Below are 57,001 nucleotides of genomic sequence, written 5' to 3' on the forward strand. Positions count from 1 at the left end.
ATAGCGGACAGCTTGAATTGCGATGTGTACTTACTCATGAAAACACCCCGGAGGTTGGATAGGGTGTCCAACTTCTGGGGCGCACTTCACAAAAGCATCCGGCTCACAGCCTCTCCCACTACCCAGCCTCAAGCCAACCCGGCAAAATGCCCGGCATGAACCGACTCCCCGCCCTGCCCGCCTGCTGTTCGCCTCTGGATGAACACTGGCTGCTGCCCGACGCCTTGCCCGATACGGTGCTGGTCAGCACTCGTTTCAATCCACTGTTGCTCGTCGCTGACGATTTCCCCAACAGCGCCATCGAGCCGCCGGCGAGCATCCAGCGCTCGGTGGCCAAGCGGCAGGCGGAGTTCCTCGCCGGGCGAATCTGCGCCCGAGCGGCCTTGCTGCGCCTTGACGGCCAAGCCTGCGTACCGCCCATCGGTGAAGACCGCGCGCCCGTGTGGCCGGCCCATGTCAGCGGCTCGATCACCCACAGCACAGGCCGGGCGGCGGCGATTGTCGCGCAAAAACAACATTGGCAAGGGCTGGGCATGGATCTGGAAAATCTGCTCGACCCTGAGCGCGCCGAGCGCCTGGCCGGTGAAATCCTCACGCCACCCGAGCTGCTGCGCCTGGCCACTGTCTCGCGAGATGACCGGGCGCTGCTGGTGACCCTGACCTTTTCCATGAAGGAAAGCCTGTTCAAAGCGCTGTACCCGATCGTCGGGCAGCGTTTTTACTTCGAACACGCTGAGGTCCTGGAGTGGGCCCACGATGGGCACGTTCGATTGCGCTTGTTGATCGACCTGTCGCCCGAGTGGCGTCATGGCAGTGAGCTGCACGGACAATTTGCTGTGAAGAATGGGCAATTGCTGAGTCTGGTGGGGATCAAGGCCTGAGATTGGGCCCCATCCCTCAAGACCGGTCCTGGTGCCTCGGCCAACTCAAGCTGAAACAGGCTCCTCCGAGGCTTTTGCTCCTGCTGATCAACGCTCGGCCGTCATGCCAGTGGATGATCCGCCGCACGATCGACAGCCCCAACCCGTGGCCGCCCGACGCCCGCGCACGGCTGTCGTCCAGGCGCAGGAACGGCTTGAACACCCGCTCCCATGCTGCCTCCGGCACGCCCGGCCCGTCATCCTCGACGTCGACGCGGCAGCGCAGCTGCCCCACCTGGTAACTCACCGTGACCCGGGATTTGGCATGGCGCATGGCATTGCCCACCAGGTTCTGCATGGCACGATGCAGGAACCGCGGCTCGGCCTCGACCCAGGCACCATCGCAATCAGCGGCGGACAGGCACAGGCCACGCTCTACGGTAATCCCGGCGCGCAAGGGGCCTAATTCTTCGATGACCTGATTGACCAACGCATCCAGGTCCACCCGCTGAAAATTCAACGCCGGCGACCCTTGTTCCAGTCGGGCGTAGGTCAACATTTCATCCACCAGCCGGTCCAGGTCTTCAATGTCGTGGTCCATGCCCGCCAGGTATTTGTCCCGGGCCTCGGGCGTGCTGGCGCTGCCGAGCATTTCCAGGCCGAAACGCAGGCGTGCCACCGGCGTGCGCAACTCGTGGGAGACCGCGCGCACCAGTTCTCGCTGGATCGCCAGCAACTGCTGCAAATGCTCGGCCATGCCGTTGAACGCAGCGGCCAGGCGCCCCACCGAGTCGGCGCCCCGGGCGGGGACTCGGGTCTCCAGGCTGCCCTGGGCGATTTGAGTGGCGGCCGACTCGAGGCCGCGCAGGCGTCGCTCCAACTGGCGCACCAATAGATAGACGATCAAACCGATCAGGCTCAGTCCCAACGCGGCGATCAGCACCAGCCATTCGGGCGGGTACGGATTCATTTGGTACAACGGGCCGATCTCCAGGACCCACGGGGTGCCGACCATCCCGGCAAAGACCCGGATCGAGTCACCGCCCTTGCCCAGCGCCATCACCGTATCGCCCTCAGACACTCGCCGACGTTGATCGTCGTCCATGTCCGCCTGCTCGACCTTCATCAGCCGCAAGTCGAAACCGAAACCTTTCTCCTGCTTCAGTTGCGAGAGCCGTCCGGGCTGCTCGGCCACCGGGTAACGCACCAGCTCATCGGCCAGCAGATAGATAGTCGCCCGGGCCAGTTGCTCGCTGATCTGGCGAACCTCGCCCACCAGCGTCAGCTGTTCACCATCGCTGACCAGCCGATAGACCTTCGCCGCGTGGGGGCCGGTCTGCTCCACCAGGACTTGACCGCGCAGCACGCGGGTACGCTGCCCCAGGTCGAGGTCGGTCTGATTGAAGGTCCTCAGCTCTAGTGGAATCCCCAGCAGGCGTTCCCACACCGCCAGCGCCCGTCGACGCTCGGTGTCGTTCATCGGCCGCAGGTTATCGGCCATCAGGGAAAACGTGCCATGGGCCAGGCGCTCGCGGTATTGCTCGCCACGCGTCTGGTTGAGCAGATGCAGGGCCAGCACGCCAAGCACCGCTACCAGCACCAGTGCCGCGCACATGCCACCGTAGATGCGCAGGAAAATCGAGTTCACGAAGCCGCGTCTACGCAGGCTTCGGGGACGAACAGGTAGCCTTTGCTGCGAATGGTCTTGATCAGTCGTGGATGCTCGGGGTCGTCGCCGATCTTGGGGCGGATGCGCGAGATACGCACATCGATCGAGCGGTCCTGGCCGTCGTAGCCGATGCCGCGCAGGGCAGTGAAGATTTCCTCACGGGACAGGATGCGCCCGGCATTGGACACCAGCAGCCAGAGCAGGTCGAATTCGGCGCTGGTCAGTTCGATACCGTTGCCCTGCAACCAGGCTTCGCGCAAGGCGTTGTCCACCACCAGCGGACCGAACTCCAGGCGCCGCTGTTTCTGCGCAACGGACGGCTCCGGTTCGCTGCGACGCAACAGCGCCTGGATGCGCGCCAATAGCAGGCGCGGGCGCACCGGCTTGCAGACGTAGTCGTCGGCGCCCAGGTCCAGGCCCTGGATCTGATCGGTGTCATCGGAACGGGCGGTGAGTATCAGAATGGGTCCGTCATACTGCTCGCGCACTTTGCGGCAGATACTCAGGCCATCTTCGCCGGGCAACATGAGGTCGAGGATCACCAAGTCCGGCTGCTCGCTGATAATCCGCTGCGCCGCCACTGCGCCGTTGCCCTCGATGGCGACGCGCAGGCCATTGCTTTCCAGGTATTCGCGGGTCAGTTCGGCCAGACGCTGGTCATCCTCGACGATCAATATCTGCCAGGCTTCTTGTTCCACGGAGGAACCTCGTCTTGTAGGTATAAAAAGAAGAATCTGCACTCAACCGTGGCGAGGGAGCTTGCTCCCGCTGGGGCGCGAAGCGGCCCTAAGATTTTGCGGTCGCTGCGCAACCGAGCGGGAGCAAGCTCCCTCGCCACAAATGAACTGCCCGCTCAAGGTATTCGAACACAGCGCCTCCCGTCTTTTTGTCATATCAAAGGAGGATAAACACGCCCATGCACCGGTCGATTGTATAAACGCCGGCTGTACAGAAAACAAGCGGACAAATGCGTTCGGTCGAGCTGGATTTGTGTGATAACGTCCGCGCCCGAAAAAACCCCGGGCTGTTTTCAAGTCGTCAAAATTGACGAAAAAAGCCGCGCTCCAGCAAGGTCGCGGCCTACAGAGCAGTTCCACGTTTCGCACACAAATTACGCACAGGCTTATCCACAGGTAGCACGTTGATTCATCCCCCAAAACGCATTATCTTGTAGCCCGCCGCGCAAAAAACCCTACATGTAGGGTTTCAGGCCAAAAACCAAACACAAGTTGGATAGAGAATTCAAGCGCTTTTCTTGCCTCTGTCCTCCTGCAACACGAGAGTTTTTCCAAGTCCAGACCGCCCCTGCGGATGGCGACTGTTTCAGGGTCTGGAACGACCGAAACGGTACGGGTGTTGCAGTCCTTTGCTACCACCCCCTGCAAACCCGGTTTCGAGCCCAGGCTCGCAACCCAAGAACTTCGGATGGAAGCGGCGCCACAGGCCCGCTTCCTACTGTCCCGAAGTTGTTATACCCGGCGCCAGTCGGTTGTAGTGCTTCAGGACGGAACGGTGGGCACCGTGATGGTGCCCAAATAAACATAGAGAACGTGGAGACACCCATGCACACCGACACAACTCGCGAGAACCCGCAGGGCACCGCGCCGCTGGCCGCCGATTCGAACCCGGATCTGTCCGCCACCGCGCCTGGCCAGTTGCGCGTGATCAAGCGTAACGGGACTGTCGTTCCTTACACCGATGACAAGATCACCGTCGCCATCACCAAAGCGTTTCTCGCAGTTGAGGGCGGCACCGCGGCCGCTTCGTCGCGAATCCATGACACCGTGGCCCGCCTGACCGAGCAAGTCACTGCGACCTTCAAGCGTCGCATGCCTTCGGGCGGCACCATCCACATCGAAGAAATCCAGGACCAGGTCGAACTGGCCCTGATGCGTGCGGGCGAGCAGAAAGTCGCTCGCGACTACGTAATCTACCGTGACTCGCGCGCCAAGGAGCGTGCCATTCGCACCCCGGCCGACGCACCGGTCCAGGCTCACCCTTCGATCCGCATCGCCCGCGCCGACGGCAGCCTGGCGCCGCTGGACATGGGTCGCCTGAACACTATCGTCACCGAAGCCTGCGAAGGCCTGGAAGAAGTCGACGGCGACCTGATCCAGCGCGAAACCCTGAAGAACCTCTATGACGGCGTCGCGCTCAAGGACGTCAACACCGCCCTGGTGATGACCGCGCGGACCCTGGTGGAACGCGAGCCGAACTACTCGTTCGTCACTGCCCGCCTGCTGATGGACACCTTGCGCGCCGAAGGCCTGAGCTTCCTGGAAGTCGCCGAGAGCGCGACCCACCACGAAATGGTCGACCTGTACGCCAAGGCCCTGCCGGCCTACGTCGCCAAGGGTATCGAGTTCGAATTGCTGAACCCGGTCCTGGCCGAGTTCGACCTGGAAAAACTCGGCAAGGCGATCAACCACGAGCGTGACCAGCAGTTCACCTACCTGGGCCTGCAAACCCTGTACGACCGTTACTTCATCCACAAGGATGGCGTGCGTTTCGAACTGCCGCAGATCTTCTTCATGCGTGTGGCCATGGGCCTGGCGATCGAAGAGAAGCAGCGCGAAGACCGTGCGATCGAGTTCTACAACCTGTTGTCGTCCTTCGACTACATGGCGTCGACCCCGACTCTGTTCAACGCCGGCACCCTGCGTCCGCAACTGTCCAGCTGCTACCTGACCACCGTGCCAGACGACTTGTCGGGCATCTACGGCGCCATCCACGACAACGCCATGCTGTCGAAATTCGCTGGCGGCCTGGGCAACGACTGGACCCCGGTGCGCGCATTGGGCTCGTACATCAAGGGCACCAACGGCAAATCCCAGGGTGTCGTGCCGTTCCTCAAAGTGGTCAACGACACCGCCGTTGCGGTCAACCAGGGCGGCAAGCGCAAGGGCGCGGTCTGTGCCTACCTGGAAACCTGGCACATGGACATCGAAGAGTTCATCGAGCTGCGCAAGAACACCGGTGATGACCGTCGTCGTACCCACGACATGAACACCGCCAACTGGATCCCGGACCTGTTCATGAAGCGCGTCTTCGATGACGGCAAATGGACCCTGTTCTCGCCATCCGAAGTGCCGGACCTGCACGACCTGACCGGCAAGGCTTTCGAAGAGCGCTACGAGTACTACGAAGCCCTGACCGAGTACAACAAGATCAAGCTGTTCAAAGTCGTCCAGGCCAAAGACCTGTGGCGCAAGATGCTCTCGATGCTGTTCGAAACCGGCCACCCATGGCTGACTTTCAAGGACCCGTGCAACCTGCGCAGCCCGCAGCAGCACGTGGGCGTGGTCCACAGCTCGAACCTGTGCACCGAGATCACCCTGAACACCAACAAGGACGAGATCGCGGTCTGCAACCTGGGCTCGATCAATCTGCCGAACCACATCGTCGACGGCAAGCTGGACACCGCCAAGCTGCAACGCACCGTGAACACCGCCGTGCGCATGCTCGACAACGTGATCGACATCAACTACTACTCGGTGCCGCAAGCGAAGAACTCCAACTTCAAGCACCGTCCGGTCGGCCTGGGCATCATGGGCTTCCAGGACGCGCTGTACCTGCAGCACATCCCGTACGGTTCGGACGCTGCCGTCGAGTTCGCCGACAAGTCCATGGAAGCGGTCAGCTATTACGCGATCCAGGCTTCCTGCGACCTGGCCGACGAGCGTGGCGCCTACGAGACGTTCCAGGGTTCGCTGTGGTCCCAGGGCATCCTGCCGCTGGACTCGCAACAGATCCTGATCGCCCAGCGCGGCCAGAAGTACATCGATGTCGACCTGAAGGAAACCCTGGACTGGGCACCGGTTCGCGCCCGTGTGCAGAAAGGTATCCGTAACTCCAACATCATGGCCATCGCACCGACCGCGACCATCGCCAACATCACCGGCGTGTCGCAGTCGATCGAACCGACCTATCAGAACCTGTATGTGAAATCGAACCTGTCGGGCGAGTTCACCGTGATCAACCCATACCTGGTTCGCGACCTCAAGGCTCGCGGCCTGTGGGACTCGGTCATGATCAACGACCTGAAGTACTACGACGGTTCGGTGCAGCAAATCGAACGCATCCCGCAAGAGCTCAAGGAGCTCTACGCTACTGCGTTCGAAGTGGACACCAAGTGGATCGTCGACGCCGCCAGCCGTCGCCAGAAGTGGATCGACCAGGCTCAGTCGCTGAACCTGTACATCGCCGGCGCCTCGGGCAAGAAACTCGACGTGACCTACCGCATGGCTTGGTACCGTGGCCTGAAAACCACTTACTACCTCCGTGCCCTGGCCGCCACCAGCACCGAGAAGTCGACTATCAACACCGGCAAGCTGAACGCGGTTTCCAGCGGCGGCAACCACGGTGACGACTCGGTCCTGGCTGCTCCGGCAGGACCTGCGCCAGTGCCAAAGGCCTGCGCCATCGACGAGCCGGATTGCGAAGCTTGCCAATAAGCTGAGCCGGTAGGCGCTGCAAGGCGCCTGCTGAAGAAACCCCCGATAGACAGCTGGTTTATCGGGGGTTTTTTTGTGCGTTATGGCCATCAGGAGAAAGCAGATGCCATTTGATTCGAAGGCTTACACCCTCGCGTATTACAGCAGAATAGAGAACCACGAATACCCCCGCCTCCAGGCTTGGGAGTTCCTCTGGGAATATATTTGGACCTTCGAAGGAAACTGGGGAGCCCTGACGTCTAAAAAGCAGATAGAGATGACAGCACTGCATCTGGGTTTCTATCTGGCGAACTGGGGAATGTACCGAGGTTCTTCAAGACTGCTGAAAAATAGCAATCTGGACCTAATGAAAGATCTGGCCAGAATTTTATTCAAGGGTGACGGCCCCAAGCTTTTTGAGTTGACGCTGAAAGACTTCTCTCCTTCAGTTGACCAAAAACAGTTAAGGCGCAACCAGGCATTACTCGACTCTGTCGTGGCCTCGATAAAGGCCTTCGAAGGAGCAAAGGTATCCTGGACTGACACCTTGATTACTAAAATCTTATTAGGCGTATGGGGCGAGTACCCTGCGCTAGATAGATTTTTCAAAGCTGGTCGCGTCAATCTATATCCATATCGCGCTGACGTAGGAAAAGTCAGTGGCAAAGGACTTACAGCGCTAGCCAAAATCATAGAAGAAATGAAGCTGGAATTTCCGACCCTGAAAACCAAAAAGGCACAGCTGCCGTACCCAACCGGCAGGCTGTTTGACATGGCTCTTTTTGAGCACGGTTTCGATATTGAAGAGAAAAAAGCGCGCGAAAGAGGAAAGTCCCTTTCTACTGCGGATGATTGACCTGTCGCACAAATCCACTGAATCCAGCGCGTGCCATTAAAGCCGATAGTCATCCTTTTCAAGCGGAAGCTGAGAATCATGGCCGCACAAAAAAGCCCCTCTCGCGAGGGGCTCTTCGTGCAGCCTTCAAGCAACCAGCGTTATCAAGCCATCTGAATGATGGTCTGCATGATGGTGCTCTGGGTGGAGATGGTCTTGGCGTTCGCCTGGTAGTTGCTTTGCGCCTTGATCAGCTCGACCAGTTCGTTGGTCAGGTTGACGTTGGACTCTTCCAGGGAGTTGGAGACGATCGAGCCCAGGGTGCCGGTTTCCGGGGCATCGTAGCCCGGGATGCCCGACGAGAAGGTCTCTTTCCAGCTGGTGCCGCCTACCGGCTGCAGGCCTTGCTCGTTGGTGAAACTGGCGAGCGCGAGCTGGCCGATCGGCTTGGTCTGGTTGTTGCTGAAGTTGGCCAGCAATACACCGCTGCCGTCGATGGTCAGGTTGGTGATCTGGCCAGTGGCGTAGCCGTTCTGGGCCGGAATCGAACGGGCGGTGTCGGCGTTGAACTGGGTGGTGTTGCCCATGGAGATCGTGATGGTCGGCGCACTCGCGGCACCGTTGGCGGTCCATGTTCCGTTGGTCACGGTGCCAGGAACCCAACCGGTCAGTACCAGGTCGCTATTGACCGTCGCTGGCGGAGTGGTGACCGTGGTCAACCTGCCGCTCGAATCGAAGTTCATGGTCGAAGGGACCGGCGCGGTCGCACCGGTCGTGGTCGGCAAGCTACCGTTGAGGTTACGACCATCGATCAAGGTGTAGACATTCCAGGTGTTGCCGGCAGTCTTGACCATGTACTGGTCCATGGAGTGCTGGTTGCCCTGGGTGTCATAGACCGGGGTAGTGAACTGCTTGGTGAACGTGGCCGTGTCGGCCGGATTGAACGCCGCGGTGATCGGCGTTGCCGTCGAGTTCAGGTTGATCGTCGAGGAAACCAGGCTGGTGGCGCTCGGCGGCAGGTTCGAGGTGTCGATGCGCAGGTCGGTCAGGATACCGTTCTGGATCTTGCCGTTGGCGTCCACGCCATAACCCTGCAAGCGTGCAGTGCCATCGCTGTTGGTGATGAAGCCTTCCTTGTCGGTCTTGAAGGTACCGGCACGGGTATAGCTCAGCGAGCCGTCGTTGCTCAGGACAAAGAAGCCCTGGCCCTGGATACCCATGTCCAGCACGTTGCCGGTGTTGTTTACGTCACCTTGGCCGAACTGCTGGGAAACGTTGGCCAGGCGCACGCCGTTACCGACGGTCTTGGAGCCCGAACCCAGCTTGGTGGCCGAGTAGACGTCTTCGAATTCCGCACGGGACGATTTGAAACCGGTGGTCGCCACGTTGGCGATGTTGTTGCCGGTCACGTCCAGCTGTTTGTTGGCAGCATAGAGACCGCTAAGGCCGATGTTAAAAGACATGTTGACTCCTTTTGCCGGTTAGTCGGCTCTACATACCAATAGTTTGTACTTTGGACAGGGCAATGCTGCCCAGCCCGGCCAGGTTGAGCATCAGCTCACCGCCCGTCTGGCTGATCGTCACGCTGCTGACCGTGGCCGGCAGGTTGGTGATCAGCGACGTGGCCTTGCCATCGATGGTGGTCGATGCCGCGAAGGTGTACGTGCCCGACTCGACGATCGCGCCCGCATCGTTCTTGCCATCCCAGATGAACGCCGAGTTGCCGGCCTTCTGGCTGCCCAGGTCGATGGTGCGGACGGTCTTGCCATCCTTGTCCACGATCTTGACCGTGAGGGAAGACACTGCCGCCGGTACCACCACCGTGCCGTTGAGGCTTTTGGAAGTGTCGACCACGGCCTTGTCACCGGGCGCGATGACCGAGCGACCGACCAGCGACGAAGCCTGCAAGGCCTGGGACGAGTTGTAGTTGCCGGCGATGCCGCTCACGGTTTCGTTGAGCGTGGTGATGCCTTCCAGGCTGCTGAATTGAGCCAATTGGGCAACGAACTCGCCGTTATCCTGAGGCTCCAGCGGGTTCTGGTTTTTCAGCTGGGTCACGAGCAGTTGCAGGAACGCATCCTTGCCCAGCTCTTTATTGCCGGAGGCAGCGTTGGTTGCCGCGCCCAGGCCATCGGTCGTGGTGTTGGTCTTGACCGAGGAGTTGGCCAGAATCTCGTTGAGGCTCAAACCGCTGGTGGTGTTGGTGACGCTCATGTGAATCGCCCCTTATCACTGACCGAGGGTCAGGACCTTCTGCATCATGGTTTTGGCGGTGTTCATCATTTCGACGTTGGTCTGGAACGAACGACTGGCGGAAATCATGTCGGCCATTTCTTCGACGACGTTGACGTTCGGGTAATAGACATAACCCTTGGCGTCAGCGGCCGGATGGTTTGGTTCATAACGGGCGTCGAGGTTGCTCTGGTCTTCGACCACGCCAAGCACCTGTACGCCCTGCCCGGCTGCGTCCTGATCCTGGAACAGCGAGTCGCTGCCGCCGGACTGGCCGCCCTGGAACATGGTGGCGAAGACCGGGTGACGGGCGCGGTAGGTCTGGTCGATGCTCGACGAAACAGTCTCGGCGTTGGCGATGTTACTGGCGACGGTGTTCAGGCGAGTGGTCTGGGCACTCATGGCACTGCCGGCGATGTTGAATACGCTCGCGATCGACATGGCTTACTCTCCACGCAGGGCTGATACCAGCCCTTTGAATTTACTGTTGAGCAGGGTGAAGCTGGCTTGGAAGTTCACGGAGTTTTCCGCGTAGTTGGACTGTTCCAGTTGAGCGTCCACGGTGTTCTGGTCGATCGACGGCTGCATCGGCGTGCGGTACATCAGCGATTCGTCGCCACTGCCCAGGCCTTCGGCTTCGATATGACGGTTGTTGGTCATGTTCAAGGCGAAGTGGCCGTTCTTGGTCTTTTCGTTCTGCTCGGCGAGCACCTTGGAGAAGTCCAGGTCACGCGCCTTGTAGTTCGGGGTGTCGGCGTTGGCGATGTTGTTGGCCAGGACTTCGGCGCGCTGGGCGCGGAAGCTCAGGGCCTGCTCGTGGATACCGAGCGCTTTATCGAAGCTGATGCTCATGTCGGAAACCTTTGGGTGACCAGAAATGTACTTACGATGGCTTTAGCAAGCGCCGTGCCACTTGCGAAAAGCCCCGTAAACCGGGGCTTTGCGGGATATCGGCACGACGGCAATGCCAGAAAAGCGGCAATCGGCTTCCGCTGGCTGCCGCTTTTCTGCCGCTTTTAGCCAGTAGTCTTCGAACAAACGGGCGAGCAGCAAAAGAGGGAGTGGTTCCTGGGTACGTATAAAAAGCCCACGTATAAAAAAAAGCGGCGCTCAATGCGCCGCTTTATGCTGCCACTCTGTCAGCGATGGCCGCCCCGCCCATCATGACCGCCGCGTCCCCGGTGATCGCGTCCGCGATCACGACCGCCTCGACCACCGCGATCGTCGTTCCAGCCGCCCCGATCACGGCCATCCCAGCCGCCCCGGTGTGGATAAGGTCGGTACGCTGCTCGCGGGGGCGAGTAATAACGAGGCCCATGCTGGTAATAACGCGGTGCCGAGTAATAACGTGGTGCCGGCTGATAGTACCGTGGCGCGTAGTAGCCACGTGGGGCCGAATAATAACTCCCGCCACCGTAATAGACCGGCGCTGGTGAGGTGTAGACCTCGGAACGGTAATAGTTCGAACCGCCTCCCTCGTAAGGCACGCAGGCTGAAAGAGTCAAACCGAGAAACGCAATGAACAGCAGTCGTCGATACATGGCGGCCTCCTGGACCGCGAATGGGCCACATCAGCGACGCTGACGGGCGGCAGTCATCTATTGAGGTGACTGACGATTAATCTGACAGTGAAATCGGAATCTGGTGCGACGCGGCAATAACTCGAAACATGTAGCCTTTTGCTTTATTCCGGTGCGCGAATGGCACCACAACAACGCATGAACCAACCCCTTCACCCGCACCAAAAATAGCAAAACCGCTCTAACTCGGGCCTTACACCGACTTGGCACGGCTCTCGCTTTAACGAATCTCGTGCAGGAGTCATCACAGGTTCGCGGCACCACAATTTGCAATGGCTGACTAGGGTTCCGGCTCGCCTCTGGCGAGTGGCTGGTCCGAGAGTTGGCGACCTCCAGTTGAGGTTACACGGCGGGACAAAAGCCCGGGAGACAAGCCACCGTTCGCGGTGCCGCGTTGCTCCTGTCCGCCCTTGATCAACTGGAGAACCACCATGTTCAAGCTTCGTCTGTCCGCCCTGCTCCTCGCCGCGCTCTCGGCCTTCATGAGCTTCTCGTCCGTCGCAGCCCAGAAAGACCACTTCAGCGTCTGCTGGACCATTTATGCCGGCTGGATGCCCTGGGAATACGCCGGTAGCCAAGGCATCGTCGATAAATGGGCGAAAAAATACGGCATCAAGATCGATGTCGTGCAGCTCAACGACTACGTCGAATCCATCAACCAATACACCGCCGGTCAGTTCGACGGCTGCACCATGACCAACATGGACGCCCTGACCATTCCCGCCGCTGGCGGTGTGGACAGCACCGCACTGATCATCAGCGATTTCTCCAATGGCAACGACGGCGTCGTCCTCAAGGGCGAAGGCAAGAAAGTCGCCGACCTCAAGGGCATGGACGTCAATCTGGTGGAACTGTCGGTGTCCCATTACCTGCTGGCCCGCGCCCTGGATTCGGTGGGCCTCACTGAGAAAGACCTGAAAGTCGTCAACACCTCCGATGCCGATATCTCCGCAGCCTTCAACACCGATGAGGTCAAGGCTGTCACCACCTGGAATCCCATGCTGTCGGACATCAAGGCCCAGCCCGGCGTCAGCGAGGTGTTCAATTCCAGTCAGATCCCCGGCGAGATCATGGACATGATGGTGGTCAACACCCAGACCCTTCAGGACAATCCGGCCCTGGGCAAGGCATTGACCGGTGCCTGGTTTGAAGTGGTCGCGCTGATGAATGCCAAGAACGCAGCCGCCAAGGCCGCGCTGGAACACATGGCCAAGGCCTCAGGCACTGACCTCAAAGGTTTCCAGGCGCAACTGGACACCACCAAGTTGTTTGCCACGCCCAAGGAAGCCCTGAGCTTCGCCACCAGCGAGCAACTGCCCGAGACCCTGCGCAAAGTGGCCGAATTTTCGTTCCAGCACGGCTTGCTGGGTGAAGGCGCCAAGGATGCGGACGCGGTCGGCATGGCGTTCGCAAATGGCGTGACCCGTGGCGACAAGGCCAACCTGAAGCTGCGCTTCGACCCCACCTACGTACAGCTGGCCACCGACGGCAAGCTGTAGAACGGAGGACCTGGCATGCGCCTGATCAACCGCCACCCGGATCGTCCCAGCCGTTTGCTGTTGGTAATCCTGCCATTCGCGCTGGTGTTGTTCGCCTACTTCATGGGCTCGGCCGAACGGTTGACGGACAACCCCAACGACAAGCTGCTGCCCAGCGCCGTGCAAATGAGCGATGCGGTCAAACGCCTGGCTTTCACCGCCGATGCCCGCAGCGGTGATTACCTGCTTTGGCAGGACACCGCTTCCAGCCTGCGCCGGTTGGCGATTGGCCTGGGCATCAGCGCCGTCGCCGGGCTGTGCCTGGGTATTGCCGCCGGTACGCTGCCACTGTTCGGCGCGCCGCTGTCGCCTTTGCTCACCGTGCTTTCGATGGTGCCGCCACTGGCCATCCTGCCGATCCTCTTCATCGTCCTCGGCTTGGGGGAATTGTCGAAAGTGATGTTGATCGTCATCGGCATCACGCCGTGCCTGGCGCGCGACCTGGAACAGCGCGCCCGGGAGATTCCGCTGGAACTGCTGATCAAGGCGCAGACCCTCGGCGCCTCGACCTGGACCCTGATGCTGCGCGTGGTGCTGCCGCAATTGCTGCCGCGCCTGTTGATCTCCCTGCGGCTGATGCTGGGTTCGGCCTGGCTGTTTCTGATCGCCGCCGAAGCCATCGCCTCCACCGATGGGCTGGGCTATCGGATTTTCCTCGTGCGTCGTTACCTCGCGATGGACGTGATCCTGCCATACGTCGTGTGGATCACCCTGCTCGCCTGGCTGATGGACTGGGGCCTCAAGCGTCTCACTCGCCATGCGTTCCCCTGGTACGAAGGGGCGAAGGCATGAGTTTCATCCAAGTCAATAACGTCTGGCAGCAGTATGCCGACCAAGTGGTGCTCGAACGATTGAACCTGAGCGTCGCCGAGGGCGAGTTCTGCACGCTGGTGGGCGCGTCGGGTTGCGGCAAGTCGACTTTCCTGCGGCTGCTGCTGGGTCAGGAACGTGCCAGTCGCGGACAGATCCTGCTGGACGGCGAACCCTTGGCCGGCGAACCGGATGCCAGCCGGGGCGTGGTGTTCCAGCGTTACTCTGTGTTCCCGCACCTGACGGTGCTGGACAACGTCGCCCTGGGCCTGGAGCTGCCGCGCTCGCCGCTGCTGGGGCGTCTGTTCGGCAGCGCCAAACGCCAGGCTCGTGAAGAGGCCGCACAACTGCTCGACAAAGTCGGCCTGGGCCATGCGCTGGAAAAATACCCCGCGCAACTGTCCGGCGGCATGCAACAGCGCTTGGCGATCGCCCAGGCACTGATCATGAAGCCTCGCGTCCTGTTGCTCGATGAACCCTTCGGCGCCCTTGACCCTGGCATCCGCAAAGACATGCATGAGCTGCTGCTGGCGCTGTGGCGCGAAACCCGGCTGACAGTGTTCATGGTCACTCACGACCTGTCCGAAGGTTTCAGCCTTGGCACGCGCCTGCTGGTGTTCGACAAGGTTCGCGTCGATCCACACGCCCCTGGCGCCTATGGCGCACGCATCACCTACGACATCCCATTGAACAGCGACCGCCGCACCGCCCGTGTCGCCGTCGACGCCCTGCCCGCCGAACTGGCTGGCACGTTGCGTATCGCTTGAAAGGAGTTTTCCATGACCGATTCGATCCAGCTGTTTGCGCCTTTCGCCGAAGAATTGCTGCCCGGTGGCGGTCACCGTTCGTTCGTGCTCAAGCGCGGCCAGCTGCTGCGCCTGACCGATCTGCGCGGCGGTGCCAATGTGAGCCTGACGATGCTCAATGGCAACGAGAAAACCGAACGCCTGAACCTGCCGGACAGCCTGAAATGCCAACACACCGCCAAGCTCACCGCCGGTCATTGCCTGTATTCGGACATGGGCCGAGTGTTGGCGGCGATCACCGCTGACACCTGCGGCTGGAGCGACAGCCTCGGCGGCGTGCTCTGCGCCGAGGAGGTCGCTGAAAAATACGGTCAGGGCCGCTATCAGGAATTGCGCAACGGCTTCTTTCGCAACGGCACCGACAACTTGCTGGTGGAGCTGGGCAAATGGGGGCTGGGCCTGTCCGACCTGCTGATGACCCTCAACCTGTTCAGCCGGGTGAATGTCGACGAGGCCGGACATTTTCACTTCGTCGAAGGCAACTCCAAGGCCGGCGACTACATCGAGCTGTACGCACCGATGGACACGTTGGTGGTACTGACGGCGCTGCAACACCCGATGGACCCGAACCCGCAGTACGCGCCGCAGCCGCTCAAGCTCAGCTGGATGAACGCCAACCCCAGCGTCGCCGAACACTGCCGTCATTCGCGCCCGGAAAACCAGCGCGGCTTCATCAACACCGATCGCCTGTTCGCCTGAGGATCGTCCCATGTCACTTGCCATCGCCACCGCCCACAAGCAGCCCGACAAAGCCATCTACCGCGCCACGATTCCCGCCGGGGAACCTTGGTTGACGGAGGTCAAGGCGGGCCAGACCCTGCGCATCCTCGACCTGGAGGGCAACCAGGCAGTCGACACGCTGTTCTACAGCCGGGCCAATCCCAAGGAACGCTACGACGTGCAGCGCACCCTGCGTCGGCAGAACAGCGTTTACCTGAGCACCGGCAGCGTGCTGTATTCCAACCTCGGTCGGCCGATGCTGACCATCGTCGAAGACACCTGCGGTCGCCACGACACCCTCGGCGGCGCCTGCGCCCAGGAAAGCAACACCGTGCGCTACGCCCTGGAAAAACGCCACATGCACAGCTGCCGCGACAACTACCTGCGGGCCTGCGCCCACGATGGCCGGCTGGGCAAGGGCGACATCGGGCCGAACATCAATTTCTTCATGAACGTGCCGGTGACCGCCGACGGCGGCCTGACCTTCGAGGACGGGATCTCGGCGCCGGGCAAGTACGTCGACCTGCGGGCCGAAATGGACGTGATCGTGTTGATCTCCAATTGCCCGCAACTGAATAACCCGTGCAACGCCTACAACCCCACCCCTGCGGAGCTGCTGATATGGAACTGAAACTCATGCGCCTGCGACGCTGGCTGTACGCGCTATGCCAGAGCCGGTCGGGGCAGTGCATCAAGTAACACTTGATTCCTATCGGGCAGGTGTTTGAAGGCTTCGCCGCCGGGGACGACCTCGACGGCCATCGAAAACTGCGGGACGGCCCGCCTCCCAGTTCAGGCAGCACGCATGCCTGAGGGGTCATGCCATGTTCGAAAAAATCCTCATTGCCAACCGTGGCGCCATCGCCTGTCGCATCCTGCGGACTTTGCACGAGCTGGCGGTCGAAGGTGTCGCGGTGTATTCCCAGGCCGATGCCGCCAGCCTGCACATTCTGCAAGCCGATCAAGCGCACTGCCTGGGCGAGGGCGCGGCGGCTGGCACTTACCTGGCGGTGGAAAAACTCTTGGCGATCGCCAAAAGCAGCGGCGCGACGGCGATTCATCCCGGCTATGGTTTTCTCTCGGAAAACGCCGCCTTCGCCGAGGCTTGCGAGGCCGCCGACATTGCCTTCATCGGCCCAACGCCAGAGCAGCTGCGGGTGTTCGGTCTCAAGCACACCGCACGCGACCTGGCCCGGCAACACGGCGTGCCGCTGCTTGAAGGCACCGAACTACTCGACAGCCTCGACGATGCGCTGCTGGCCGGCACTCGGGTCGGCTACCCGGTGATGCTCAAGAGCACGGCGGGCGGTGGCGGCATCGGCATGCGCGTGTGTCGCAGCGCCGCCGAACTGAGTGAGTCGTTTGAGGCGGTCAAGCGCCTCGGGCAGAACAACTTCAGCGATGCCGGCGTGTTCATCGAGAAATACATCGAACGCGCGCGGCACCTGGAGGTGCAGGTGTTCGGCGACGGCCAGGGCCAAGTGATCGCGCTCGGCGTGCGCGATTGCTCGGTGCAACGGCGCAACCAGAAAGTCATTGAAGAGACCCCGGCACCGAATCTGCCCGAGGGCATGGCCGATGCGCTCTGCGCGGCGGCGATCAAACTGGCCCAGGCTGTGAACTACCGCAGCGCCGGCACCGTGGAGTTCGTGTTCGACAGCGACGCCGGGCGCTTTTATTTCCTGGAGGTGAACACTCGTTTGCAAGTGGAGCACGGCGTCACCGAACAAGTGTGGGGCATCGACCTGGTGCGCTGGATGGTGCAACTGGCCGCCGGTGACCTGCCGCCGCTGAATGAGCTGAGCCAGGGTTTGAAAGCCGAGGGCCATGCGATTCAAGCGCGCGTATACGCCGAGGATCCCGGCAGAGATTTCCAACCGAGCCCAGGCTTGCTGACCGCCGTGCAATTTCCCGAAGCCGACGGCAAGCATTTGCGCATCGACACTTGGGTCGAGGCCGGATGCCAGATCCCACCCTACTTCGACCCGATGATCGCCAAGGTCATCCGTTGGGCGCCGACCCGCGAGCAAGCGCGCCTGGGCTTGCACCAGGCCCTGGAGCAAAGCTTGTTGTATGGCGTGGAAACCAACCGCGTCTATTTGCAACAGATCCTGGTCGATGCGCCCTTCGCCAGCGGCCAGCCATGGACGCGGTGCCTGGAAGCGCTGGTCTATCGCGCCAACACCCTCGAGGTGCTCAGCCCCGGCACCCAGACCAGTGTGCAGGACTACCCCGGCCGCCTCGGTTATTGGGCGGTGGGCGTGCCGCCGTCAGGGCCGATGGACAGCCGCTCGCTGCGCCAAGGCAATCGCCTGTTGGGCAATGATGAAGGCGCCGCGGCGCTGGAAATCACCATGAGCGGGCCGCTGCTGCGCTTCAACTGCGACGCTCGAGTGGCCGTGACCGGCGCGCCGATTGCACTGAGGCTCGATGGCGATACCGTTCCAATGAACACGCCGCTGTCGATCCAGGCCGGTTCCACCCTCTCCATCGGCACGATATCCGGTGCCGGCGCGCGCAGTTACCTGTGCCTGCAGGGCGGCGTGCAAGTGCCGGATTACCTGGGCAGCAAAAGCACCTTCACCCTCGGCCAGTTCGGCGGCCACGGCGGGCGGGCGTTGTGCACCGGTGACGTGTTGCACCTGGCAGTGCTGGATCCGCAGGTGGTGGTATTGCCGCATCAGCACCAACCGCTCCTGGCGCTGCCTGACGTGCGGCAGATTCGGGTGATTTATGGCCCCCACGGCGCGCCGGAATATTTCACCGAGCGCTACATGCAGACCTTTTTCGACACGGCCTGGGAAGTGCATTTCAACTCCAGTCGCACCGGCGTGCGACTGATCGGCCCCAAGCCCGAATGGGTGCGTGCAGACGGCGGCGAAGCGGGGTTGCATCCTTCCAACATCCATGACAATCCCTACGCCATCGGCGCGGTGGATTTTACCGGCGACATGCCCGTCATCCTTGGCCCCGACGGCCCGAGCCTGGGCGGATTCGTCTGCCCGGTGACGGTGATCGAAGCGGATCTCTGGCAACTGGGGCAACTCAAGGCTGGGGACAAGGTGCGCTTTGTGCCGGTGGATTTATCGACCGCACGATCACTGGCCACACGGGCCACAGGTTCTGTGGATACACAAACACTGATCTCGCCTGTCGTGCTGAACATCGGCCAGGACGACACCCAACTGGTCGCTCGCCTCTCGGGCGACACTCACCTGCTGCTGGAAATCGGCGCCCCCCAGCTGGACCTGGTGCTGCGCTTTCGCGCCCACGCCCTGATGCAGGCGCTGGAACAAAAACAGCTGCACGGCGTGATCGACCTGACGCCGGGCATTCGCTCGCTGCAAGTGCACTACCAACCCGAGCAACTGCCCCTGGCCGAGTTGCTGGCGATCGTCGCTGGCGAATGGGATGCGGTGTGTGCCGCGCAAGACCTGCAAGTGCCGTCACGCATCGTCCATCTGCCGCTGTCCTGGGACGATCCGGCCTGCCAGCTGGCCATCGAAAAATACATGACCACGGTGCGCAAGGACGCTCCCTGGTGCCCAAGCAACCTGGAGTTCATCCGTCGCATCAACGACCTGCCCAACCTCGACGAAGTGCAGCGCACGGTGTTCGACGCCAGTTACCTGGTGATGGGCCTGGGTGACGTCTACCTCGGCGCGCCAGTTGCCACGCCGCAGGACCCGCGGCATCGGCTGGTGACCACCAAGTACAACCCGGCCCGCACCTGGACCGCCGAGAACTCGGTGGGCATCGGTGGTGCCTATATGTGTGTGTACGGCATGGAAGGCCCGGGCGGTTATCAGTTTGTCGGGCGCACCCTGCAGATGTGGAACCGTTATCGGGACGTCGCCGCGTTCGACGGCAAACCCTGGCTGTTGCGATTCTTCGACCAGATCCGTTTTTTCCCGGTCAGTGCCGATGAATTGTTGCGCATCCGCCGCGATTTCCCCCTGGGCCGCTTCGACCTGAACATCGAACACAGCCAGCTCAACCTCGCTGATTATCAGCGCTTCCTGGCAGCGGAAGCGGACAGCATCGCCGCGTTCCGCCAGCAGCAACAAGGCGCCTTCAATGCCGAGCGCGAGCGCTGGATCGCCAGCGGCCAGGCGCACTTCGACAGCGAAGAACCAGCCATCGCGCCGAGCGAAGATTCGCCGCTGAGCGCACTGCAATTGAGTGTCGACAGCCACATCGCCGGCAATCTCTGGCAGGTCCAGGTGGAGGTGGGCGCGCACGTCGCCGCCGGGGATGTGCTGGTGATTCTGGAGTCAATGAAAATGGAAATCCCGCTGCTCGCGCCTGTGGCCGGGGTGGTGTGCGAGGTGCGCGTCCAGCCAGGCTCGGCGGTGCGCGCCGGGCAACGCGTGGTGGTGCTGGAACGTGACTGAACTCAATCAAGGAATCAACGCCATGAACCTTTCTCTTCGCCTGGACGACCTGCGCAACATTTACCGCAGCGGTGAGTTGACGCCGCGCCAATTGCTGCAGGCGCTGCGGGAAAAAGCCACTGCCCTGAACCCCGACTATCACCTGTTTATCCATTTGCTGTCGCTTGAAGAACTGGAGCCTTACCTGGCCGGTCTGGAAAACCGCGACCTGGAAAGCCTGCCGCTGTATGGCGTGCCGTTCGCCATCAAGGACAACATCGACCTGGCCGGCATTCCGACGACCGCCGCGTGCCCGGCATTCGCCTACGTGCCGCAACGTTCGGCGACCATTGTCGAGCAGCTCCTGGCGCTGGGCGCGATCCCCCTGGGCAAGACCAACCTCGACCAGTTCGCCACCGGCCTCAACGGTACCCGCACGCCCTACGGCGCTTGCCGCAACAGCGTGTTGCGCGATTATCCGTCGGGTGGTTCGAGTGCCGGTTCGCCGCTGGCGGTGGCCCTCGGCGTGGCGAGCTTTGCCTTGGGCACCGATACCGCGGGGTCAGGCCGGGTGCCGGCGGCGCTGAACAATCTGGTGGGGTTGAAAGCCACCAAAGGCCTGATCTCCACCGCTGGAGTAGTGCCGGCTTGCCGTACGTTGGACTGCGTGACGACATTCACCGCCACGGCGCGCGAAGCCAGCCAACTGTTGGCGCTGACGGCCCGCCTCGACGTGCGCGATGAATACAGTCGCAGCAACCCACAGTGGAACGACGGCTCGGCGTTCGGTGCGCCACGACGCTTTCGCTTTGGCGTGCCTCGTCGACAAGACCTCGAATTTTTCGGCTGCGACGAAGGCCCAAAGTTGTTCAGCGACGCCATCGAGCGACTCGAACGCATCGGCGGCGAGGCGGTCGAGCTGGACTTGTCGCCCTTCCTGGAGGCCGCTCGCCTGCTCTATGAAGGGCCGTGGGTGGCGGAGCGCTACAGCGTTGCCGGGGAATTGATGGAGCGCGAACCTGACGCCGTGTTGCCGGTGATCCGCACTGTATTGGCGAAAGCGCCTACGGTGAACGGCGTACAAACCTTCCGCGCCCAGTACCGTTTGCAGGCACTCAAGGCGCAATGCGACCGTGTGATGGACGCGTTTGATTGTGTGCTGACGCCGACCATCGGGCGTCCGGTGACCCTCGCCGAATTGGCCGCCGAGCCGGTCCTGCGCAACTCGGAACTGGGTTATTACACCAACTTCATGAACCTGCTGGACTACGCCGCCGTCGCCGTTCCCAGTGCGTTCATGGCCAACGGTCTGCCTTGGGGCGTGACGCTGTTCGGCCGGGCCTTCACCGATCAATACCTGCTGGGCGTCGCCGATGCCTTGCAACGCCAGCAAGACCCGGACCTGCCCACGCCTGCCAACGTGGCGCGCCACGACCGGGCCCGGCTGGTGGTGTGCGGCGCACATCTGGATGGGCTGGCATTGAACTGGCAGCTCAAGCAACGCGGCGCGCGCTTGGTCGAAGCCACCCACAGCTCACCGGACTATCGCCTCTATGCGTTGGCCGGTGGACCGCCATTGCGCCCGGGCATGTTGCGGGTCAGCGATGGCGGCGTCGCGATTGAAGTGGAGGTCTGGGAACTGCCGAGCCATGAGTTGGGCTCGTTCTTGACCGGCATCCCCGCGCCGCTGGGGCTAGGCAAGGTTCAACTGGCCGACGGTCGCTGGGAAAGCGGGTTCATCTGCGAACCCTACGGCCTGGACGGTGCACAGGACATCAGTCATTTGGGCGGATGGCGGGGTTACCTGCGTAGCCTGTAATCGCGCAGCCCCCGGTGGTGAGGGACTTGCTCCCTCGCCACAGCTTCACAAACTACAAATCCAGGCACGTTTTCCCACAAGGCCACTAAACTGATTCCATCGGGTCACTCCAAGGGAATCGCCATGTCGCTTCGTTCGCCGTTGTATTCCCCCCGCTCGCCAATGCTGGTACTGGCTATTTTGTTGAGTGCCGGCTTCCTGGTGACCTCGCTGCTGGGGTATTACGCCGCCAGCACCTTGCTGCGGGACACAATACTCAAGGCGTTGTACCTCAATCTGTTGATCGGCCTCCTAGTGACGGTGGCCGTACTTGCTCTGCTTTATCGGCTGGTGGTCAGCTATCAACGTCGGATCGATGCCCAAGCCATTCTTGACGGCCTGACCGAACTGCCCAATCGCCGCGGCTTCGACCTGCTGGCGGTGCAGGCGCTGCACGAAGCCCAACGCGAACCCAAGCCGTTGAGCGCGCTGCTGCTGGAAGTGGACAATTTCAAGCAACTGGATTCCATCCATGGCCATATCGCCAGCGATCAGTTGTTGAGCGGATTCGCCCGGGACTTGACCGATAACGTGCGGCATTCGGACATTGTGTGTCGCTGGAGCGCCGACGCTTTCGCCTTGCTGCTCAAGGACACCGATGGACAGAATGGTCTGAAGATCGCCGAGAAAATTCGCCAGCGCATTGAGCAACAGCGCTACTTTTGCAGCGGAAAACAATTGCGCGTCACCATCAGCATCGGCCTGACCACCTTGCAGGACGAAGACACCTTGCACAGCCTGCTGTCCCGGGCCGATCATGCGCTGCAACGCGCCCGACAAACCGGCAGCAACAGAACCTGCGTGGAAATGCCTCATTCGAGTTATGAATAAACCTGACCTCTGCCCCGCCTGCGGCGCCGCCAACGACTGCACCCTGGCCAACCCGAAAACCGCCGACCGCGCCTGCTGGTGCTATGGCGTGAGTATCGACCCGGCTGTGCTCGAGGCCCTGCCGGCGCAATTGCGCGATAAATCCTGCCTGTGCCCGCAATGCGCCCAAGTGAACGACCAGTTGCGCGCCAAGCCCCAGCCGTTCGCGTAAGATGCCCGCCCTTCGTCTCCTTGCCCGAATTGCCCATGCGCGTTGACCGCTTCCTCAGTAATCTGCCGCGTTTCAATCGCCAACAGGTCCGACTGCTATTGGTGGAACGTCGAGTGCGAATCGATGGCCAGACCGTCAACGATCCACACGCGCAAGTGCGCGAATTCAGCCTAGTCGAAGTAGACGGTGAGGTGCTGCAGGCAGGCCGAATGGCGCGGTACTTCATGCTGCACAAACCGCAAGGCTGCGTCAGTGCCACGCGCGACCCGCAACATCGCACCGTACTCGACTTGCTCGACGAACCGGACAAGACCGACCTGCACATCGCCGGCCGCCTGGATTTCAACACCACGGGACTGATGCTGATCACCAATGACGGCAGTTGGTCGCGGCGCCTGACCCAGCCGCAGACCAAGCTGCCCAAGGTCTACTACGTCGAGACCGAACAAACCATCACTGCCGAATACGCCGCCACGTTCGCCCAAGGCCTGTACTTCGCTTTCGAAGACCTCACCACTCAACCGGCGGAGCTGACGTTGCTCGGGCCGACTTCAGCGCGATTGAGCATCGTTGAAGGACGCTATCACCAGGTCAAGCGCATGTTCGGGCACTTCAATAACAAGGTGTTGTGCCTGCACCGCGAGCGCATGGGACCGCTGGTGCTGGACGTCGATCTGGAACCGGGCCGATACCGCGCCCTGAGCCCCGATGAAATCCACCTGATCTGAGCCAATGACCGCTGGGCAGAAGTGTCGAACATTTTTCAAAGAGCACTTGCGCAACGGTCGACCCCCTGCTTGAATCAGACCGTCGGCCGAAATGTGACCGACTGGTCACCTCATACCTCTAAGAAACTTTTTGCCGGCTGGAACCCTCAGGTTCCGCCATATCCACCGGCAAACTGCCCGCCATAACAATACCCGTCGACCGGCTTTCCTGGATCGACATGGGCCTTATCTTCCAGGCGTATGCCTACCTGTCACATTGCCCGTGCAATCTCATTGCGCGCATACCCGCTTGCCAGGAGTCTTATGACATGAGGCCAGAAATCGCTGTGCTGGATATACAGGGTCAGTATCGGGTTTACACGGAGTTCTATCGCGCAGACGCCGCACAAAAGACCATCATCCTGGTCAACGGCTCGATGGCCACCACCGCGTCGTTTGCACAGACCGCCAAAAACCTCTATCCGCAATTCAACGTCGTGCTGTACGACCAGCCCTACGCGGGCAAGTCCAAGCCCCACAACCGCCACGAGCAAATGCTGACGAAGGAAATCGAAGGACAGATCCTGCTGGAACTGATCGACCACTTCGCTGCCGAGCACGTATTGTCATTCTCGTGGGGCGGCGCCGCGGCACTTACCGCGCTGGCCCAGCGCCCGCGCCGCATCGAAAAAGCCGTGATCAGCTCGTTCTCACCGGTGCTCAATGCGCCAATGCGCGACTACCTCGAACGCGGCGTGGACTATCTGGGCAGCCTGGACGGCCACCGTGTGGGGCACTTGGTCAACAGCACCATCGGCAAACACCTGCCGCCGCTGTTCAAGCGCTTCAACTACCGCCACGTCAGCAACCTGGCCGAGCATGAATACGGGCAGATGCACTTTCACATCAATGACGTGCTCCACAGCGACCAGCAGTGCTACGTCAACGCGGCGGAAAAAATCAACGTGCCGGTGCTGTTCCTGAACGGCGAATGGGACGAGTACACCTCGGCCACCGACGCCAGACTCTTCGGCAACCACGTTCAGCACAGCACTTTCACCACGCTGCAAGCCACCGGGCACTTCCTGGACATGGAACACAAGGCCGCCTGCCGCGACAGTCGCGACGCCTTGCTGAGCTTCTTGAAACCGACCCATCATGAAAGCCGACCGCGCTACAGCTACGTGCAGGACTACCATGCGCTGGCCATCTGAAAAAAGTCCTCGCGAGCGGGCCTCAAGCATGGGGCTCGCTTGCGAAAGACCGCTCTGGTTGGAGGCTTGCGTAGGCGGATGACCTCACCGTCCGCAAAGAAAAACTTCAAATCCCAGGCGACATCTGGTACAAAGTCAGCCGCTCTGAGCGGGTGTCGTATAATGGCATTACTCCAGCTTCCCAAGCTGATAACGAGGGTTCGATTCCCTTCACCCGCTCCAATCGAATTCTGGTCCCGCGTCGTGTGGTTTTGACGGAGGATTAAAAAAACCGGCTCTTGGTGGCCGGTTTTTTTGGTCTGGGGTTTGTGGAGTTAGCGTCCCTGACGGTCGCGCAAGAGGATCAAACACCAGTCGCATAGTCCGTTTGGGAACACTATTTCCTATTTGTGCAGTTGTGGGTAGCGGGCGGCTCCCGCTTAGTTTGTAGGCAAAATCAGAGAATGGTGTGCGACAGAGAATTGTCAGTACTTCACCCTCCAGCCAAATGCCCCAACGGCAACGGCACCGGCGCTTTCACAGTGTTAATCGCGAAATTGCTGCGGATATCCCTGATCCCCGGCAGCTTCAGCAAATGCTCAGTGACAAATCGGTCATAGGCCCGCAGGTCCGGCACCACCACCTGCAGCAGGAAATCCGACTCGCCTGACACCAGGAACGCCGAAATCACTTCGGGCAGAGAGGTCACTGCTTGACGAAACGCCTCAGCTCGTTCGTCGGTATGCCGCTCGACCTTGACGCCGACGAAGATCGTCATCCCGAGGCCAACTTCATCACGGTCGAGGATGGCCTGGTAGCCGCGAATCACTCCGGCTTCCTCAAGCATCCGCACGCGGCGCAGGCACGGCGAGGGAGACAGGCCGATTTCTTCGGCCAGTTGCACGTTGCTCAGCCGACCGTCCCGTTGCAGTGCGGCGAGAATTTTGCGGTCGAAGGCGTCCAGTTTCATGAATTGGCATCTTCCGAGTGAAATATTCGAATACCTGGCAGGTTATGCCAATTTATTAAGCATTAGAAGCTGACTACGCAACCACCTGCCCTGCCCTTCGGCCATAGACTGGAACCACTAACTCATCGAATGTGGGGTTTGGGATGACAGGGCTCTGGTTGTTTTTCATGGCGTTGACGGTGGCGTACCTGCTACCCGGGCCGGACATGATTCTGCTGCTGCAAACCGGTGCCCGTCAGGGCAAGGCTGTGGCGCTGGCGACAGCGGTCGGCTTGGGGATTGCCCGGGCATGTCATGTCGCGCTCGCGGCGATGGGACTCTCGGTACTGTTCAAGACGGTACCCTGGACTTTTGATGTGGTGCGCCTGGCCGGGGCTGCTTATCTGGCCTGGATCGGGTTTCAGTGTTTGCGGACCACGTTGTTGCCAAGCTTTGAAGGCTCTGACGCTGAGGTCGGAAGGCGACAGTGGCACCAAGCGATACAGCGCGGCCTGCTGACCAACCTGCTCAATCCCAAGGCGCTGCTGTTTTGCTCAGTGTTGCTGCCGCAGTTCATCGACCCACAGGACGGGCCGGTGTTGGCGCAGTTTGTAACGTTGGGGGTGATATTGGTCTGCGTCGGTTTGTTGTTCGACGTGCTCTATGCCCTCGCTGGAGTAGCGCTCGGGCGCTGGCTTCAACGATCGCCTACGGCGCAGCGGGTGCAGCAGTGGTTGTTTGGTGGCCTGCTGATTGGGTTTGCGGTGCGGCTGACGTTTGTGCAGCAGTCGTAGAAGACGGGCTGCTTCGCCATCAAAACTGGCTATAGCCCCAACGGCCGTACTGGATCTGCCTAGCTTCCGGTTAGCGCACTAGCATGGGGTGCTAGGGGCCGAGCAGTTTTATTGCCTCTTCAGCTAAACCCAATTGCATCGTCAGCCCAGTCAGACTAGACTCCTCCCAAAACGGGAGGACGTAGGTGCGAATTATCGCGAGAGGAACCTTACGGGAGTTCTGGGAAAGCAATCCGGCTTACGCGGATTCCCAGACGCCACTGGTTGAATGGTATCGACACATGGAAAAAGCGACCTATCGGACGCCTCAAGAGATTAAGGCTGAACTGAGAACGGCCAGTATCCTCAAAGCAGCCAGGGTTGTATTCAACATTGGCGGCAATAAATACCGAGTAATTCTCGCAGTCGACTATCAGCGCCAGCTTGGTTTTGTAAGATTCGTCGGCACCCATGCCCAATACGACCAAATCAATGCGGAGACCGTATGATGAACATCAAACCCATTCGCAACCAAGATGATTTGAATGCAGCTTTTACGCGCATCGAACAGCTTTGGGGGGCAGAAGTCGGTTCGGCTAACGGCGATGAGCTAGAAATCCTTGCCTTGTTGATCGAAAAATACGAGGACGAGCACTACCCGATGCCCCCCTCTGATCCAATTGAAGCGATTAAATTCAGGATGGATCAACAAGGGCTGACTCCGCGCGACTTGGAACCGTACCTTGGTTCAAGCGGACGTGTGTCTGAAGTTCTGAACCGCAAACGCAAGCTAAGTCTGGCGATGATTAAACGCCTGCATGACGGACTGCGGATTCCTTACGAGAGTCTGTTGGCGGACGTTGCATAAACTTATGCAGACTCCACGACGGCTCCGTAGCAGCACTGCAGATCAAAAGAACCGGTCCAACGTGACCGGTTTTTTATGTCCTTCTTTTTTATGTCCTTCTCTCATTCAGCCCACAGCACCTCGCCACGCGTCACGCGACCTCACATCCGGAAATAAACCCGATCCGCCCCCCGCCGCCTTGTCCGAAATATGCCGGATGTATATGGGCGCTGGTGGATATCGATGTGACCAAATACCTGGGCAAGGCACAGAAGCTCAACATTACGTTGCCCGGCTACCTGCTCAATCGTATTGACGAATATGTGTTGCACCATCCTGAAGAGAAGAGCCGCTCCGGCTTCCTTGCTTCGGCAGCGCTGAAGGTGTTGCAGCAGGGCCGCTAAGAAACAGCCACAACCTGGGGGCAAGCTTGTTCCCCCAGGTTTTCCGTAGCCAAGCTTGGGCTATGCCATCTATTTGTTTTCCGATTTGGACTCCTGCATCTGCACCGACGACTTGGTGCCGTCGGTGTTGTCCTTGGTCTCGTTGTCGGAGTTGTCGAAACAGCCTTGCAGGGCGAACAAGCAGCAGGCGAGGCAAAAAGTGCGAGTGAGATTCATGGCGTACTCCATAGATTAAGGCTTTAAAGAGTGACCCTTGGATGGAGCAGATGGTTGCGACAGTCTTGATCCTGGATGATGAATACCGACAGACGTTTCAGATTGAAATGTAAGTAGAATTTTCGCCGCCTCGTTGCTGTCACACCAGACAGGTGCATCCAATAAGGAAACACGGCAATGACGTTTGCAAAAATTGCTCAAAAACTTTCCCTCTGGGCGGGGAGTCCCAAGACCTTTCTGGGAGCCATCGTGTTATTGGCGCTCTGGGCTGCCAGCGGACCGTTCTTCGGTTTCAACGACACTTGGCAATTGATCATCAATACCTCGACCACGATCATCACCTTCCTGATGGTGTTCCTCATCCAGAACACGCAAAACCGCGATACCGATATCCTGCATTTGAAAGTCGACGAATTGCTGCGCGCCAGCAAAAGCGCACAAAACGCCATGCTTGGGCTCGAATCGCTGGATCTCAAGCAGCTAGAGGCACTCAGAAAGCACTATCAGGCCATGGGAGAGGGTGAGGCCAAGCACCTCGACGGGGTGGAAGAAAAAAACAAGGTTGATCTGAACCAGTGCTGACCGGCATTGCATGGGCGTCGCTCGCCCATGCAATGGTTGCTCAAACGATCAGGGCAACGGGTTACCCCCCGTAACGCCAAACACTTCCCCGGTGATATAACTCGATTCCTGCGAGGCGAGCAGTACATAGAGCGGCGCGCATTCCGCAGGCTGTCCCGGACGTTTCATCGGTACCTGGGAGCCAAACGTAGGAATCTTCTCGCGAGGTTGTCCGCCGCTGGGTTGCAACACGGTCCAGATCGGGCCTGGTGCGACGGCGTTGACCCGAATTCCCTTGCTGATGACTTGTCCGGCCAGCGCCTTGGTGAATGCGACGATAGCCGCTTTGGTGGTGGCGTAATCCAGCAGCGTCGCGGACGGATCGTAGGATTGGATCGACGCGGTATTGATAATAGTCGCCCCGGCTGGCATCAGCGGCACCGCAGCCTTGCAGATCCAGAACATCGCATAGATGTTGGTTTTCATGGTGTCGTCAAATTGCGCGGTGGTGATGTCGGCAATGTCTTTTTGCGCCTCCTGCTTGCCGGCGACATTCACCACGATATCCAGCCCATCAAGTTGCTGTTGCGCCATTTTTACCAGCTGCACGCAGAACGCTTCATCCTTGAGATCGCCAGGAATCGCGATGGCCTTGCGGCCTTCAGCCTTGATGAGCTCAATGACTTGCTGAGCGTCGCGCTCTTCGCTAGGTAGATAATTGATCGCTACATCGGCGCCTTCTCGGGCATAGGCGATAGCCGCTGCGCGACCGATACCCGAGTCGCCTCCCGTGATCAGCGCCTTGCGACCTTCCAGGCGACCGAAGCCTTGATAAGTTTTTTCGCCATGATCGGGTTGCGGCTCCATGTCCTGGTCGATGCCCGGCGGCGACTGCGGCTGGTCGGGAAATTCCGGACGAGGGTATTGGGTCAATGGATTCTGCATCGCGTATTGGTTGGGTTCTCGGCGTGTAGACATCGAGGTTCTCCTTTTCTGCGGGCAAAACAAGCCGGGACGCGGGCGCCCCGGTCCGGTACGTAAAAGCAGGAGCAGCGGATCAGCGACTGGCCTGCAGCGCCCTGGCCATTTCGAGATGGGTCTGTAGCTTGGGCAGGGTTTCGTCAGCGAATGCCTTGATTTCCGGCACTTCGGTGGTCTGGGCCTGCTGCTGGATCTGCTCGATGGCTTCCTCAGTGGCCTTGACCTGACTGGCGGCATAAGCCGCTTCGAACGACTCGCCCTCGGCCACTTTGGGCATGAGGGCCTTGGCCTTGTCAGCTACCTCTTCTCTTGGGGCAACAGGCAAATCGAGTTTCTTGGCGATTTTCGCCAGGTGTTGATTCGCGGTGGTGCGGTCGTTGATCACCATGATGGTGTAATCCTTGACCTCACGTGATTCGGCTTTTGAATGCGCCTCGCGGCTGGCTTCGATGTCAGCCATGCCTTTGGCGGATGCGTCGTTGATGAATTCGGCTGGCGATTGGGCCCAGGCGCTGCTGGCACCCAGGCCCATCAGCACGACAACGCTGGTGGTGCGTAAAAAGGTGGCCATCCGGCTCATGGTCGCGCCCTCCTCTGATAAGAAAATTTCGACGGAATTTGCCCGCCGCTGAATCAGAACCACCGGTAGACAATCAGCGAGACGTCCGACCCGGATGGCGGCCGATTTCGCCTTTCGCCGGGTGTCTGTCGACGCTCCTGATGGTGGTTCTCCCACTTTTGCGACCTGCTTCAGACACCTTCGTTCGATCATGAGCGATGTTTCCCGGATAAATGTTGCTCGACCCTCGCATGGTCCAGCCCTCCGTATTCATGAATAAGGGGGCATGCTTACCCCGTACTTCATTCGAAACGATCAAAGACCCAAGGTTTGGGAAAAACGCTGGCGCCACGACGAACGGTGGGCGTGAAACCGAACACCAGGCCGGTCCCCAGCCGCGCCGCATCGGCAAGCAACTCTCAGATTCGTTATGCAGTGGGTTGCCCGTGCACCGGAACAAGCAAGCCCAACAGATACAGGGTCAAGACGCAGCTCCGACGCTGTAAATGGATTTCCCGTCCAAGCCCTTAGGCAAGGTCCTACATAGAATTCTCCGGTAACACTCAAGCACACCGGAAACGGCCGATTCAAAGCCCTACCCGCCAATCTGTAAAGTCTGGAAACACACAGATGTTGAAACGCCCCTACGGACAGCATGCTTAACCAAGGAATGTAGTTAACCCATGAATCAGACTTCGCAACCGACTCATCACTTCAGCAACTATCGCAAAATCGTTTCCCTGGCAGATCAGGATTGGCAATGCGCCGAAACCGCAAAAGTCGCAGGGCTGAATGTCGAGGTCAAGACGCCCAATGTTCTCGTCGACCAATACGGCCGCACCCTGCAACACTTTTGCACGACGTCCTACCTGGGCCTGGATTACCACCCTGCCCTGCTGGATGGCGCTATGACCATGCTGTGGGAAACCGGGACCCTGCGCATCGCCAATTCGAGAAATCGCTGCCGGCTGGCGATCCTGGACCAATACGAAATCCAACTGTCGGAATTGTTTGGTGCCAGTTGCCTCAGTGCGCTGTCCTGCAGCGCGGCGAGCGCGGGGATCCTGCCGCTGCTGGCCAGCGGCGCGCTGACAGGCAACCGTCCGCCGGTGATGGTGTTCGACAAGCAGGCCCATTACTCGATGAACCACATCAAGGCCGCGTGCGCCGACGAAACCCAAGTCCTCACCTGCCCGCACAACGACATGGATTTTCTCGAAGACGTGTGCAAACGCCAGGGCAACGTAGCCTACGTGGCCGACAGCGCCTATAGCATGGGCGGCATGGCGGACCTGGACAGCTTGCTGTATCTCAAGCAACGCTATGACCTGTTTCTTTATGTGGACGATTCCCACGCGCTGTCCGCTGTAGGGAAATCCGGCATTGGCCTGATGCGCTCGCGGGTGCACACGGTGGATGAGCGCACCTTGATCGTCGCCTCGCTGGCCAAGTCATTCGGCGCCAGCGGCGGGCTGGCCATGTTCGGCAATGAACGGCACAAGACGCTGGTGCAGCGTTACGGCGGTCCCAGCAACTGGTCGCAAAGCCTGAATTCGGCGGCGATCGGCGCCGGCATGGCCTCGATCCGTTTGCATCGCAGCCGCGAATTCCAGACCTTGCAGGAGCGTTTGCAGGCTAATATCCGCTTCTTCGACAGCCTCATCCGAACCGAACAGTACGCCAGCCCCATGGCAATCCGCCTGGTGAACTGCGGCGAGGCGACCATGGCCACCCGCCTGGCGGTCGAACTGGCCGACCTGGGGTATTTCACTTCAGCGGTTTTTTTCCCCGTGGTACCGCAAGACAAGGCCGCAATCCGCATCACCCTGCGTGCCGACATGGAAGCGGACGTGATTCGTTCGTTCTGCGAACGGGTCATTGACCTGCTGCTGGCCCACGGGCGTGACATTCGCCCTTGAAACGAGCCCCTGATGAAGAACCGCACAACCCTGATCGTCACCTGCGCCACCGTCTTCCTGGCACAACTGGGCATGAGCATCTACTTGCCGGCCCTGCCTGATATCGCCCAAGACCTGGGAGCCGACGCGGCGCGGGTGTCGTGGGGTTTGCCGGTGTACCTGATCGGCATGGCGTTGCCGATGCTGTTATGGGGCAGCCTGAGCCAGCGGCTCGGGCGCAAGCCTGTCCTGCTGGCGGCCTTGGCGCTTTACGGCCTGGGCAACCTCGCCTTGCCGTTGGGCACGTCCATAGAGGCGTTCCTGACGCTCAGGTTGATCCAGGGTATCGGCGCCAGCGGCATTTCAGTCATGGCGCGAGTGCTGATACGCGACAGTTTCAGCGGCGATCTGCTGGCCAAGGCCTTGTCCTGGATATCGATCGCCTTCGTGGTGGCCCTTGGCATCGGCCAGTACCTGGGCTCACTGATCCAGGCAGCGTTCGGATGGGAGGCGATCTTCCTGGGATTGGGCGCGGCCAGCCTCGCCATGGCAGCGGCAGTGTCCAGGGCCCGCTTCCCGGTCCTGGCCGAGGCGAGCAACGGGCAATCGGCGTGGTGGGTGTACGGACAGATACTGCGTCATCGTGGATTCCTGTTGCCAGCGCTGGCAGGAGGATTGGGCTATGGCGTGATCATCGCTTTCAACACGGCTGCGCCGCTGATCCTGCAGGAAAGCTTTCACTGGTCAGCGATCGAATACGGTCTGTTGGGTTGGCCGATCAGTGCGGCGTATTTGTTGGGTGCGCTTGCGGTGAATGCGTTTGTATTGCGCACGGGCCAGCGGCGGCTGATGGGCTGGGGCATCGCCCTGGTTTTGGGCGGCAGCGTAACCATGCTGGCAGGCAGTGTTTCAATGAGCAGCATCGCCCTGCTGTTCTGGCTGCCTTACTGCTTCGCGGTGTTCGGCCAGTCATTGAACTACCCCATCAGCCTGTCTTTGGCGAACGAGGGATCGCCAATCGCCGGCGCTTATGCGATGGCGTTGAGCGGTTTCCTTCACCAATTGATGGCCTCCTTGATCGGCGCCATGGCCAGCCTGTTATTGAGTCAACAGGCCTGGCCACTGGCAGTGCTGTGCACGTTGTTGGCGGCGGCGGCGATGCTCTGTACCAGGTTCACGCCACCGCGGACCGCCTAGAATGCGCTGCGGAAAATTTCTTCGATCTGCCGCTGGTCCGCCGCCCGTGGATTGGTAAGCCCGCATGCGTCTTTCATGGCGTTGGCCGCCAGGACTGGCACGTCGTTGAGACGCACGCCCAACTCGCGCAGGCCTGCGGGGATCTCCACGTCCAAGGCCAGGCTGCGGATCGCGGCAATGGCGGCCTGCGCGCCCTCTTCCGGGCTGCAAGCGTGCGCATCGGCCCCCATGGCAACGGCCACGTCGGTCAACCGGGTGGCGCATACCATGGCGTTGAAACTCTGCACATGAGGCAACAGCACCGCATTGCATACGCCGTGAGGCAAGTCGTAGAAACCGCCCAGTTGATGCGCCATGGCATGCACGAAACCCAGGGAGGCGTTGTTGAACGCCATGCCCGCCAGGAACTGCGCGTAGGCCATGTTCTCCCGCGCCGCCAGATCGTTACCGTCGCGCACGGCCAGACGCAGGTTGTTGCTGATAAGGGTAATGGCTTTCAGGGCGCAGGCATCGGTGATCGGCGTGGCGGCGGTCGAGACATAGGCCTCGACCGCATGGGTCAATGCATCCATGCCAGTGGCGGCGGTCAGGCCCTTGGGCATCGCCACCATCAGCGCCGGGTCGTTGACCGACATCAGCGGCGTGACGTTGCGGTCGACAATCGCCATTTTCACATGACGTGTTTCGTCGGTGATGATGCAGAAACGGGTCATTTCGCTGGCGGTGCCCGCCGTGGTGTTGATGGCGATCAGCGGCAGTTGTGGCTTGCTCGAACGGTCGACCCCTTCATAGTCGCGGATCTGGCCGCCATTGGTTGCGCACAGCGCGATTCCCTTGGCGCAATCATGGGGAGAACCACCGCCCAGCGACACGACAAAGTCGCACTGGCTCTCTTTCAGCAAGCCCAACCCCAATTCGACATTAGCGATGCTCGGATTGGGCTTGGCACCGTCGAAAACCACCGAATCGATGTCCTGTAGCGCCAGCAGCTGGGCCACCTTGCTGGCGACCCCGGCCTTCGCCAGTCCCGCATCGGTGACGATCAGGGCCTTGCGAAACCCGTAGTTGCGGATGGCGGCCATCGCTTCGTCGAGGCAACCCAGGCCCATGATGTTCACGGCCGGAATGAAAAAACTGCTGCTCATGGGACACGCTCCTGAAAGAGGCCGGATCGGCAGGGGCGTACAGCATTGACCGACCGCTCACAACGTATCTTGATCTGGCTCAAGACTGGGTCGTGATAAAGTCACGTCCTGCCTTTGCCACGTTTTGAGATGACTTTAGTGATGACCGATTTGCAGGAATACGACGCCCGGCTCGAAGATTGGCAGACGTTGCGCGCCAACACCGCCTTCAGCGGCCTGCTGGTGGGCAATGGCGCCAGCCGCGCCGTGTGGGACGATTTCGGCTATGACTCGTTGTACGAAAACGCCCGCACCGTCGAGGAGAAACCCTTGAGCCCGTCGGAACTCAGCGTGTTCGACGCGATGCAGACGCGCAGTTTCGAACAGGTGCTCGGCGCATTGAAAACCACCAGCCGGGTCAACAAGGCCCTGGCCGTCAGCTCCGCCGCACCGCGTAACCGCTACTACGCGATCAAGGAAGCGCTGATCAACACCGTCCACACCGTGCATATCCCGTGGCGGCTGGTGCAGCCCTCAACCCTGGCGAGCCTCAACCAGGAACTGGGCCGCTACCGCACCGTGTTCACCACCAACTACGATCTGCTGAGCTATTGGGCGATCCAGCATTCGCCCGAAACCGTCACCGACCTGTTCCTCGGTGCGGACCATAGCTTCGACCTGAGCCAGGCCAACTCCGACAAACCTCGGCTGCTGTATCTGCACGGCGGCCTGCACCTGGTGCGTAACCAGGACGGCACGGCGCGCAAGCTCACCTCCACCGAGGGCACACTGCTGGGCAGTTTCGCCATCAACAACACGCTCAAGACTCTCGACGACGTACCGCTGTTCGTCAATGAGGGGCCTAGCCAAGACAAACTCAAGACCATCCGCAGCAGTGATTATCTATCGTTCTGCTACGAACAGCTGCTCCACCATCGCGACAACCTGTGCCTGTTTGGCCATGCCTTGGGCGAACAGGACAGTCATATCACCCATGCCTTGCGCCTTGCAGCGCCGAGGACCGTGGCGATTTCGATCTACCCGCGCAGCCAGGCGTTTATCCAACATCAGAAGCGCCATTACGCCAAAGTATTCGAGGGACTGGACACCGAGTTGCGCTTCTTCGACGCCAAGAGCCATCCGCTGGGCGATCCGAAGTTGACGGTGCCGGTGGAGGTCTAGATTTTTAATCTGGGCTCCCAGCCCTGCACGTGGCGCTGGCCCTACAGGGTAATCGCCGTGCCCAACAGAGTCAGGAAGCCTGCCAGCCAGTTCGGGTGGGCCGGCCACGCCGGTGCCGTGGCAAGGTTGCCCTGGACATGCGCTTCGGTCACCGGAATGTCGACAAACGTCCCACCCGCCAAGCGCACTTCCGGAGCACACGCTGGATACGCACTGCACTCGCGCCCCTCCAGGATGCCCGCGGCCGCCAGCAGTTGCGCACCGTGGCAGACCGCGGCAATCGGCTTGCCCGCGAAGTCGAAATCGCGAACCAGTTGCAGGACCGTTTCATTCAGTCGCAGGTATTCCGGCGCGCGTCCGCCTGGTATCAGCAGCGCGTCGTAGTCGGACGCCTGGACGTTGGCAAAGTCTTGATTGAGGGCGAACAGATGGCCGGGTTTCTCGCTGTAGGTCTGGTCACCTTCAAAGTCATGGATCGCCGTGCGCACGGTCTGCCCTGACGTTTTGCCTGGACACACGGCGTGCACCGTGTGGCCGATCATCTGCAAGGCCTGGAATGGCACCATGACTTCATAATCTTCGACATAATCGCCAACCAGCATGAGGATTTTCTTGGCCGCCATGGAATGGGCTCCTTTGAAATGCGAGAGAAGTGGACGCATTAAAGGTAGCCCGCGGTATCGGCGAGCGAGCGCTGCCCCGTCATTAACTGACGGGCTGCACTTCAAGGAACGGCGCAGTGCCGATTCAGACGAGGTAGCCGTCAGCTCGCAGCAGCGTTTCGAGGCAATGCTCGGTGATGTGATAGAACGCCTTCAGTTCCTGGATCTTGGCCAAAAGCTCGGTAGCGTCTACCGGTTCGGCGCGCTTGACCGCCAGGATCATCTTGTTTTTGTTGGTATGGTCCAGGGAAATGAACTCGAACACCTTGGTCTCGTAGCCACAGGCTTCCAGGAACAGCGCCCGCAGGCTGTCGGTAACCATTTCGGCCTGCTGGCCCAGATGCAGGCCATATTGCAGCATCGGCTTGAGCAGCGCCGGGCTCTGGATTTGCAGGCGGATCTGCTTGTGACAGCACGGCGAGCACATGATGATCGAGGCACCCGAGCGGATGCCCATGTGGATCGCATAGTCGGTGGCAATGTCGCAGGCATGCAGGGCGATCATCACATCCACCGCACGCGGCGCCACGCTGCGCACGTCACCGTGTTGGAAGTCCAGACCTGGGTGCTCGAGCCGCGCGGCAGCTTCGTTGCACAGCGTGACCATGTCCTCGCGCAGCTCCACGCCGGTGACCAGCCCCTCGGCCTGCAAGGTGTTGCGCAGGTAATCGTGGATGGCGAATGTCAGGTAACCCTTGCCCGAGCCGAAATCCGAGACCCGTACCGGTTTGTCGAGCGCCAATGGCGAAGACGTCAGCGCATGGCTGAAGACTTCGATGAACTTGTTGATCTGTTTCCACTTGCGCGACATCGCCGGGATCAGCTCGTGCTTGTGGTTGGTCACGCCCAGGTCGGCCAGGAACGGCCGGCTCAGGTCGAGGAAACGGTTCTTCTCACGGTTGTGCCCGGCAGACGGCACTTCCCGCAGTTGCTGGGGCTTGCTCTTGAACAGCGAGCTCTTGCCCTTCTTGCTGTATTCCAGCTGCGCCTCATCGGTAACCGCCAGCAGATGCGCATTCTTGAACGACGCCGGCAGCAGTGCGGCAACGGTTTGCACACCGTCGGCCAGGGCAAAGTTCTTGGTGATATCGCGGGTCTTGTAGCGACAGACGAAGGACAGGCACGGCTGACCCTTGACCAACAGTTGCTTGATGATCAGCCGCTGCAGATCAGGTTCGTCACCGCAGTACTTGGCCAGCACCAGCTTGATGAACGCGTTCTGTTCAAGGCTGGCTTGCAGCAGCTCGATGAACTGGGCGTGATGATCCGGCGCGGGACGGACTGGCGTGGCGGTGACAGACATGGAAAAGCGGCCTCGGGGCGGGCGAATCGGGAATGGCATTTTAAGCTGCAAGCTGCAAGCTGCAAGCTGCAAGCTGCAAGCTGCAAGCTGCAAGCTGCAAGTCAAACACAGTAGATAGGCTTTGGCTTGAAGCTTGAAGCTTGAAGCTTGAAGCTTGAAGCTTGAAGCTTGAAGCTTGAAGCTTGCAGCTTGAAGCCGCTACGCCAACACCACCAGCCGATTCGGCAACTCATTGCGCGCGTGGGTCACGGGCACATGCGCCTTGAGCAGCTCGCCGCAGGCTTCGATACACGTCACGAAGCCCTCCAAGGTCTGTCCCTGGCGAACCTGCTGGGTAAACGCCGCGACAATGGCATCCCAATGCTGGTTGTCGAGTCGCTTGGAAATGCCTTCGTCCACCAGGATCTCCACATACCGTTCGGCCTCGCAGACGAAGATCAGCATGCCAGCGCCGCCCACCGTGTGATGCAGGTTCCGCTCGAGAAATTGTCGGCGCGCCAGGTTGGAGGCTCGCCAATGGCGTACGGAGCGCGGGATCAAGCGCGTGGTGATGAAGGGAATCCGAAACAGCAGGCACAACACGATGAAGCTGCTCCATTGCACCCACAACAAGCTGTGCATGCTCAGCCATCCCGTCAGGTAATGCAGCACTCCGGGTACCACCAGCGCCAGCAAGCTGGCCCACAGCAGCGGGATGTAGGCGTAATCGTCGGCGCGGGCAGCAAGCACCGTGACCAGTTCGGCATCAGTGTCGCACTCGACCCGGGCGATGGCCTCGGCCACTTTGCGTTGTTCGTGTTCAGTCAGTAATGCCATGGTTAAAAATGCCTGCTCATTATGATTGTCACCAGCCGCCCGACGAACCGCCGCCTCCGAAACTGCCACCGCCACCGCTGAAGCCGCCGCCCCCTGCGCCACCGAAACCGCCACCGCTGCTTCGGGAACCGCCGCCGGAGCCGCCGCCGCTCGGCAGGATACCGAGTACCTGGCAAACGAATATGGTCAGGATGAACAGCATCGCCAGAAAGATGAACAGCCCCGGATGGCGCTCGATGAAGTCGCCCTCACCCTGCCCGTCCGCGCTGTATACCGGGGCCGGCTCGTCCAGCGGGCTGCCGCCCAAGACCACGAGCATCGCCGCGACGCCGTCACTGATGCCCTTGTTGAAGTTGCCGGTCTTGAACGCCGGGGTGATCACCTGGTTGATGATTACCGAGCTCTGGGCATCGGTCAGCCGATCCTCCAGGCCGTAGCCCACTTCGATCCGAAGTTTACGGTCATCGCGCGCCACGATCAGCAGCGCGCCGTTGTTTTTGTCTTTCTGCCCGATGCCCCAATGGCGGCCCAATTGATAACCGAAATCTTCAATAGTCGCGCCTTGCAGATCCGGCAGGGTAACCACCACCAGCTGTTCGCCAGAGGCCTGCTCATGGGCCTTGAGCTGCGCATCGAGTTGCGTACGAACCGACGGTTCGAGCATCTGGGCGCTGTCTACCACCCGCCCGGTCAGCGCCGGGAATTTCAGATCGGCCTGGGCCGTGACTGCAAATACCCAGAGCAACAGCGCAAACAAGCATTGAGCTGCAAGCCTCAAGCCGCAAGCAGTACGCGTTGCCTGAGCTTGAAGCTTGCAGCTTGGAACTTGAAGCTGCTCCATCAAAACTTCACCTCAGGCGCTTTTTCAGCGTTCGGGCTGGTGGCCTCGAAGGTCTCGCGAACCGGCAAGTCGCTGTACATCACGCTGTGCCACAGGCGACCAGGGAACGTGCGGATTTCGGTGTTGTATTTCTGCACCGCCAGGATGAAGTCGCGGCGCGCCACGGCGATACGGTTCTCGGTGCCTTCGAGTTGCGATTGCAACGCCAGGAAATTCTGGTTGGCCTTAAGGTCCGGGTAGCGCTCGACCACCACCATCAAGCGGCTCAATGCCCCGCTCAACTGGTCCTGGGCCTGTTGGAACTGCTTGAGTTTTTCCGGATTGTCCAAGGTGCTGGCATCGACCTGGATCGACGTGGCCTTGGCACGCGCTTCAACCACAGCGGTCAGGGTCTCCTGCTCATGCTGGGCGTAGCCCTTGACGGTCGCCACCAGATTGGGGATCAGGTCGGCGCGGCGCTGATACTGGTTCTGCACCTGGCCCCAGGCCGCCTTCGCCTGCTCATCCAGCGTCGGGATATTATTGATGCCGCAACCGGCCAGTAGCGTGGTGAACAGCATCAGGGCCAGCATCTGCAGCGCGCTGCGGTGATTCAGTCGTGGATTCATCAGGTGAAGCTCTCCCTTGCATTGCATTAAAAAAACACCGCCACCTATCTTACCGGCGTCTGGGGCATAATCGCCGCCGCACTGGATCGAATCAGGTGTATGGGCTAAAAGATGCGCGGTGCGAAACTAAGTTCATCGGCACAGGTTCGAAAGTGTGCTGCATTTAGCTCGATAACACCCGAACAACAATAGCCGCTCCTCACATTTAGGCTGACCGGCGTGTACTGATCACCGCCCTTTAGGCTTGCGAGAAAACTATTCATGAAGAAGCTGTGTTTGCTGGGCCTGTTTGTCACCCTGGCCAGTCAATCCGTATTAGCCGACAACGTGCCAGCCCCCATAGAGAACAAGGACGCTTTCATCAGCAACTTGATGAAGCAAATGACCCTTGAGGAAAAGATCGGCCAACTGCGCCTGATCAGCATCGGCCCGGAAATGCCCCGGGAGATGATCCGCAAGGAAATCGCCGCCGGCAACATTGGCGGCACGTTCAATTCCATCACCCGTGACGAGAACCGTCCGATGCAGGACGCGGCCATGCGCAGCCGGTTGAAGATCCCGATGTTCTTCGCCTATGACGTGATCCACGGCCATCGCACTATTTTCCCGATTCCCCTGGCCCTGGCCTCGAGCTGGGACATGGACGCCATCTACCGCTCCGGTCGTGTCGCGGCCAAGGAAGCGGCGGCTGACAGCCTGGACATTACCTTTGCGCCCATGGTCGATATTTCTCGCGACCCGCGTTGGGGCCGGACCTCCGAAGGCTTTGGCGAGGACACGTACCTGGTATCGCGCATTGCCGCGGTGATGGTCAAGGCGTTCCAGGGCAGCGGCGCCAACGCCGCCGACAGCATCATGGCCAGCGTCAAGCACTTCGCCCTGTATGGCGCGGTGGAAGGCGGCCGGGACTACAACACCGTGGACATGAGCCCGGTGAAAATGTACCAGGACTACCTGCCGCCCTATCGCGCCGCCATCGATGCTGGCGCGGGCGGGGTAATGGTCGCGCTGAACTCGATCAATGGCGTGCCGGCCACCGCTAACACTTGGCTGATGAATGACTTGTTGCGCAAGGAATGGGGCTTCAAGGGCCTGGCAGTCAGCGACCACGGTGCGATTTTCGAGTTGATCAAGCATGGCGTCGCCCGGGACGGCCGCGAAGCGGCAAAACTGGCGATCAAGGCCGGCATCGACATGAGCATGAACGATTCGCTCTACGGCAAGGAGCTGCCAGGGCTGCTCAAGGCCGGCGAAATCGAGCAGAGCGACATCGACAACGCGGTACGCGAAGTCCTCGCCGCCAAGTACGATATGGGCCTGTTCAAGGACCCGTACCTGCGCATCGGCAAGGCAGAGGATGACCCGGCCGATGTCTACGCCGACAGCCGCATGCACCGCGCCGATGCCCGTGACGTGGCGCGCCGCAGCCTGGTCCTGCTGGAAAACCGCAACCAGACCCTGCCGCTGAAGAAAACCGCGAAGATCGCCCTGGTCGGTCCGCTGGCCAAGGCGCCAATCGACATGATGGGCAGTTGGGCCGCCGCCGGTCGCCCGGCGCTGTCGGTTACCGTGTACGACGGCATGGCTCGCGCGCTAGGCGGTGAGTCGAAGCTGATCTATGCCCGTGGCGCCAATATCACCGGCGACAAAAAGGTGCTCGACTACCTCAACTTCCTCAATTTCGACGCCCCGGAAGTGGTGGATGACCCGCGCCCGGCCCAGGTGCTGATCGATGAAGCGGTGAAAGCCGCCAAGGAAGCGGACGTGGTCGTGGCCGCCGTGGGCGAGTCCCGTGGCATGTCCCATGAATCGTCGAGCCGCACCGAACTGAACATCCCGGCCAGCCAGCGCGAGCTGATCAAGGCGCTGAAAGCCACCGGCAAACCGCTGGTATTGGTGCTGATGAATGGCCGTCCGCTGTCGTTGCTCGAAGAAAAGCAACAAGCCGATGCGATCCTGGAGACCTGGTTCAGCGGTACCGAGGGCGGTAACGCCATCGCGGACGTGCTGTTCGGCGACTACAACCCGTCGGGCAAGCTGCCGATCACCTTCCCGCGCTCGGTCGGGCAGATTCCGACCTATTACAACCACCTCAGCATTGGCCGGCCGTTCACGCCGGGCAAGCCGGGCAACTACACGTCGCAGTACTTCGATGACACCACTGGCCCGCTCTATCCGTTTGGCTACGGCTTGAGCTACACCACGTTCAGCCTGTCGGACATGGCATTGTCGTCCACCACGCTGAACAAGACCGGCAAGCTCGATGCCAGCATCACCCTGGAAAACACCGGCGAACGTGACGGTGAAACCGTGGTGCAGTTGTACCTCCAGGACGTAACCGGCTCGATCATTCGTCCGGTGAAAGAGCTCAAGAACTTCCGCAAGGTCATGCTCAAGGCCGGCGAAAAGAAGGTCATCCACTTCACCATCACCGAAGACGACCTGAAGTTCTTCAATGCCCAGCTCAAGTATGCCGCCGAGCCGGGCAAGTTCAACGTGCAGATCGGCCTGGACTCCCAGGACGTGAAGCAGCAGAGTTTTGAGTTGCTCTGACTCATCCATGCCGCTGACCCTGGGGAGCGAGCCCGCTCGCGCCCCAGGTTTATCGACGAACGCCTAACCCCGCCGATCCAGCAGATTCACCACCACCCGATCCACCAGTCCCCACAGTCGCTGCTTGAAGCGCTTCCACAATGGCCGACGCTGCCAGGCGTCGAGGCTCACTTGCAGGCTCTGTTCGAAGTCCCGTTCAAAACTGGCCGCCACGGCCTTGCTGAGTCCGCAATCCAGCGCCTCCAGATTGGCTTCCAGATTGAAGCGCAGGTTCCAATGGTCAAAGTTGCACGAGCCGATGCTGACCCAATCGTCCACCAGCACCATCTTCAGATGCAGGAAGCACGGCTGGTATTCGTAGATCTTCACGCCAGCCCTGAGCAGGCGCGGGTAATAACGATGTCCGGCGTAACGCACGGACGGGTGATCGGTGCGCGGGCCAGTCAACAGCAGGCGCACATCGATGCCCCGGGCGGCAGCCTTGCGCAACGAGCGGCGCACGTTCCACGTCGGGAGGAAATACGGCGTGGCCATCCAGATGCGTTTCTGGCCGCTGTTCAGCGCCCGGGAAAGTGATTGCAGGATGTCACGGTGTTGGCGGGCGTCGGCGTAGGCTACCCGGCCCATGCCCTCACCCATCGGCGGAACGCGGGGCAGACGCGGCAAGCCGAAATTGGAAGCGGGCTTCCAGGCTCGGCGATGACGGTTGGCGAGCCATTGGCGATCGAACAGCAACTGCCAGTCGAGCACCAGCGGACCAACGATCTCCACCATCACCTCGTGCCAGTCGCTGCGATCATCCAGGGGATTCCAGAATTCATCGGTCACCCCGGTGCCGCCGACCACCGCCAGGCGCTGATCGACCAAGAGCAACTTGCGATGATCCCGGTAAAGGTTGCGCACCCAGCGACGCCAGCTGAGGCGATTGTAGAAACGCAGCTCGACCCCGGCCTCGACCAAGCGATTGCGCAAGCTCAGGGTAAACGCCAGGCTGCCGTAGTCATCGAACAGGCAACGCACGCGAACGCCACGTTGGGCGGCCTGGACAAGGGCTTGGACCATCGCCTCGGCACAAGCACCCGCCTCCACCAGATACAATTCCAGCTCGACTTGCTCTTGGGCACGGGCGATTTCCACCAGCATGCGTGGGAAGAACTGAGGACCGTCGATCAACAGCTCGAAACGGTTGCCTTCGCGCCAGGGAAATACCGGGCCGCTCACGTCAGCGCGCCGTAAAAATCAGCACCGCGTTTACCGGCACCGAGAGGCTGATGGCCGACAACCCGGCCAGTCCGCGAAGCTTTTCCAGACCCGGCGCCAGGCCGAAATCCGCCGCATTGAGCACGAGCGGCTCCAGGGTCACGACCTGGAAACGGCGTTCGTCCAGACGCGTCGCCAGCAATTCGACGGTGTATTCATGCTGCTTGCCATGCAAGTCCACCGTCACCGGCAGGCGCAGTTCCAGCTGCGCACCGTTGGCCAGGTCCTGGATCGGCATCAGGTCAAGCTGCGCGGTGACTGTGGCTTCGGCAAATTGCTTGACCTCGAAAAGATCGGCGCGCATGCGCTCGTCCCGCAGCGGGATGCCGCTGTTGATCGACTCCAGCTCCACTTCCAACCGCGCCAGGCCCTTGGGCTGGACTTGGCCGTGAAGCACGAGAAACCGCTGGACCTCGGAGACGTTGCCGTTCTTGCTGCTGATAAACGAAAGCCGCGACGACTCACCGTCCAGGTACCAATTGGCCTGGGCCGGCAGTGCGGCGCCAGCCAGCAGCAAAGTAGTGACGACATGAGGAAAAAAACGCTTGAACATACAGACTCGGAGGGCAAAGAAACCTGTGGCGAACCTTAACCGGGCCGAGGGCGCTTGCAAACTGTCTGTTTCGACAACTGCCTTGCCCCCCCACGAAAGCAGTCAGGGTTCCAACCGACACCCCTGCCGCTCGCCTATCCACCGTGCACTGTTGCTGCGCCCCAACCCGCTGACGGTGACGCGCCTGGCTTCAGGCGTATCGAGAAAATCTCCGATAGGCACCGACTGCTTCACATACCCCCGGCAATACTCAGCCGGTTGCTGCATTACATAGCGGCACGAGCAATATTCCTTGGCGGTATAGGCGCTGATGATGTCGGGAAAGGCCCGCAACGCGACCCGCTCCAGCCACAGCCAGCCGAACAGGGCGATGAGCAGCACCGACAGCAAGGTCAGCAATACGCTGCGCCTCATGGTTGCACCGTCCCGGCGAACGCCGCCACGGCGCGCTTGAGCAGTTCGTTATGGCGATAGCTGCCGTCGCGGTCATCGCCGTAGCGCACGATCACCAATCGGGCGCTGGGGATGATGTACAGCGCCTGGCCCCAATGGCCCAGCGCAGCGAAGGTATCCGGCGGCGCATCGGGCCAGGGGTGGATCGTCGGATCGACAGCGCGGTTGAGCCACCAATGTCCGCCCGGCACGGCTTCGTCCTGGCCGGCCTGAAAGTGGGTGAAAGGCTCACGGTTGAACGCGATCCAATCCTTGGGAATCAGTTGCCGCCCGCCCCAGCGGCCTTCGCGTTGCATCAACAACCCGACCCGCGCCAGGTCGCGTGCGGTGAGATAGGCATAGGACGAACCAACGAACGTGCCGCTGGGGTCGGTTTCCCACGTCGCGTGACGAATGCCCAGCGGCTCGAACAAGGCCGTCCACGGATAATCGACATATCGCGTCGGACCGACGATGTTTTTCAGCGCCGCCGCCAGCAGGTTGCTGTCGCCGCTGGAGTAACGGAACGCTTGCCCAGGCGGGCTGAAGCTGTCGTGCCCGGCGGTAAATGCCGCCATGTCCTGGCGTCCACGGGTGTAGAGCATCGCCACCACCGAAGAATTGAGTGGCGCGTATTCGTAGTCTTCTTGCCAGTCCAGGCCAGATGCCCAATGGAACAGGTCGGCCAGGGTCATGCGCGCCAGCCGGTTCAATGGCGGATAGTAGTTGGCTGCCGGATCCTCCAAGGCAAACAGCTTTTCGCCATAGGCGACGCCGTACACCGTCGCCAGCAGGCTTTTGCTGATCGACCAGGTCAGGTGCGGAGTGTCCGCGCGAGTGCCCCCTGTATAGCGTTCGTAGACCAGCCGACCGTCGTGGATCACCAGCAGCGCATCGGTGCGGATGCCTTGGCGGGTCGCATCGTCCCGAGGCGCGAAGGCGTAGCGCTCCAAGGCTTCGATGGCCGGCCCGGTGGGCATCAGAGCGGTCGGCCACTGCTCGCCGGGCCAGTCTTCGGCGTGGGCATTCAGGTTGAGCAGCAGCAATGGAATCAGCAGCCAGCCTTTAGACATGCTTGGGCGCTCGCGGGGGTGAACCTGCAAAGCCTAATCAGACTCGATGACAGTTTGGATATTCCCAGCAGCAGATTTATCGCTCGGCTGTCTATCCCAGCGCCTTGGCCAGCCGCTTGGCCCGGGCCCCAGCTGCAATCGCCATCAACCCTTTGTCCCGCGCCCACATCTCGCGCCACGTCGCAGGCCCGGCGACCAGGGCATCGTTGAGTTCGCTGTCGAGCCCTTCGAACTGGGCGAACAACCCGCCGAGCAGCACGTGCCCGGCGGCGCTGGACGGGTTATGGCGGCTCACCTCGGCGCAACCGGCCAATAACGCCAACAGACGCAGTTGCAAGGCCTGGGGCCAGGCGCATTCCTGGCCCACGCCATACAGCCACGCGGTCATTGCGCTGAGCACATAAAGGTCTTCCAGGGTCCGGAAGGGTTTGACGTAGGCGTCCCAGCCGTCTCCCGCCAGCAACTCGCATAACGCGCCGTCGAGCAAAACCCGGCCGTGACTGATGTCCGGCATCAAGGCAATGGCGGGGAGCTTTTCCAGCGTCACGCCGGGCTCGCCGGGATAAACCACCGCCAGGCTCAACCGAGGCGCTTCGCCGGGCGCCTCGCTTCGCGCCGCGATCAATAACCATTCGGCGGCGTCGCCAGCGGTGACGAAATCCTTGCGTCCATTCAAGCGCAAGTCGACGAGACGGGTCTGCATGTCCGCCGGACGCAGGCTGCGCCGCTCGGTGGCGCACAAAGCGCCGAGGCTGTGCGGAGCGCTCGGCCAGAGCACCCGCAGCGCCGCTTGATAGCCCACCAGGAAGGCCAGCCCCGGCGTGGCCATCGATCGTGCGCCGGCCACGGCCAACTCGAACGGCGTGACAGGCCCCAGGCGCTGCAGCAAGGTCGAATAACCATCCGCCAGGTCGGGAAAAGCAGCCAGCCGCTCGCCGCGTTCGATCAGGGTTTGCCAGGGCATAAGGGCCTCCTTGGAGGGCTGTCATATAAGCATCACCAAAGCTTCATGGCGATGACACCGGGGCTACATAGCCTGACTTTGCACAACATGGCTGCATAAAGAAAGTCGATTGGCTGCCACCCAAGACGGGTCCACAGCCCGCACGGAGATTCGCTATGACTCAGATCGCCCGCATCAGCGACACCGGCAATGAACGCCGCCTGCAAGCCGAACGCCTGATTGGCGCCGACGCCTTGCAAGAAGCCCAGGCCCTGCGCTTCAACGTCTTCAGCGGCGAATTCAACGCCAAGCTCAAGGGCGCGGAGATGGGTCTGGACATGGATGACTATGATGTTCACTGCGCCCACATCGGCGTACGCGACTTGAACACCGGCCGCCTCGTGGCGACTACCCGCTTGCTCGATCACCAGGCCGCCAGCAGCCTGGGCCGGTTCTACAGCGAAGAAGAGTTCAGCCTCCACGGGCTGGTCTCGCTCAAGGGCCCGATCCTGGAAATCGGCCGCACCTGCGTCGACCCGGCCTACCGCAACGGCGGCACCATCGCGGTGCTCTGGGGTGAATTGGCCGAAGTTCTCAACGAAGGCGGCTACAGCTATTTGATGGGTTGCGCGAGCATTCCAATGCAGGACGGCGGCGTCCAGGCCCAGGCGATCATGCAGCGCCTGCGCGAACGTTACCTGTGCACCGAACACCTGCAAGCGGTACCGAAAAAACCCTTGCCGACCCTGGACGTGCCGTCCAACGTCATCGCCGAGATGCCGCCATTGCTCAAGGCTTATATGCGCCTGGGCGCGAAAATCTGCGGCGAGCCGTGCTGGGACGAGGACTTCCAAGTGGCGGACGTGTTCATCCTGCTCAAGCGCGACGAACTCTGCCCGCGCTATGCCCGTCACTTCAAGGCGGCGGTCTGATGAGCCGGCTGCGGATCTACGCGCGAATCGCGCGAGTGTTATTGGTGGTCGCCCTGGGCCTGGCAATGGCCAGCGTGTTCGGCTTGCTGGAACGCCTGGGGCTCGCTCATTCGATGGTGCGCCGCCAGCGCTGGTCGCGGTTTTTCATGGCGCGACTGAGCAATGCCCTGCCTTTTCGCGTGACCGTTCACGGGCAACTGCCGAAACAGCCGATGCTTTGGGTCAGCAACCATGTGTCATGGACCGACATCCCACTGCTGGGCATGCTCGCTCCGCTATCGTTTTTGTCCAAGGCTGAAGTGCGCACCTGGCCGGTGGCCGGATGGCTGGCCGCCAAGGCTGGCAGCCTGTTCATCCGTCGTGGTTCCGGCGACAGCCAGTTGATCCGCAAGCAGATGAGCCGACACCTGGAACAAGCCCATCCGCTGTTGATGTTCCCGGAAGGCACCACCACTGACGGCCGGACCCTGCGCACCTTTCATGGTCGCCTGTTGTCGGCAGCCATCGACGCCGACGTCGCCTTGCAACCGGTGGCGATCCGTTACCTGCGCGATGGCGAAATCGACTTACTGGCACCGTTCGTGGGCGATGACGATCTGCTATCGCACCTGATGCGGCTGTTTGCCAACGATCGTGGCGACGTAGAAATCCATTTGCTCGAACCTATCGCCTGCCACGGCCAGGAACGCGCAGCGCTGGCATTCCAGGCGCAGCAGGCGGTACACAAAGCATTGTTTGGCGCGATACCCGAGAAGCAACACGTGCCGATGCGGCCTGCAATTGCGGCCTGATCCCTTCAGTCTTGCGCTGCCGAGTGGTTCTGCACGAAATCCTGGAGCTGCGGGTAGAACAACCGGAAGTCCTCGCTTAACGGCTCATAAAGCCTGACCAACTCATCCATCGCCCCGGCCAGCTCTTCGGGCCGGGACAGGCGTCGAGAGATGCCGCGCAACACCTGTCCCAGCACCTGAAATTGCTGATAAGACCCCAACCAGTCATCCGCCGCCATGTACGGCGCGATCTGCGCCAAGCGTCCAGGCAGTTGTGGTTCGGCGGCGAGGACCTGATAGACCCGGGAAGTGAAGTCGACCAACTGCCCTTCGCCGTACAGCGTCCAATCCCGCGCCAGGCAATGATCGAAAAACACATCCAGCACGATCCCGGCATAACGCCGCCGCACCGTGGAGAAGCGCGACAAGGCGATGTCCACCAACGGATGGCGATCGGTGTACATATCGATGCGTCGATGCAGGGCAATCGCCGCTTCGATCTGCGCAGGGTATTGCCCTTGCAGCGGCCCTTTGACGAAATCGCCATAGAGGCTGCCGAGCAGTTGTTCCCGGCCAGGGCCGCCGAGGTGCAGGTGTGCGAGATAGTTCATGGCGGGCAGCTTAGCATCGCTGCGTCTGTATCGTTATAACCCGATATAGCGATTTGTTCGGCATTCAGATCAAATACATATTGGTATATCGCGAAGTAACGATTTAAGGTTCGCCCCATCGCGATATAGCGTTATTCAAATGAGCAGCCCATGACCCTCGACCTCGACGAAATAATAAAAGCCCTGGCGCACCCAGTACGGCGAGACATCCTCAACTGGCTCAAGGACCCCAAGGTCCAGTTCCCCGAACAGTTGCACAACCACGAGTTCGGCATTTGTGCCGGGCAGATCGACCAGCGTTGCGGCCTGTCGCAATCAACGGTGTCTGCGCACTTGGCGGTATTGCAACGGGCGGGGCTGATTACCAGCCAGAAAGTTGGTCAATGGCACTTCTTCAAACGCAACGAGGACGTTATCCAGCAGTTCCTCAAGCAAATGAGCCAAGAGCTCTGACCTGACAAGGATTCCACATGCCCCTTTCACTCATCATCCTGGCGCTGAGCGCCTTCGCCATCGGCACGACGGAATTCGTCATCATGGGCCTGTTGCCCGATGTAGCGGCGGACCTGGGCGTCTCGATTCCCGGCGCCGGCTGGCTGGTGACTGGCTACGCCCTCGGCGTGGCCATCGGAGCGCCGTTCATGGCCCTGGCCACTGCGCGACTGCCGCGCAAGGCCGCGCTGGTAGTGTTGATGGGGATATTCATCGTCGGCAATCTGCTTTGCGCCATTGCCAGTGACTACAACGTGTTGATGTTCGCCCGGGTCGTTACTGCTCTGTGCCACGGTGCGTTCTTCGGCATCGGTTCGGTGGTGGCGGCCGGGCTGGTAGCGCCTAACAAGCGTGCTTCGGCGGTGGCCCTGATGTTTACCGGCCTGACCCTGGCCAACGTGCTCGGCGTACCGTTGGGCACCGCCCTGGGCCAGGAAGCCGGTTGGCGCTCGACCTTCTGGGCAGTGACCGTCATTGGCATCCTGGCACTGATCGGCCTGATCCGCTTCCTGCCGGCCAAGCGCGACGAGGAAAAACTCGACATGCGTTCGGAACTCGTCGCGCTCAAAGGCGCCGGCTTGTGGTTGTCCCTGGGCATGACCGCGCTGTTCTCAGCCTCGGTGTTCACCCTGTTCACCTATGTCGCGCCGCTGCTGGGTGAAGTGACCGGAGTATCGCCCCGTGGTGTGACCTGGACCCTGGTGTTGATCGGCCTGGGTCTGACCTTGGGCAACATCATTGGCGGCAAGCTGGCGGACAAGAGCCTGGTCAACACATTGATGGGCGTTTTCATCGCCATGGCGGTGGTCTCAACGGTACTGAGCTGGACCAGCGTGGCGCTGATCCCGACTGAAATCACCCTGTTCCTTTGGGCCACGGCGTGCTTCGCCGCGGTGCCGGCACTGCAAGTCAACGTGGTGACCTTCGGCAAAGATGCACCGAACCTGGTTTCCACCTTGAACATCGGCGCCTTCAACATCGGCAACGCCTTGGGCGCCTGGGTCGGCGGCAGCGTCATCGCCCATGGCCTGGGCCTGACCGCCGTGCCCCTGGCCGCTGGCGCGCTCGCCGTGCTGGCGCTGCTGGTGACCCTGATCACTTTCCGCCAAGGCGGCAATGCCGACCTGGCGCCTGCTACCCACTGACTGTTTACCCATTCATCTATGAGGTTTTGATTCATGGCGACTATTTTCGACCCTATCAAACTCGGCGACATCGAGCTGAAGAACCGCATCATCATGGCTCCGCTGACTCGCTGCCGCGCTGACGCGGGCCGTGTGCCCAACGCGCTGATGGCCGAGTATTACGTGCAACGCGCCTCCGCCGGGTTGATTCTCAGCGAAGCCACTTCGGTGACGCCGATGGGCGTGGGCTACCCGGACACCCCGGGTATCTGGTCCAACGACCAGGTGCGTGGCTGGAGCAACATCACCAAGGCGGTCCACGGCGCGGGCGGCAAAATCTTCCTGCAACTGTGGCACGTGGGGCGGATCTCCCACCCGTCGTACCTGAACGGCGAACTGCCGGTAGCGCCTAGCGCGATCCAACCCAAGGGCCATGTGAGCCTGGTCCGTCCCCTGGCCGACTACCCAACGCCGCGCGCACTGGAAACCGCTGAAATCGCCGACATCGTCGACGCCTACCGAGTGGGTGCCGAGAACGCCAAGGCCGCCGGTTTCGACGGTGTGGAAATCCACGGCGCCAACGGCTATCTGCTCGACCAGTTCCTGCAAAGCAGCACCAACCAGCGCACCGACAGCTACGGCGGTTCCCTGGAAAACCGTGCGCGCCTGCTGCTGGAAGTGACCGACGCCGCCATCGAAATCTGGGGCGCGGGCCGGGTTGGCGTGCACTTGGCACCGCGTGCCGACTCCCATGACATGGGCGACGAGAACCGCCTGGAAACCTTCAGCTACGTGGCTCGTGAATTGGGCAAGCGTGGCATCGCCTTCATCTGCTCCAGGGAAAAAGAAGGCGAAGACAGCATCGGCCCACAACTCAAGCAAGCATTCGGCGGCCCTTACATCGCCAACGAACGCTTTACCAAAGAGAGCGCCAATGCCTGGCTGGCCGAAGGCAAGGCCGACGCCGTAGCCTTCGGTGTGCCGTTCATTGCCAACCCCGACCTGCCGGCGCGCTTGAAAGCTGATGCCCCGTTGAACGAGGCGCACCCGGAAACGTTCTATGGGAAAGGCCCGGTGGGTTATATCGATTATCCAGTGATGTAATTCGAACACAGCAGCCGTGTAAAAAGCCCCGACTCGAAAGAGCCGGGGCTTTTTACATTAGAGAACTTAAGTTCCAATAAAATCTTCTTCAGTCGAAATATCAGATAACAACACACCACCGACTCAGCGTGGATTAATACATCCAACAACGCTAATAATAATGCTCAAACACCGTCCCACCTACCGAATGGACTCAATCACCACACACAGTTACAACTAACAGTTTCAAACCTTAACCAAACCTAATTGCATCAGTCATGCACGGTTTATCTATGCAGGCTTTAGCGCCCCGAGACACTTCTGAGACACTTGACAATGAACGTTATGAAAAACCTGATTCTCGCCTTGTTACTGGGCCCCGTGGCAGCCGCAGTCAGCCTGGCCGACACAAACATCATCGTGAAGATCGCAAACCATACTTCCAAGGATTTGGAAATGAGCAATCTTTCAGGTGAGTTCTCCATAAATCCAGACTTCTCTGACATTCCCGCCAAAAAAAACCTGGAACTTCATTTCAAACACGACAGGAAGTTCACCTACCCGCTGGCTGGCTGGCAACCTAAACTTAGGGAAATCAAACCCATTGAATTGGTGCTGACCTATCAAATGACTCACTTTAACTTCGGTTGCCAAATGCAAACGCTGTTCGAAGCCCCGGTTGTTTTTGGCATCCTGACACCCAGCTACAAGCCAAACTGGCAAAGCAGAACCGCATATACCGGGAATGGCGAATACACGTGTCGGTCAGAAATTACCCAGAAAATGCTGGAGCCCCCCTTCAGCTATACCATCCACCTGGTGATCGATGAAAACAACCCGACCTGATCCAACTTCTGCGAGGCTGACGACCAAGGCACGCGCCTGAGCAGGAAGCGACTTAACGAACGCGCAACAATTTTCCTACAAAATTGCCGGATCGCCGTCTATCAACGGAGCGGCGGCGGCTATATAAAGTACCCCGCAGGGATCAGGCCCAGCGGGGTACGTTAGGATCGGCTATTGACACAAACCGATTCAATTACGCATTTTGTTTCATTTGCGCAGGCTAGGGCTCAGGTGCAGCATGTCCAGCCCGACCTCCACCCAGCGCTCGGCCTCACCGGCCAGGGCGAAGCTGTCGGGAGCCAGCAGCCATTGGTAAAGAATGCCGTCGATATAGGCATGTATGGCGACTGCTGCCCTTTCGGGGTCCAGATCATCCGGCAACTGGCCGCGTTTCATCGCGTTGCGCAACGACAGCGCGATACGCACGTTGCAATCAAGGCTGACCTGACGCCGCTGCTGGCGCAAGTCGCACATTTCATCGGTGAACTCACACTTATGGAACAGGATCTCATTGATGCGTCGGGTTTTCGGGTCCAGGGCCACCTGCTGGAACAACCGCACCAGCAGCTTGCGCACGCACCCCAGAGGGTCAAGCTCCTCCTCATTTTCACTGGCGCGCGCCAATTCATCGAGCGGCTCATGCAAGGTATCGAGCATGGCCTGGAGCAAGTCCGCCTTGTTGCTGAAATGCCAGTAGATCGCGCCGCGCGTCACACCGGCGAGCGTGGCAATATCGGCCAGGGTCGTACGCGCCACGCCTCGTTCGAAAAACGCTTTTTCAGCCGCCTCGAGTATCTGGCTGCGAGTCTCCAGGGCCTCCTCTTTGGTACGACGAACCATGGCAGTAAACACCTCGATCAGGATGCGTAAGCTATGCGTAAGGATCAGCAGGACATTCTATGAGGCAGCGTCTGTCAGAGCGCGTCCCCGGTCCGCATCAGCCTTTGTCAGGCTTTTGTAAATTCGGATGGTACGCAATTTGGCTGTTTACAAACAACCGTGTACGTAAGTATATTTCTTAGCATCCTACTAATTGCGTATCTCGCTCTTTTTTCATCTTTCACTTTCGAGCGCGCCCGTTACGCGCCTGGACCCGAGGATTTCCATGCAATTTAAGCCAGCTGTTACCGCTCTGGTTACTGCCATCGCCCTGGCATCGCTGCTCAGCGGATGTAAAAAGGAAGAGGCGGCACCTGCCGCACCGCCCCCTCAGGTCGGCGTTGTAACCCTCAAGACCCAACCCTTTACCTTGACCTCGGAACTGCCGGGCCGCACCAGCGCGTTCCGCGTGGCGGAAGTACGGCCACAGGTCAACGGGATCATTCTCAAGCGCCTGTTCAAGGAAGGCGCCGACGTCAAGGCCGGCCAACAGCTGTACCAGATCGACCCAGCCGTCTATGAAGCCACCCTCAAGAGCGCCGAGGCGAACCTGCGTTCCACCAAGTCGATTTCCGACCGCTACAAGCAATTAGTGGACGAACAGGCCGTCAGCCGCCAGGAATATGACACCGCCGTGGCCAATCGCCTGGAGTCGGAAGCCAACCTGCAGACGGCCCAGATCAACGTGCGCTACACCAAGGTCTATGCGCCGATTTCCGGTCGTATCGGTCGTTCCTCGGTCACCGAGGGTGCGCTGGTCAGTAACGGCCAAGCCGATGCGCTGGCGACTATTCAGCAGTTGGACCCAATCTACGTCGACGTAACGCAGAGCTCCGTCGAGCTGTTGCAACTGCGCCGTGAACTCGAAAGCGGCCGCCTGCAAAAGGCTGGCGAGAACGCCGCCATGGTCAAGCTGACCCTGGAAGACGGCAGCCAGTACCCGCACGAGGGCAAGCTGGAATTTTCCGAGGTATCGGTTGACCAGACCACCGGTTCGGTGACCTTGCGCGCCGTGTTCCCAAACCCTGACCACACGCTGCTGCCAGGCATGTTCGTTCATGCGCAACTGCAGGCCGGCGTGAACAGCGCGGCGATCCTCGCGCCGCAGCAAGGCGTGACCCGCGACCTCAAGGGCATGCCGACCGCATTGGTCGTGGGTGCGGACAACAAGGTCGAGCTGCGCCAGCTCAAGGCCAGCCGTACCGTTGGCAGTCAGTGGCTGATCGAAGACGGCCTCAAGGCCGGCGATCGCTTGATTACCGAAGGATTGCAGTACGTACGGCCAGGGGTGGAAGTCAAAGCCACCGAAGCCACCAACGTTGGCGCAAAGAACCCGGCCCCCGCTCAGGCAGCTGACAAAGCCGCCGGCGGCAAAGGGGAGTAAACCATGTCGAAATTCTTTATCGACCGTCCGATTTTCGCCTGGGTGATCGCCCTGGTGATCATGCTGGTCGGTGCTCTATCGATCCTCAAGTTGCCGATCAACCAATACCCGAGCATCGCGCCGCCAGCCATTGCAATCCAGGTGACTTACCCAGGCGCGTCCGCACAAACCGTGCAGGACACCGTGGTCCAGGTCATTGAGCAACAGCTCAACGGCATCGACAACTTGCGTTATGTATCGTCGGAAAGTAACTCCGACGGCAGCATGACCATTACCGCGACCTTCGAGCAGGGCACCAACTCCGATACCGCGCAGGTCCAGGTGCAGAACAAGCTGAACCTGGCCACCCCGCTGCTGCCGCAAGAAGTGCAGCAACAGGGCATCCGCGTGACCAAGGCGGTGAAGAACTTCCTGATGGTGATCGGCGTGGTGTCGCGCGACGGCAGCATGACCAAGGACGACCTGTCCAACTACATCGTGTCCAACATGCAGGACCCGATCTCGCGCACCGCAGGTGTCGGTGACTTCCAAGTCTTCGGTGCCCAGTACGCGATGCGGATCTGGCTCGACCCGGCCAAGTTGAATAATTTCAACCTGACCCCGGTGGACGTGAGAACCGCTATCGCCGCGCAGAACGTGCAGATTTCATCCGGCCAACTCGGCGGCTTGCCCGCCCTGCCCGGCCAGCAACTGAACGCCACCATCATTGGCAAGACCCGCCTGCAGACTGCCGAACAGTTCAAGGCGATCCTGCTCAAGGTCAACCCGGACGGTTCGCAAGTACGCGTCGGTGACGTGGCCGATGTGGGCCTGGGCGGTGAAAACTACAGCATCAGCGCCCAGTTCAACGGCGCCCCGGCATCCGGCCTGGCGGTCAAACTGGCCAACGGCGCCAACGCCCTCGACACGGCCAAGGCCCTGCGCAAGACCATCGACGACCTCAAGCCCTTCTTCCCACAAGGCGTGGAAGTGGTGTTCCCATACGACACCACGCCAGTGGTGAGCGAGTCGATCAAGGGTGTGGTTGAAACCCTGGTCGAAGCGGTCGTGCTGGTGTTCCTGGTGATGTTCCTGTTCCTGCAGAACTTCCGCGCCACCATCATCACTACGATGACGGTGCCGGTGGTATTGCTGGGTACCTTCGGGATCCTCGCGGCGTTCGGTTTCAGCATCAACACCCTGACCATGTTCGGCATGGTGCTGGCCATCGGCTTGCTGGTGGACGATGCCATTGTCGTGGTGGAGAACGTCGAACGGGTAATGAGTGAAGAAGGCCTGTCACCCAAGGAAGCCACGAAGAAATCCATGGGCCAGATCCAGGGCGCCTTGGTGGGCATTGCCCTGGTGCTCTCGGCGGTACTGCTGCCGATGGCATTCTTCAGCGGTTCCACCGGCGTGATCTACAAGCAGTTCTCCATCACCATCGTCTCGGCCATGGCCCTGTCGGTGCTGGTTGCCCTGATCTTCACCCCGGCCCTGTGCGCGACCATGCTCAAGGCCATTCCAAAGGGTGAGCACGGCACTCCAAAACGCGGCTTCTTCGGCTGGTTCAACCGCAATTTCGACCGCAGCGTCCGGAGCTACGAGCGCGGCGTGGGCAATATGCTCAAGCACAAGGCACCGTACCTGCTGGCCTACCTGATCATCGTGGTCGGCATGGTCTGGCTGTTCACCCGCATCCCGACGGCGTTCCTGCCGGAAGAAGACCAGGGCGTACTGTTCGCCCAGGTCCAGACACCGGCCGGCTCCAGCGCCGAACGCACCCAGGTGGTGGTGGACAAGATGCGTGAGTTCCTGCTGCGTCCGAGCAAGGATGGCGGTGAAGGCGACGGCGTGGCTTCGGTGTTCACCGTGACCGGCTTCAACTTCGCCGGCCGCGGCCAGAGCTCCGGTATGGCCTTCATCATGCTGCGTCCGTGGGACGAGCGGAACGCCGACAACAGCGTGTCGAAAATCGCCGCGCGCGCCCAGCAGCACTTCTTCTCCTTCCGCGATGCCATGGTGTTCGCCTTCGCCCCCCCGGCGGTATTGGAGCTGGGTAACGCTACCGGTTTCGACGTGTTCCTGCAGGACCGCGCCGGTATCGGCCACGACAAGTTGATGGAAGCCCGCAACCAGTTCCTGGGTATGGCTTCGCAAAGCAAGATCCTGTCCCAGGTGCGTCCGAACGGCTTGAACGATGAACCGCAATATCAACTGGAAATCGACGACGAGAAGGCCAGCGCACTGGGCATTACCCTCTCGGACATCAATAACACCCTGTCGATTGCCCTGGGCAGTAGCTATGTGAACGACTTCATCGACCGCGGCCGGGTGAAGAAGGTGTACATACAAGGCCAGCCGGGCGCCCGCATGAGTCCAGAAGACCTGCAGAAGTGGTACGTGCGCAACAGCGCCGGGACCATGGTGCCGTTCACGGCGTTTGCCAAGGGTGAATGGATCTACGGCTCGCCAAAACTGGCCCGTTACAACGGCGTAGAAGCGATGGA

54 protein-coding genes, 1 tRNA gene, 1 pseudogene and 1 riboswitch (1 of these 57 cut by a window edge) are annotated in these 57,001 nt (G+C 60.5%); of the genes and pseudogenes, 32 read left to right on the top strand and 24 right to left on the bottom strand.

Annotated elements, in window-relative coordinates; all coding sequences use genetic code 11:
• The first annotated feature begins 155 nt into the window (after positions 1-155).
• Positions 156-881, top strand: coding sequence for a 4'-phosphopantetheinyl transferase family protein (locus HU806_RS23745; RefSeq protein WP_186615011.1), 726 nt, complete (start codon positions 156-158; stop codon positions 879-881).
• Between the two features lie 16 nt (positions 882-897).
• On the opposite strand, the gene HU806_RS23750 is transcribed toward HU806_RS23745, so the two are convergent.
• Together HU806_RS23750 and HU806_RS23755 are read right to left on the bottom strand one after the other, a co-directional pair.
• Positions 898-2,508 (bottom strand): ATP-binding protein, encoded by a 1,611-nt coding sequence (locus HU806_RS23750; protein WP_186615013.1) that lies wholly within the window; start codon positions 2,506-2,508, stop codon positions 898-900.
• Entirely contained in the window at positions 2,505-3,227 is a 723-nt protein-coding gene (locus HU806_RS23755; protein ID WP_186615016.1) for a response regulator, read from the bottom strand. The genes HU806_RS23750 and HU806_RS23755 overlap by 4 nt, the downstream gene beginning before the upstream one ends.
• Before the next feature lie 864 nt (positions 3,228-4,091).
• On the opposite strand from HU806_RS23755, the gene HU806_RS23760 reads away from it, so the two are divergent.
• Both HU806_RS23760 and HU806_RS23765 read left to right on the top strand, forming a co-directional pair.
• Complete coding sequence (locus tag HU806_RS23760; RefSeq protein ID WP_186615017.1) at positions 4,092-6,983, top strand: ribonucleoside-diphosphate reductase subunit alpha; 2,892 nt, start codon at positions 4,092-4,094, stop codon at positions 6,981-6,983.
• Between the two features lie 103 nt (positions 6,984-7,086).
• A complete protein-coding gene (locus HU806_RS23765) occupies positions 7,087-7,818 on the top strand; it encodes a hypothetical protein (protein WP_186615019.1) in 732 nt (243 codons plus the stop codon).
• A 143-nt stretch (positions 7,819-7,961) separates the two neighbouring features.
• On the opposite strand, the gene flgE is transcribed toward HU806_RS23765, so the two are convergent.
• From flgE to HU806_RS23790, 5 genes are all read right to left on the bottom strand, one after another.
• Positions 7,962-9,260 (bottom strand): flagellar hook protein FlgE, encoded by a 1,299-nt coding sequence (gene flgE / locus HU806_RS23770; RefSeq protein WP_186615021.1) that lies wholly within the window; start codon positions 9,258-9,260, stop codon positions 7,962-7,964.
• Between the two features lie 28 nt (positions 9,261-9,288).
• Positions 9,289-10,011, bottom strand: coding sequence for a flagellar hook assembly protein FlgD (gene flgD / locus HU806_RS23775; RefSeq protein WP_186615023.1), 723 nt, complete (start codon positions 10,009-10,011; stop codon positions 9,289-9,291).
• Between the two features lie 15 nt (positions 10,012-10,026).
• Positions 10,027-10,470, bottom strand: a complete 444-nt coding sequence (flgC, locus tag HU806_RS23780; protein WP_186615025.1) for a flagellar basal body rod protein FlgC — start codon at positions 10,468-10,470, stop codon at positions 10,027-10,029.
• A 3-nt stretch (positions 10,471-10,473) separates the two neighbouring features.
• Positions 10,474-10,881, bottom strand: a complete 408-nt coding sequence (gene flgB / locus HU806_RS23785; protein WP_186615027.1) for a flagellar basal body rod protein FlgB — start codon at positions 10,879-10,881, stop codon at positions 10,474-10,476.
• Positions 10,882-11,168: 287 nt separating this feature from the next.
• The gene (locus HU806_RS23790) at positions 11,169-11,570 is read right to left on the bottom strand and encodes a hypothetical protein (protein WP_186615029.1); all 402 of its coding nucleotides are present in this window, start codon (positions 11,568-11,570) and stop codon (positions 11,169-11,171) included.
• A 308-nt stretch (positions 11,571-11,878) separates the two neighbouring features.
• A riboswitch (guanidine-I (ykkC/yxkD leader) is annotated at positions 11,879-11,980 on the top strand.
• Between the two features lie 60 nt (positions 11,981-12,040).
• On the opposite strand from HU806_RS23790, the gene HU806_RS23795 reads away from it, so the two are divergent.
• The 12 genes and pseudogenes from HU806_RS23795 to HU806_RS23850 all read left to right on the top strand — a co-directional run bounded on the left by HU806_RS23795 (position 12,041) and on the right by HU806_RS23850 (position 24,899).
• Positions 12,041-13,108 (top strand): putative urea ABC transporter substrate-binding protein, encoded by a 1,068-nt coding sequence (locus tag HU806_RS23795; RefSeq protein WP_186615031.1) that lies wholly within the window; start codon positions 12,041-12,043, stop codon positions 13,106-13,108.
• A gap of 15 nt (positions 13,109-13,123) precedes the next feature.
• Positions 13,124-13,939, top strand: coding sequence for an ABC transporter permease (locus HU806_RS23800; RefSeq protein WP_186615033.1), 816 nt, complete (start codon positions 13,124-13,126; stop codon positions 13,937-13,939).
• Positions 13,936-14,724, top strand: a complete 789-nt coding sequence (locus tag HU806_RS23805) for an ABC transporter ATP-binding protein (protein WP_186615035.1) — start codon at positions 13,936-13,938, stop codon at positions 14,722-14,724. Before HU806_RS23800 ends, HU806_RS23805 begins: the two co-directional genes overlap by 4 nt.
• A 12-nt stretch (positions 14,725-14,736) precedes the next feature.
• Entirely contained in the window at positions 14,737-15,462 is a 726-nt protein-coding gene (locus HU806_RS23810; protein WP_186615037.1) for an urea amidolyase associated protein UAAP1, read from the top strand.
• A 10-nt stretch (positions 15,463-15,472) separates the two neighbouring features.
• A complete protein-coding gene (locus HU806_RS23815; RefSeq protein ID WP_186615039.1) occupies positions 15,473-16,114 on the top strand; it encodes an urea amidolyase associated protein UAAP2 in 642 nt (213 codons plus the stop codon).
• Between the two features lie 193 nt (positions 16,115-16,307).
• The gene (gene uca / locus HU806_RS23820) at positions 16,308-19,877 is read left to right on the top strand and encodes an urea carboxylase (protein ID WP_186615041.1); all 3,570 of its coding nucleotides are present in this window, start codon (positions 16,308-16,310) and stop codon (positions 19,875-19,877) included.
• Positions 19,878-19,899: 22 nt separating this feature from the next.
• Complete coding sequence (gene atzF / locus HU806_RS23825) at positions 19,900-21,675, top strand: allophanate hydrolase (RefSeq protein WP_186615043.1); 1,776 nt, start codon at positions 19,900-19,902, stop codon at positions 21,673-21,675.
• A 252-nt stretch (positions 21,676-21,927) separates the two neighbouring features.
• A pseudogene (locus HU806_RS23830) lies at positions 21,928-22,545 on the top strand (GGDEF domain-containing protein); the annotation flags it as partial.
• Entirely contained in the window at positions 22,538-22,756 is a 219-nt protein-coding gene (locus HU806_RS23835; RefSeq protein WP_186615047.1) for a cysteine-rich CWC family protein, read from the top strand. The pseudogene HU806_RS23830 and the gene HU806_RS23835, both read left to right, overlap by 8 nt.
• 35 nt (positions 22,757-22,791) lie before the next feature.
• Positions 22,792-23,484 carry a pseudouridine synthase gene (locus tag HU806_RS23840; RefSeq protein ID WP_186615049.1) on the top strand — a complete coding sequence of 231 codons (693 nt, stop codon included), beginning with the start codon at positions 22,792-22,794 and terminating at the stop codon, positions 23,482-23,484.
• Between the two features lie 308 nt (positions 23,485-23,792).
• A complete protein-coding gene (locus tag HU806_RS23845; protein WP_186615051.1) occupies positions 23,793-24,677 on the top strand; it encodes an alpha/beta fold hydrolase in 885 nt (294 codons plus the stop codon).
• Positions 24,678-24,825: 148 nt separating this feature from the next.
• Positions 24,826-24,899, top strand: a tRNA-Gly gene (locus HU806_RS23850).
• A 250-nt stretch (positions 24,900-25,149) separates the two neighbouring features.
• Here HU806_RS23850 and HU806_RS23855 read toward each other — a convergent pair.
• On the bottom strand, positions 25,150-25,626 hold the full coding sequence (locus tag HU806_RS23855; protein ID WP_186615053.1) for an Lrp/AsnC family transcriptional regulator: 477 nt from the start codon (positions 25,624-25,626) through the stop codon (positions 25,150-25,152).
• A gap of 143 nt (positions 25,627-25,769) precedes the next feature.
• Here HU806_RS23855 and HU806_RS23860 point away from each other — a divergent pair, with 143 nt between their 5' ends.
• The 4 genes from HU806_RS23860 (at position 25,770) to HU806_RS23875 (ending at position 27,629) form a co-directional block, all read left to right on the top strand.
• Entirely contained in the window at positions 25,770-26,399 is a 630-nt protein-coding gene (locus HU806_RS23860; RefSeq protein WP_186615055.1) for a LysE family translocator, read from the top strand.
• Positions 26,400-26,584: 185 nt separating this feature from the next.
• Entirely contained in the window at positions 26,585-26,887 is a 303-nt protein-coding gene (locus tag HU806_RS23865) for a type II toxin-antitoxin system HigB family toxin (RefSeq protein WP_186615057.1), read from the top strand.
• Positions 26,887-27,246 carry a helix-turn-helix domain-containing protein gene (locus tag HU806_RS23870; protein WP_186615122.1) on the top strand — a complete coding sequence of 120 codons (360 nt, stop codon included), beginning with the start codon at positions 26,887-26,889 and terminating at the stop codon, positions 27,244-27,246. Before HU806_RS23865 ends, HU806_RS23870 begins: the two co-directional genes overlap by 1 nt.
• Positions 27,247-27,398: 152 nt before the next feature.
• Positions 27,399-27,629 carry a type II toxin-antitoxin system HicB family antitoxin gene (locus HU806_RS23875; RefSeq protein WP_346657191.1) on the top strand — a complete coding sequence of 77 codons (231 nt, stop codon included), beginning with the start codon at positions 27,399-27,401 and terminating at the stop codon, positions 27,627-27,629.
• Between the two features lie 69 nt (positions 27,630-27,698).
• Here HU806_RS23875 and HU806_RS23880 read toward each other — a convergent pair whose 3' ends face one another.
• Positions 27,699-27,845: a hypothetical protein gene (locus tag HU806_RS23880; RefSeq protein WP_186615059.1), complete on the bottom strand. Its 147-nt coding sequence runs from the start codon at positions 27,843-27,845 to the stop codon at positions 27,699-27,701.
• A gap of 177 nt (positions 27,846-28,022) precedes the next feature.
• On the opposite strand from HU806_RS23880, the gene HU806_RS23885 reads away from it, so the two are divergent.
• On the top strand, positions 28,023-28,427 hold the full coding sequence (locus HU806_RS23885) for a low affinity iron permease family protein (protein WP_186615061.1): 405 nt from the start codon (positions 28,023-28,025) through the stop codon (positions 28,425-28,427).
• Between the two features lie 48 nt (positions 28,428-28,475).
• Here the strand turns inward: HU806_RS23885 and HU806_RS23890 are convergent, their stop codons facing one another.
• Positions 28,476-29,384: an SDR family oxidoreductase gene (locus HU806_RS23890; protein WP_186615063.1), complete on the bottom strand. Its 909-nt coding sequence runs from the start codon at positions 29,382-29,384 to the stop codon at positions 28,476-28,478.
• A gap of 79 nt (positions 29,385-29,463) precedes the next feature.
• The gene (locus HU806_RS23895) at positions 29,464-29,967 is read right to left on the bottom strand and encodes a DUF4142 domain-containing protein (protein WP_186615065.1); all 504 of its coding nucleotides are present in this window, start codon (positions 29,965-29,967) and stop codon (positions 29,464-29,466) included.
• A 662-nt stretch (positions 29,968-30,629) separates the two neighbouring features.
• Between HU806_RS23895 and HU806_RS23900 the strand changes: the two genes are divergently transcribed.
• Together HU806_RS23900 and HU806_RS23905 are read left to right on the top strand one after the other, a co-directional pair.
• On the top strand, positions 30,630-31,865 hold the full coding sequence (locus HU806_RS23900; protein WP_186615067.1) for an aminotransferase class I/II-fold pyridoxal phosphate-dependent enzyme: 1,236 nt from the start codon (positions 30,630-30,632) through the stop codon (positions 31,863-31,865).
• A gap of 12 nt (positions 31,866-31,877) precedes the next feature.
• Positions 31,878-33,041, top strand: coding sequence for an MFS transporter (locus tag HU806_RS23905; RefSeq protein ID WP_186615069.1), 1,164 nt, complete (start codon positions 31,878-31,880; stop codon positions 33,039-33,041).
• Here the strand turns inward: HU806_RS23905 and yiaY are convergent.
• Positions 33,038-34,186, bottom strand: coding sequence for an L-threonine dehydrogenase (gene yiaY, locus HU806_RS23910; protein WP_186615071.1), 1,149 nt, complete (start codon positions 34,184-34,186; stop codon positions 33,038-33,040). The two genes, HU806_RS23905 and yiaY, sit on opposite strands and share 4 nt — an antisense overlap.
• 141 nt (positions 34,187-34,327) lie before the next feature.
• Here yiaY and HU806_RS23915 point away from each other — a divergent pair, with 141 nt between their 5' ends.
• Positions 34,328-35,347 (top strand): DUF4917 family protein, encoded by a 1,020-nt coding sequence (locus HU806_RS23915; RefSeq protein ID WP_186615073.1) that lies wholly within the window; start codon positions 34,328-34,330, stop codon positions 35,345-35,347.
• 41 nt (positions 35,348-35,388) lie between these two features.
• Here the strand turns inward: HU806_RS23915 and HU806_RS23920 are convergent, their stop codons facing one another.
• The 5 genes from HU806_RS23920 to HU806_RS23940 all read right to left on the bottom strand — a co-directional run bounded on the left by HU806_RS23920 (position 35,389) and on the right by HU806_RS23940 (position 39,577).
• Complete coding sequence (locus HU806_RS23920) at positions 35,389-35,970, bottom strand: DJ-1/PfpI family protein (protein ID WP_186615074.1); 582 nt, start codon at positions 35,968-35,970, stop codon at positions 35,389-35,391.
• A gap of 124 nt (positions 35,971-36,094) precedes the next feature.
• On the bottom strand, positions 36,095-37,312 hold the full coding sequence (locus HU806_RS23925) for a class I SAM-dependent methyltransferase (RefSeq protein ID WP_186615076.1): 1,218 nt from the start codon (positions 37,310-37,312) through the stop codon (positions 36,095-36,097).
• Between the two features lie 198 nt (positions 37,313-37,510).
• Positions 37,511-38,128, bottom strand: coding sequence for a TPM domain-containing protein (locus HU806_RS23930; RefSeq protein WP_186615078.1), 618 nt, complete (start codon positions 38,126-38,128; stop codon positions 37,511-37,513).
• A 28-nt stretch (positions 38,129-38,156) separates the two neighbouring features.
• Positions 38,157-38,885 carry a TPM domain-containing protein gene (locus HU806_RS23935; protein WP_238350230.1) on the bottom strand — a complete coding sequence of 243 codons (729 nt, stop codon included), beginning with the start codon at positions 38,883-38,885 and terminating at the stop codon, positions 38,157-38,159.
• 83 nt (positions 38,886-38,968) lie between these two features.
• Positions 38,969-39,577: a LemA family protein gene (locus HU806_RS23940; RefSeq protein ID WP_186615082.1), complete on the bottom strand. Its 609-nt coding sequence runs from the start codon at positions 39,575-39,577 to the stop codon at positions 38,969-38,971.
• Positions 39,578-39,838: 261 nt separating this feature from the next.
• Between HU806_RS23940 and bglX the strand changes: the two genes are divergently transcribed.
• Positions 39,839-42,130 carry a beta-glucosidase BglX gene (gene bglX, locus HU806_RS23945; RefSeq protein WP_186615084.1) on the top strand — a complete coding sequence of 764 codons (2,292 nt, stop codon included), beginning with the start codon at positions 39,839-39,841 and terminating at the stop codon, positions 42,128-42,130.
• A gap of 63 nt (positions 42,131-42,193) precedes the next feature.
• On the opposite strand, the gene HU806_RS23950 is transcribed toward bglX, so the two are convergent.
• The 5 genes from HU806_RS23950 to HU806_RS23970 all read right to left on the bottom strand — a co-directional run bounded on the left by HU806_RS23950 (position 42,194) and on the right by HU806_RS23970 (position 46,412).
• Positions 42,194-43,351, bottom strand: a complete 1,158-nt coding sequence (locus HU806_RS23950) for a phospholipase D-like domain-containing protein (RefSeq protein ID WP_186615086.1) — start codon at positions 43,349-43,351, stop codon at positions 42,194-42,196.
• A gap of 1 nt (position 43,352) precedes the next feature.
• Positions 43,353-43,943, bottom strand: coding sequence for a YceI family protein (locus tag HU806_RS23955; protein WP_186615088.1), 591 nt, complete (start codon positions 43,941-43,943; stop codon positions 43,353-43,355).
• Positions 43,944-44,045: 102 nt separating this feature from the next.
• The gene (locus HU806_RS23960; RefSeq protein WP_186615090.1) at positions 44,046-44,357 is read right to left on the bottom strand and encodes an amidase; all 312 of its coding nucleotides are present in this window, start codon (positions 44,355-44,357) and stop codon (positions 44,046-44,048) included.
• Positions 44,354-45,448 carry a serine hydrolase domain-containing protein gene (locus HU806_RS23965; protein WP_186615092.1) on the bottom strand — a complete coding sequence of 365 codons (1,095 nt, stop codon included), beginning with the start codon at positions 45,446-45,448 and terminating at the stop codon, positions 44,354-44,356. Before HU806_RS23965 ends, HU806_RS23960 begins: the two co-directional genes overlap by 4 nt.
• Before the next feature lie 91 nt (positions 45,449-45,539).
• Positions 45,540-46,412, bottom strand: a complete 873-nt coding sequence (locus tag HU806_RS23970) for an acyl-CoA dehydrogenase middle domain-containing protein (RefSeq protein ID WP_186615094.1) — start codon at positions 46,410-46,412, stop codon at positions 45,540-45,542.
• A 155-nt stretch (positions 46,413-46,567) separates the two neighbouring features.
• Here HU806_RS23970 and olsB point away from each other — a divergent pair, with 155 nt between their 5' ends.
• Together olsB and HU806_RS23980 are read left to right on the top strand one after the other, a co-directional pair.
• A complete protein-coding gene (gene olsB / locus HU806_RS23975) occupies positions 46,568-47,323 on the top strand; it encodes an L-ornithine N(alpha)-acyltransferase (RefSeq protein ID WP_186615096.1) in 756 nt (251 codons plus the stop codon).
• Positions 47,323-48,114 carry a lysophospholipid acyltransferase family protein gene (locus HU806_RS23980; RefSeq protein ID WP_186615098.1) on the top strand — a complete coding sequence of 264 codons (792 nt, stop codon included), beginning with the start codon at positions 47,323-47,325 and terminating at the stop codon, positions 48,112-48,114. The genes olsB and HU806_RS23980 overlap by 1 nt, the downstream gene beginning before the upstream one ends.
• A gap of 5 nt (positions 48,115-48,119) precedes the next feature.
• On the opposite strand, the gene HU806_RS23985 is transcribed toward HU806_RS23980, so the two are convergent.
• Entirely contained in the window at positions 48,120-48,704 is a 585-nt protein-coding gene (locus tag HU806_RS23985) for an acyl carrier protein phosphodiesterase (protein WP_186615100.1), read from the bottom strand.
• 150 nt (positions 48,705-48,854) lie between these two features.
• Here HU806_RS23985 and HU806_RS23990 point away from each other — a divergent pair, with 150 nt between their 5' ends.
• From HU806_RS23990 to HU806_RS24005, 4 genes are all read left to right on the top strand, one after another.
• A complete protein-coding gene (locus tag HU806_RS23990) occupies positions 48,855-49,157 on the top strand; it encodes an ArsR/SmtB family transcription factor (RefSeq protein ID WP_014336977.1) in 303 nt (100 codons plus the stop codon).
• A gap of 17 nt (positions 49,158-49,174) precedes the next feature.
• Entirely contained in the window at positions 49,175-50,341 is a 1,167-nt protein-coding gene (locus HU806_RS23995; protein WP_186615102.1) for an MFS transporter, read from the top strand.
• 33 nt (positions 50,342-50,374) lie between these two features.
• On the top strand, positions 50,375-51,424 hold the full coding sequence (locus tag HU806_RS24000; protein ID WP_186615104.1) for an alkene reductase: 1,050 nt from the start codon (positions 50,375-50,377) through the stop codon (positions 51,422-51,424).
• Between the two features lie 324 nt (positions 51,425-51,748).
• On the top strand, positions 51,749-52,249 hold the full coding sequence (locus HU806_RS24005) for a hypothetical protein (RefSeq protein WP_186615106.1): 501 nt from the start codon (positions 51,749-51,751) through the stop codon (positions 52,247-52,249).
• Between the two features lie 207 nt (positions 52,250-52,456).
• Here HU806_RS24005 and HU806_RS24010 read toward each other — a convergent pair whose 3' ends face one another.
• Positions 52,457-53,089: a TetR family transcriptional regulator gene (locus HU806_RS24010; RefSeq protein WP_186615108.1), complete on the bottom strand. Its 633-nt coding sequence runs from the start codon at positions 53,087-53,089 to the stop codon at positions 52,457-52,459.
• Positions 53,090-53,354: 265 nt separating this feature from the next.
• On the opposite strand from HU806_RS24010, the gene HU806_RS24015 reads away from it, so the two are divergent.
• Both HU806_RS24015 and emhB read left to right on the top strand, forming a co-directional pair.
• Positions 53,355-54,512, top strand: coding sequence for an efflux RND transporter periplasmic adaptor subunit (locus HU806_RS24015; protein WP_186615114.1), 1,158 nt, complete (start codon positions 53,355-53,357; stop codon positions 54,510-54,512).
• Between the two features lie 3 nt (positions 54,513-54,515).
• Positions 54,516-57,001: the 5' portion of an efflux RND transporter permease subunit EmhB gene (gene emhB / locus HU806_RS24020; RefSeq protein ID WP_186615116.1), read on the top strand. It continues 679 nt past the right edge of the window; only the first 2,486 of its 3,165 coding nucleotides appear in the window; the start codon lies at positions 54,516-54,518; its stop codon lies beyond the right edge, outside the window.

This window comes from Pseudomonas sp. SWRI154 (assembly GCF_014268645.1).
GTDB lineage: Bacteria > Pseudomonadota > Gammaproteobacteria > Pseudomonadales > Pseudomonadaceae > Aquipseudomonas > Aquipseudomonas marvdashtae.

Coding starts and splice junctions, on each gene's coding strand:
- HU806_RS23745 (WP_186615011.1), top strand. CDS start 156: ATGAACCGACTCCCCGCCCTGCCCGCCTGCTGTTCGCCTCTGGATGAA.
- HU806_RS23760 (WP_186615017.1), top strand. CDS start 4,092: ATGCACACCGACACAACTCGCGAGAACCCGCAGGGCACCGCGCCGCTG.
- HU806_RS23765 (WP_186615019.1), top strand. CDS start 7,087: ATGCCATTTGATTCGAAGGCTTACACCCTCGCGTATTACAGCAGAATA.
- flgE (WP_186615021.1), bottom strand. CDS start 9,260: ATGTCTTTTAACATCGGCCTTAGCGGTCTCTATGCTGCCAACAAACAG.
- flgD (WP_186615023.1), bottom strand. CDS start 10,011: ATGAGCGTCACCAACACCACCAGCGGTTTGAGCCTCAACGAGATTCTG.
- flgC (WP_186615025.1), bottom strand. CDS start 10,470: ATGTCGATCGCGAGCGTATTCAACATCGCCGGCAGTGCCATGAGTGCC.
- flgB (WP_186615027.1), bottom strand. CDS start 10,881: ATGAGCATCAGCTTCGATAAAGCGCTCGGTATCCACGAGCAGGCCCTG.
- HU806_RS23790 (WP_186615029.1), bottom strand. CDS start 11,570: ATGTATCGACGACTGCTGTTCATTGCGTTTCTCGGTTTGACTCTTTCA.
- HU806_RS23795 (WP_186615031.1), top strand. CDS start 12,041: ATGTTCAAGCTTCGTCTGTCCGCCCTGCTCCTCGCCGCGCTCTCGGCC.
- HU806_RS23800 (WP_186615033.1), top strand. CDS start 13,124: ATGCGCCTGATCAACCGCCACCCGGATCGTCCCAGCCGTTTGCTGTTG.
- HU806_RS23805 (WP_186615035.1), top strand. CDS start 13,936: ATGAGTTTCATCCAAGTCAATAACGTCTGGCAGCAGTATGCCGACCAA.
- HU806_RS23810 (WP_186615037.1), top strand. CDS start 14,737: ATGACCGATTCGATCCAGCTGTTTGCGCCTTTCGCCGAAGAATTGCTG.
- HU806_RS23815 (WP_186615039.1), top strand. CDS start 15,473: ATGTCACTTGCCATCGCCACCGCCCACAAGCAGCCCGACAAAGCCATC.
- uca (WP_186615041.1), top strand. CDS start 16,308: ATGTTCGAAAAAATCCTCATTGCCAACCGTGGCGCCATCGCCTGTCGC.
- atzF (WP_186615043.1), top strand. CDS start 19,900: ATGAACCTTTCTCTTCGCCTGGACGACCTGCGCAACATTTACCGCAGC.
- HU806_RS23835 (WP_186615047.1), top strand. CDS start 22,538: ATGAATAAACCTGACCTCTGCCCCGCCTGCGGCGCCGCCAACGACTGC.
- HU806_RS23840 (WP_186615049.1), top strand. CDS start 22,792: ATGCGCGTTGACCGCTTCCTCAGTAATCTGCCGCGTTTCAATCGCCAA.
- HU806_RS23845 (WP_186615051.1), top strand. CDS start 23,793: ATGAGGCCAGAAATCGCTGTGCTGGATATACAGGGTCAGTATCGGGTT.
- HU806_RS23855 (WP_186615053.1), bottom strand. CDS start 25,626: ATGAAACTGGACGCCTTCGACCGCAAAATTCTCGCCGCACTGCAACGG.
- HU806_RS23860 (WP_186615055.1), top strand. CDS start 25,770: ATGACAGGGCTCTGGTTGTTTTTCATGGCGTTGACGGTGGCGTACCTG.
- HU806_RS23870 (WP_186615122.1), top strand. CDS start 26,887: ATGAACATCAAACCCATTCGCAACCAAGATGATTTGAATGCAGCTTTT.
- HU806_RS23880 (WP_186615059.1), bottom strand. CDS start 27,845: ATGAATCTCACTCGCACTTTTTGCCTCGCCTGCTGCTTGTTCGCCCTG.
- HU806_RS23885 (WP_186615061.1), top strand. CDS start 28,023: ATGACGTTTGCAAAAATTGCTCAAAAACTTTCCCTCTGGGCGGGGAGT.
- HU806_RS23890 (WP_186615063.1), bottom strand. CDS start 29,384: ATGTCTACACGCCGAGAACCCAACCAATACGCGATGCAGAATCCATTG.
- HU806_RS23895 (WP_186615065.1), bottom strand. CDS start 29,967: ATGAGCCGGATGGCCACCTTTTTACGCACCACCAGCGTTGTCGTGCTG.
- HU806_RS23900 (WP_186615067.1), top strand. CDS start 30,630: ATGAATCAGACTTCGCAACCGACTCATCACTTCAGCAACTATCGCAAA.
- HU806_RS23905 (WP_186615069.1), top strand. CDS start 31,878: ATGAAGAACCGCACAACCCTGATCGTCACCTGCGCCACCGTCTTCCTG.
- yiaY (WP_186615071.1), bottom strand. CDS start 34,186: ATGAGCAGCAGTTTTTTCATTCCGGCCGTGAACATCATGGGCCTGGGT.
- HU806_RS23915 (WP_186615073.1), top strand. CDS start 34,328: ATGACCGATTTGCAGGAATACGACGCCCGGCTCGAAGATTGGCAGACG.
- HU806_RS23920 (WP_186615074.1), bottom strand. CDS start 35,970: ATGGCGGCCAAGAAAATCCTCATGCTGGTTGGCGATTATGTCGAAGAT.
- HU806_RS23925 (WP_186615076.1), bottom strand. CDS start 37,312: ATGTCTGTCACCGCCACGCCAGTCCGTCCCGCGCCGGATCATCACGCC.
- HU806_RS23930 (WP_186615078.1), bottom strand. CDS start 38,128: ATGGCATTACTGACTGAACACGAACAACGCAAAGTGGCCGAGGCCATC.
- HU806_RS23940 (WP_186615082.1), bottom strand. CDS start 39,577: ATGAATCCACGACTGAATCACCGCAGCGCGCTGCAGATGCTGGCCCTG.
- bglX (WP_186615084.1), top strand. CDS start 39,839: ATGAAGAAGCTGTGTTTGCTGGGCCTGTTTGTCACCCTGGCCAGTCAA.
- HU806_RS23955 (WP_186615088.1), bottom strand. CDS start 43,943: ATGTTCAAGCGTTTTTTTCCTCATGTCGTCACTACTTTGCTGCTGGCT.
- HU806_RS23960 (WP_186615090.1), bottom strand. CDS start 44,357: ATGAGGCGCAGCGTATTGCTGACCTTGCTGTCGGTGCTGCTCATCGCC.
- HU806_RS23965 (WP_186615092.1), bottom strand. CDS start 45,448: ATGTCTAAAGGCTGGCTGCTGATTCCATTGCTGCTGCTCAACCTGAAT.
- HU806_RS23970 (WP_186615094.1), bottom strand. CDS start 46,412: ATGCCCTGGCAAACCCTGATCGAACGCGGCGAGCGGCTGGCTGCTTTT.
- olsB (WP_186615096.1), top strand. CDS start 46,568: ATGACTCAGATCGCCCGCATCAGCGACACCGGCAATGAACGCCGCCTG.
- HU806_RS23980 (WP_186615098.1), top strand. CDS start 47,323: ATGAGCCGGCTGCGGATCTACGCGCGAATCGCGCGAGTGTTATTGGTG.
- HU806_RS23985 (WP_186615100.1), bottom strand. CDS start 48,704: ATGAACTATCTCGCACACCTGCACCTCGGCGGCCCTGGCCGGGAACAA.
- HU806_RS23990 (WP_014336977.1), top strand. CDS start 48,855: ATGACCCTCGACCTCGACGAAATAATAAAAGCCCTGGCGCACCCAGTA.
- HU806_RS23995 (WP_186615102.1), top strand. CDS start 49,175: ATGCCCCTTTCACTCATCATCCTGGCGCTGAGCGCCTTCGCCATCGGC.
- HU806_RS24000 (WP_186615104.1), top strand. CDS start 50,375: ATGGCGACTATTTTCGACCCTATCAAACTCGGCGACATCGAGCTGAAG.
- HU806_RS24005 (WP_186615106.1), top strand. CDS start 51,749: ATGAAAAACCTGATTCTCGCCTTGTTACTGGGCCCCGTGGCAGCCGCA.
- HU806_RS24010 (WP_186615108.1), bottom strand. CDS start 53,089: ATGGTTCGTCGTACCAAAGAGGAGGCCCTGGAGACTCGCAGCCAGATA.
- HU806_RS24015 (WP_186615114.1), top strand. CDS start 53,355: ATGCAATTTAAGCCAGCTGTTACCGCTCTGGTTACTGCCATCGCCCTG.